Consider the following 53,830-nt stretch of genomic DNA (forward strand, 5'->3'; position numbering starts at 1 on the left):
ACGACGTGGGCGGCATGACAGGGTTCGGCGCCATCGACACCAGCGATGACGCCGAACCCTTCCACGCGGACTGGGAAGCCCGCGTCTTCGCGCTCCAGCGCGCGCTGCTCGTCAAGAAGGTGTTCAACCTCGACGAGTTCCGGGACGCCATCGAGACGATGCCACCCGCCGACTATCTGGCGGCCTCGTACTACGAGCGCTGGTTCCACGCCATCCGTACGCTCCTGGAGCGCAAGGGCGTCATCGAGGCGGGTGCCCTCGATGACGCGTGAACTCGCCTACGCCGCCGGGGACTTGGTCCGCACGTACCTCCACGACCCGCCGCACCACACCCGGCTGCCGCGCTACGCCCGCGGCAAGCTCGGCGTCGTCGTCGAGCCGGAGGGGCCTGCGCCGCTCGCCGACGCACGGGCCCAGGGCCGCGGGGACGACGCGCCGGTCGAGATGATCTACGCGGTGCGGTTCGCCGCACGGGAGTTGTGGGGCGAGGGCGACCACGACGTCGTCCTCGACCTGACGGAGAGCTACCTGCGGAAGGCGGAACCCGGCGATGAGCGGTGACCACGACGACGCGGTGATCTCCCGTCAGGTCCGGCTCCTGGAGAGCCTGTTGGAGGACAAGGGCATCGTCGGCGGCGACACCGTCGACGAGGTCATCGACGGATTCCTGGCCGGGGCGTCCCCGCTCAACGGGGCGAAGGTGGTGGCCCGCGCCTGGACCGACCCCGCCTTCAAGGAGCGGCTCCTCGCGGACGGCGCGGCGGCGGTCGCCGAACTCGGCTTCGCGTCGGGCGGCGTCCAGCACCAGCGCCTGCGCGTCGCCGAGAACACGGAATCCGTCCACAACGTCATCGTGTGCACCCTCTGCTCCTGCTACCCGCTGCGCCTGCTGGGCCCGTCGCCGGGCTGGTACAAGAGCGAGGCGTACCGGTCGCGGGTGGTCCGGGAGCCGCGCGCGGTCCTCGCGGAGTTCGGCGTGACGCTGCCGGAGGAGGTCCGGATCACGGTGTGGGACTCCAGCGCGGAGACCCGCTACATGGTCCTGCCGAGGCGTCCCGCGGGGAGCGGTGATCTGGGCGAGGCGGAACTGGCCGAACTGGTCACGCGGAACGGGCTCATTGGGACGGCGCTGGTGTGACCGTGGTCGCGTTCGTCTGCGGGTGAGTGGGGGCTGGTCGCGCAGTTCCCCGCGCCCCTGAAACGCAGGCGCTTCGCGTCGCATTCCCCGACGCGAACGCGCCCTATGAGATGCCGCACCGAAGGTGCGCATCTCAGGGGCGCGGGGCTGTGACATCAGCGGCTCCGCCACGGGGCGCGACCAGCCACGACGCGACCCGCACCCGCCCACGCGCCACACCCCTCAACGGCGCTTCGGCGGGACCTGCTTCCGCGCGGGCGCGAAGACCTTGGGCTTGGGGGGCCACATCTGCTCGGGCCCACCCTCCGGCGGCTCCCCCAAGGACTCCAGCGCCTCCCGGGCCCGCGGAGCGAACAGCGGGGAGAACGTCGGGTTGATCCGCAGCGCCTCGCCGATGTGCCGCCGGGCGGGCCCGTACAGGCCCAACTCGCGCTCCACAGCGCCCCGGTGATACATGATCAGGGCCGAGCGGACCGTCCCGCCCTTCTGCCGGTCCGTGGCCCGCCGCAACAGCCCGATCGCCTCGTCGTCGTCCCCGGCCCGATGCAGCGCCCACCCGAGCGCATCCGCGGCCGCCACGCTCGGCGCCCGCTTCCACTCGGCCCGGAGCCGTTCGACCGCCGCGTCCGCGTCCCCGTGGTCCGCCTCGAAGCGGCCGAGGACGAGCGCGTCGTCCACCCCGTGCGCGCTCTGGAGAGCGGCCCGCGCCCGCAGCACGCCGTACTGGGCGCGCGCCTCCTTGCCGAGGCCGAGCGACTCGTACAACTCGCCCAGTTCCAGGGCGTATTCGGGCGCGGGCCGCTTGGCCAGAGCCCGCTGGTAGGCCTGCGTCGCCAGTGCCGTACGGCCGAGGGAGGCGAGCGCACGGCCGCGCCCCGCGAGCGCCGCGTGGCAGTCCGGGTCGGCGGCGAGGGCCGCGTCGAAGTGGTGCAGCGCGTCCGCCGCCTCACCCCGCTCCCACGCCAGGTCCCCGGCGCGCAGCAGCAGCGCCGCCTGCTCGGCCGGTGTCGAGGCGCGCGCCGCCGCGTCGGACAGGACCGCGGCCGCGTCCTCGCGCCAGCCCCGGTCCCGGTAGACGGCCGCCGTGCGCAGCGTCAGCGCCGTGCCGGACGTCAGCTCGGACAGCTTCTCCAGGGTGCGGCCGGCGGCCTTGTAGTCGCCGAGCCCCTGATAGGCGTCGACCAGACCGGAGTACGCCGGCCAGCGGCCCGGCGCGAGCTTCACCGCGGCCTCGCCCCACTTCTTGGCGCCGGGCCAGTCGCCCCGCGCGGCGGCCAGCGCGGCGAGTCCGTCGAGCGCCTCCACGTTCCCCTTCGGCCGCGCGGCGAGCGAACTGCGCAGCGCCCGCTCGGCCTTGGGGTAGTAGGCCGAGTCGGCGGTCCGCGCCCCGCGCTCCACGTAGGCGGCCCCGAGCGCCGCCCACGTACGGTCGTCGCGCGGGTTCGCGCGCAGCTGCGCCTCCCGCTCCGCGATCAGCGCGCTCAGGTCCGGCAGCGAGGCCGGTGCCCCGGCCGCCGCCGCGATCACCGCACGGCCCGCGGGCCCCGGCAGCGCCGGCGGCGCGGGCGCCTCGTCCGGCAGCAGGACGAGCACACCCCCGAGCACCACGCACCCGGCGACGGACGCGACGAGGGCGCGCCTGACGGCGGGGGAGAGGCGTCGGCCGCCGGCCTGCGGCGCCTCGTCCGCCGCGGGCGGCACGTCTTGAACCGAGTTGGCCGAGTCGACCGGGTTGACCGAGTTGTTCATGGCGCTCACTCTGCGTCAATGTGCGTCAATACGAAGAGCACACGGGGGAGGGCCGCAGACGGGTTCACACCGATGGCCCCGAGTGCGACGCTGTGATCATGAGCCGCACCCTCATCGAACAGCTCCGGGCGGACCTCGCGCAGGGCCTGCCGGCCGAAGCGATCGTCACCGACCCCGACATCACCGCGTCCTACGCCCACGACATGGCGAGCTTCTGCGACGCGGGGGCTCCCGCGGTCGTCGTCCTGCCGCGCACCGTCGAAGAGGTCCAGCACGTGATGCGCACGGCCACCGCGCTGCGCGTCCCCGTCGTCCCGCAGGGCGCCCGCACGGGCCTGTCGGGCGGCGCCAACGCGACCGACGGCTGCATCGTGCTGTCCCTCGTCAAGATGGACCGCATCCTGGAGATCAGCCCCGTCGACCGGATCGCGGTCGTCGAGCCGGGCGTCATCAACGCCACGCTGTCCCGCGCGGTCAACGAGCACGGCCTGTACTACCCGCCGGACCCCTCCAGCTGGGAGATGTGCACCATCGGCGGGAACATCGGCACCGCCTCCGGCGGCCTGTGCTGTGTGAAGTACGGAGTGACGGCGGAGTACGTGCTCGGGCTCGACGTCGTCCTCGCCGACGGCCGCCTGCTGTCCACCGGCCGGCGTACCGCGAAGGGTGTCGCGGGCTACGACCTCACCCGGCTCTTCGTCGGCTCCGAGGGCAGCCTCGGTATCGTGGTCAAGGCGACCCTGGCGCTCAAGCCGCAGCCGCCCCAACAGCTCGTCCTGGCCGCCGAGTTCGCGTCCGCGGCGGCCGCCTGCGACGCCGTCTGCCGGATCATGGAGGGCGGCCACGTCCCTTCACTCCTCGAACTGATGGACCGTACGACGGTGAAGGCCGTCAACGACATGGCGCACATGGGGCTGCCGGAGACCACGGAGGCCCTCCTCCTCGCCGCCTTCGACACCCCGGACCCGGCGTCCGACCTCGCCGCCGTCGGCGCCCTGTGCGAAGCGGCCGGGGCCACCCAGGTCGTGCCCGCCGAGGACGCCGCCGAGTCCGAACTCCTGCTCCAGGCGCGACGGTTGTCGCTCACCGCCCTCGAAGCGGTCAAGGGCACGACGATGATCGACGACGTGTGCGTGCCGCGCTCCAAGCTCGGCGAACTCCTCGAAGGCGTCGAGCGGATCGCCGACAAGTACGCCCTGACCATCGGTGTCTGCGCCCACGCGGGCGACGGCAACACCCACCCCACCGTCTGCTTCGACGCGCAGGACGCCGACGAGGGCCGGCGCGCCCGTGAGTCCTTCGACGAGATCATGGCGCTCGGCCTCGAGCTCGGCGGCACGATCACCGGCGAGCACGGCGTGGGCGTCCTGAAGAAGGAGTGGCTGGCGCGCGAGCTGGGTCCGGTCGGCGTGGAGATGCAGCAGGCGGTGAAGGCGGCCTTCGACCCGCTGGGGCTGCTCAACCCCGGCAAGCTGTTCACGTAGCGCCGCCGGACGTCACGTAGCGCCCGCATAAAGGACGAATGCCTCATGTGCCGGAGTGCAGTGCGGCGGCACCCTGGATGCATGAGCCTCAGCAAGAACAAGTCCCACGCCCTGCGCAACCGGAAGCTCGGCGCCGCCGTCCTGGCCGGCGCTCTCGCCGTCGCCTCCCTGGGGCTGGCGGTCGGCACCGCCACCGCCTCGGCGCCCCCGGCCGGGACCCGGGCCTCGGCGTCGCAGGACCCCGCGGCCTGACGCCTCCATCCGCTCACCGCTCGTCGGACGACGACTCGTCCGACGGCCACGGGTCGCGCAGGTAGAGGTCGTCGGCCGGGGTGACAGCGAGCAGCTCGGCGAGGCCGTCGTCGATGCCGAGCCGCTCGGCCTCAGAGCCCGGAGGGACCACCCGCAGAGTCCGCTCCAGCCAGGCCGAGACCTGTGCCGCGGGCGCTTCGAGCAGCGCGTCGCCGTCCGGTGAACTCAGCGCCATCAGGACGACACTGCGGCCGTCCGACTTCGTCGGCCACACCCGCACGTCCCCGTGCCCGCACGGCCGGAACACCCCCTCCACGAGCAGCTCGCGCGCGAAGGTCCAGTTGACCGGGTGCTCGGAGCCGATGTGGAAGGCGATGTGGACGGCGTACGGGTCGTCGGTGCGGTAGGTCAGCCGGGCCGGTACCGGGATGCTTCGCTCGGGCGACAACACCAGATTCAGCTCGAGTTCGCGTTCCACCACGGAGTGCATGTCGTGCCTTCCCCTTCGTTCGTACGGTCCCCGGAGCGGGCCCGTGCAAGGAGAGAGCGCGATGTCCCCGCCGCATTACGCGAGTTCGGAGAAGAATTTTTTCCGGCCGTCGGGGCAGGGGTCCCGAGAGCCGTTCCGAGGACTTCCGTTGCCCGGAAAGTGGTGTGTAACCGCGGACCGGCACGGGCGGGCGCGGCCGTCTGATAGACGTAGAGGCCACAACAAGACCCCCGAGCAGATACGGGACGACGGACATGAGCGCCCCAACCCCGGCCCCCGGCGACGACAGGCCCCGCGAAGGCTACTACCCCGATCCGTCCATTCCCGGATATGTCCGGTACTGGAACGGAGCCGCCTGGGTCCCCGGCACCTCCCGCCCCGCCCCGTCCGACGGCGAACCCCTGCCGGCCCCGCCGGGCGCGCGTCCCGCCCCGGCCGCGGCGCAGGCTCCGGCTTCGGCGCCGGTTTCGGTGCCGCCGGCCGAGGAGACGGGCCCCGTCTTCCTCGACGAGGAGCCCTCGGTCCGTACGGAGACGGGCGCCGACGACCCGGCCTCGCCCGAGCCCGCCACCGCCTGGCAGGCCACCACCTCGCAGCAGACCGGCTTCGGCGGTGAGCAGGACCGCCGCGTCTCCTGGGGCGCGGGGCCCGAGGAGGAGCGGCCCGAGCCGGCCGAGCGCACCGACGGGACCGTCGCGATCCGTGCGGTGCGCCCCGGCGCGGACCGGGCGCCGAAGACGGACGGCACCATGACGATCCGCGCGGTGCCGCCGCAGTCCTCGCAACGCCAGGCCCCGCCGCAGCCGCAGCCGCAGCCGCAGACCCCGGCCCAGCCGCAGACCCCGGCCCAGACGCAGCGCCCGGCCCAGTCCCAGGCTCCGGCGCAAGCACAGCGCCCGGCCCAGGCGCAGCCCCCGGCGCAAGCACAGCGCCCGGCCCAGCCCCAGGCCCACGCTGCCGCCCCGGCTCCGGCGCAGCCCAAGCCCGCTCCGGCGGATCCGCGCGTCGCCCAGCCCGCACCGCAGCCCGCGTACGGCTACCCACCGCAGCAGCAGACCGCGCTTCCCACGCCCGTCACGCAGGGGCCCGGCGGCGGTTCGGCGTCCTGGGCGCAGCAGGTGCACCAGCTCGCGGGCCCGGGCCCGGCGCAGGCTCCTGCCCCCGCGGCCGCCGAGCCCGAGGGTCCGTTCACCCCGTTCAAGCCCGTCGCCAACGACCCGTTCCTCGCCGCCGCGCAGGCGCAGGCCTCCGCGCGCCCGGCGGGCCTCGGAAAGCGGTTCGTGGCCCGGCTCATCGACTCGCTCGTCCTGGGTGCGATCACCGCGGCGGCCGCCGTGCCGCTCGGCACCAAGGCCGTCGACCATGTCGACGAGAAGATCGACGCGGCGAAGGCCTCCGGCCGGCAGGTCACCGTCTGGCTGCTCGACGGCACCACGGCGACGTACCTCGGCATCGTGCTCGCCGTGCTGCTCGTCGCCGGTGTCCTCTACGAGGCGCTGCCGACGGCGAAGTGGGGGCGCACGCTCGGCAAGAAGCTGATGGGGCTCCGCGTGCGGGAGATCGAGGGCAGCGACGCGCCCTCGTTCGGGGCGTCGCTCAAGAGGTGGCTCGTCTACAGCGTGCCGGGGGTGCTGGCCGTCGGGATCCTCGGCGTGCTCTGGGGCCTCTTCGACCGGCCGTGGCGCCAGTGCCTCCACGACAAGGTGGCCGGCACGTTCGTGGCGGGCTGAGCGAGGTTCCCTCTGCGGGTGAGCGGGGGTTGCTCGCGCCCTGCGGCGGAGCCGCTCATGACACAGCCCCGCGCCCCTGAAGGCTTGCGGCTTCGCCGCTGAGCCTTCATAGGGGAGATGCCGCACCGAAGGTGCGCATCTCAGGGGCGCGGGGAACTGCGCGACCAGCCACGACGCAACCCGCACCCGGCAACGCACCGACCCACCCACGGCGGTCATCCGGACGGCGGCCCGCCGGATGCGGGGCGCCCGGCGACGCGGTCCACTCGGGCCATGAGTACCGAACCGCCGCCCTCAGGGTCCGGCCAGCCGCCGGACGACGATCCGTTCCGCAAGCCGCCGCCGACGACCCCGGGCAGCGGCTCCCCGTACGACACCCCCCAGAACGCGCAGGGGCCTTACGACACCCCGCCGCCGAACAACCCGTACGGCGGCGCCGCCCCGCCTCCGCCCCCGCCCTACGGAGGCGACCCGTACGGCGCCGGGGGCTACGGCGGTGGGCAGGACCCGCTCGCCGGGATGCCGCCGCTGGCCGACAGCGGCAGGCGCGTCCTCGCGAGGATCATCGACATGATCCTCGTGGCGATCGTCGTGGGGCTGCTCGCGTGGGCCTTCGGGTTGGCGGAGTACGAGACGGACCCGGACAAGGTCGAGTACGGCAAGCAGTTCGCCCAGTCGCTCCTCGCCGCCGTGCTCTACATCGGCTACGACGTCCTGATGACGACGAAGACCGGACAGACCCTCGGCAAGAAGTGGCTGAAGCTGCGCGTCGCCAACCTCGACAACGGGGCGACGCCCAGCGCGCAGACCAACCTGATCCGCGCCGTCGTCCTGTGGGTCCCGGCCGTGTTCTGCTGCGCCTGCATCTGGACGGCGATCTCCGGAGGCTGGAGCTTCTTCGACAAGCCCTACAAGCAGGGCCTGCACGACAAGGCGGCGAAGACGGTCGTGGTCACCAGCGCCTGACCGACAGCCGTACGCGACCGGCGGGTCCGTGCCTCACGGGCCCGCCGTTTCGTGGACCGGCTCGCGGGAGGTCTCCGATCCGGCGGGTGAGGCGAGCGTCGACGTGAGGCGCTGCGCCGGCACCCGTTCCCCGGAACCGGCGGAGCCGGAGGAGGCGACAGGGGCGGTCGGCGCCTGCTTGCGCGTCGGTACCGACATCGCCACGAAGAGCCCCAGGATGAGCGCCGACACGGCGATCACGGGGATGCCGGGTCCCGAACTGGTCTGTGACAGCAGGACCATGGCGATGGTGGAACAGACGACGGTGGCCGAACCGTAGGAGAGCTGTGCGACAGTCGGGCGAGGCATGGCGGTATCCGTCCTCGTGACATCGGGGAGCAGGAGTGGGATCGAACAGGTCGAGCGCCGTCGATCCGACTCTATTCGGACCTGTGCCCGAGCGGAACGGCCAGTAAGCATGACCTAACCCACAGTGCCGGTGCATGGGGGGCGCACGGAGTCATCGCGTCCACCAAGTGGACGGTACGGCGCGCCCTTTGGAGGTTTGTCGCGCGCGTCCGGTATGCGGATGTCCCGGTCTGCATAGTGCAATGGAAACGTCACAGTCAAGGTCTGTTATTTCTCTCCTACCTCCGGTCAAATGGCGTCACTTGTGACACGTGGCTTTCGGGCCACGGAGGAGGGGAACACCAAGTGACCACCAAGAGACGGGCGTTGAGATCCGCCGCCGTCCTCGTGACCCTGGCCGCCACCGCGGCCGCCGGGTCGATCGCGGCGACGACCGCCCAGGCCGACACTCCGGCCGCGACGAGCAGCACCGCCGACGGAAAGACGTACGGGGGCAAGGGCCATGTGATGGACGGCCCGTTCAGCGAGCAGATGGAGCAGCAGCGCCAGGCCGCTCTCCAGAGCGTGCTCCAGGGCACGTCCAAGGTCCAGGAGCGCAACGGCTCGAAGGTCGTCGAGCTCTCCAAGGGCAAGTACGTCGAGCTGGGCCGCGAGCGCACGGACAAGATCTTCACGATCCTGACCGAGTTCGGGGACAAGGTCGACAACACGACCCTCGTGGACCGCCAGGACGACGACACCGACGAGCTGAAGCCCAAGTACGGCGGCCAGCCGGGTCCGTTGCACAACCGGATAGCCGAGCCGGACCGTGCGAAGGACAACAGCACGGCCTGGAAGAAGGACTACGACTCCCAGCACTACAAGGACCTGTACTTCGGTTCGGGCAAGGGCGTCGACTCCCTCAAGACCTACTACGAGAAGACCTCCTCGGGCCGCTACTCGGTCGAGGGCGAGGTCTCCGACTGGGTCAAGGTCGAGTACAACGAGGCCCGTTACGGCTCCAACTACTGCGGCGCCGACAACTGCCCGAACGTCGAGGACCTGGTCCGCGACGGCATCAACGCCTGGGTCGCGCAGCAGAAGGCGGCCGGCAAGACGGACGCCGACATCAAGGCCGACCTCGCCACGTACGACCAGTGGGACCGCACGGACCACGACAACGACGGCAACTTCAACGAGCCCGACGGCTACATCGACCACTTCCAGATCGTCCACGCGGGCGAGGACGGCTCGGCCGGCGGCGGCGCGCAGGGCGGCGACTCCCTGTGGGCGCACCGCGGTTACGCCTACTCCCGCGACGACGGTGACACGGGCCCGGCCGGCTTCAAGGCGGGCGGCACCCCGGTCGGCGACACCGGCATCTGGGTCGGCGACTACACGATGCAGCCGGAGAACGGCGGCCTCGGCGTCTTCGCCCACGAGTACGCCCACGACCTGGGCCTGCCCGACCTGTACGACACCTCGTACGCGGGCGAGAACTCGGTCGGCTTCTGGTCGCTGATGTCGGCGGGCTCCTGGCTCGGCACTGGCAAGGAGTCCATCGGCGACATGCCGGGCGACATGACCGCCTGGGACAAGCTCCAGCTGGGCTGGCTCAACTACGACAAGGCGAAGGCGGCGACCCGCTCGACGCACAAGCTCGGTGTCTCGGAGTACAACACCAAGCTGAAGCAGGCCCTCGTCGTCGAGCTGCCGAAGAAGAACGTCACCACCGACATCGTGAAGCCCGCCGAGGGCTCCAAGCAGTGGTGGTCGGACTACGGCGACAACCTCTCCAACACCCTTGAGCGCACGGTCGATCTGACGGGGAAGTCCAAGGCATCCCTGGAGCTCGACGGCTGGTGGAACATCGAGAAGGACTACGACTACCTGTACACGCAGGTGTCCACGGACGACGGCGCGAGCTGGCACTCCATCGACGGCACGGCCGACGGCGCCACCATCACCCGTGACGGCGGCGACAAGCCTGCCCTGACCGGCGACTCGGCCAAGTTCCAGCACCTGGTCTTCCCGCTCGACGCCTACGCGGGCAAGAAGATCGGCATCCGCTTCCGCTACAAGACCGACGGCGGCGCGGGCGGCATGGGCTTCACCGCCGACAACCTGACGGTCAAGGCGGACGGTGCGGCCCTGTTCACGGACAACGCCGAGGGCGACGACAACGGCTGGACCACACGCGGCTTCTCCCGCGTCGGTGCGTCCATCTCCGGCGACTTCCCGCAGTTCTACATCGCCGAGAACCGCCAGTACGTCAGCTACGACAAGACCCTCAAGGTCGGCCCGTACAACTTCGGCTGGCGTGACGGCGGTGCCAAGAACAACTGGGTGGAGCACTACGCGTACCGTCCCGGCCTGATGATCTGGCAGTGGGACACCTCGCAGCGCAACAACAACGTCGGCCAGCACCCCGGCAAGGGTCAGATCCTGCCGATCGACGCGCACGCGAAGCCGATGTACTGGGCGGACGGCAAGACCAAGATCACGAACAAGATCACGCCGTACGACGCCGCCTTCGGCTGGTACCCCGTGCCCGGCATGACGCTGCACCGCCTGGGCGTCGAGAAGAAGATCCCGGCGCAGGCCGGCGTCCCGTTCTTCGACGACCACAAGGGCACGTACTGGTACGCGGAGAACCCGACCGGCAGTGTCAAGACAACTGACACCAACACTCGCATCTCGATCGTGAAGCAGCCGCTCGACGGCTCGTCGATCACGCTCAAGGTCGGGCCGTCGGTGAAGTAGTCGATAAAACCGCAGGTCAGAAACGTATCGGCCGCGGCTTGCCAGATGAGGTCTGGCGGGTCGCGGCCGATCGTGTTTTAGTCCGTCCTGTGAGTTCCTTATTGACACGACGTCTCACGGGGGTGTGACAGGTATGTCCGCAGGAGGGTTCTGCAAGCTGCCGGGAGGCAGTGTCGTCGTCGCTCTGACCCTGCCCGCTCCGGGCCCCTCGGAGGGCGCCGTACGGGTCCTGGTGCACGCGGTGAACCGCGCCCGCGCCCTGACGCGCCTGCGCAACCTGGGCCTGCGGGCGGTCTACCTCCGCGGCAACTCCCACCCGCCGACCCCGGACGAGATAACGGCGGTCCTGCACCACCCCGACGGCCTCATCTGGCGCGCGGCCCCGGACCTGACGGACGCGGGCCTCTGGCACTCGATACGGATGCTCAAACCAAGCCCCTCCGGCGCTTGAGGAGCGCGGTCCGGCACATCAAGCCCCTCCGGCGCTTGAGGAGCGGGGTCCGGCACATCAGCCTCTCCTGCGCTTGAGGAGCGGGGTCCGGCACATCAGCCCCTCCGGCGCTCGAGGGGCGGGGTCCGGCACATCAAGCCCCTGCGGCGATTGAGCAGCGGGGTCCGGGGCGGAGCCCCGCGACCTAGGCCACGACAGGCTTCCCGCTCAGTTCGACCCCGGCCTCACGCAACTCCTCCAGCGCAGCCTCAGTCGTAGCCGCGGCCACCCCGGCGGTCAGATCGAGCAGCACCTGCGTACGGAAGCCCTCCCGCACCGCGTCCAGCGCGGTGGCCCGCACGCAGTGATCCGTGGCGATCCCCACGACGTCCACCTCGGAGATCTCCCGCTCCCGCAGCCAGTCCGCGAGCGACACCCCGTTCTCGTCGGCCCCCTCGAACCCGCTGTACGCGGCCGCGTACGCCCCCTTGTCGAAGACCGCGTCGATCGCCCCGGACGCGACGGCCGGCGCGAAGTTCGGGTGGAAGCCGACGCCCTCCGTCCCGGCGACACAGTGCGCGGGCCACGAGTGCCGGAAGTCGGGGGAGGCGGCGAAGTGCTCGCCCGGGTCGACGTGGTGGTCGCGGGTGGCGACGATGTGCTGGTAGCAGCCGCCCCCGGCCTGCCCGACGAGGTCGGTGATCGCGGCAGCGACGTCCGAACCTCCGGCCACCGCGAGGCTGCCGCCCTCACAGAAGTCGTTCTGCACGTCTACGACGATCAAGGCGCGGCGCATGGTCGGTGTCCTTCTCCTTGGAGGCTTACGAGCGTAGAAGCTTCACGTGCGCTGCGGGAGAGGGCAACCGGGGCGCATCGCTCTCTCCCGCGGGCTCACACGTACTCGGTCGGGATGACGGCCTCGCCCTTGGAGAGCTGCGTCGCCGACAGCGGCAGCGCGTCGCGCGCCGCGATGTGCCGGGCGCGGACCGCGTCGAGCGGCTCGCGGGAGACCACGTCACCGCCCTTGACCAGCTCGACCAGGAGCTGCCGGTCGGCCAGCTCCGCCGGGACGGCCCCGGTGCCGACGACCTCGGCCTCCGCGGCCCCGTCCTTGTCGAGCCGGCGCGCGGCCCACTTGCGGCCGCCGATCGACGTCTTGCCGCCCGCCGACTTCTTCGCGACCGGCACCAGCGGCGCCTTCGGATCGGCGGACTCGGCGCGCGCGACGAGCTTGTAGACCATCGAGCAGGTCGGGTGCCCGGAGCCGGTCACCAGCTGCGTACCGACGCCGTACGCGTCCACGGGCGCCGCCGCGAGCGAGGCGATGGCGTACTCGTCGAGGTCGGAGGTGACCACGATCTTGGTGTCCGTGGCGCCGAGCTCGTCGAGCTGCTGGCGCACCCGGTGCGCGACGAGCAGCAGGTCACCGGAGTCGATCCGGACGGCGCCGAGCTTGGGCCCCGCGATCTCCACCGCCGTACGGACGGCTTCCTTCACGTCGTACGTGTCCACGAGCAGCGTCGTCCCCTCGCCGAGGGAGTCGACCTGGGCGCGGAAGGCGTCCCGCTCGGAGTCGTGGAGCAGCGTGAAGGCGTGCGCGGACGTGCCGACCGTCGGGATCCCGTACCGGAAGCCTGCCGCGAGGTCCGACGTCGTCGTGAAGCCGCCCACGTACGCGGCGCGCGCGGCGGCCACGGCGGCCAGCTCGTGCGTGCGGCGTGCGCCCATCTCGATCAGCGGCCGGTCGCCGGCGGCCGAGGCCATGCGGGAGGCCGCCGCCGCGATGGCGGAGTCGTGGTTGAGGATGGAGAGGATCACCGTCTCCAGGAGCACGCACTCGGCGAAGGAGCCCTCGACGCGCAGCAGCGGGGAGCCGGGGAAGTAGACCTCGCCCTCCGGGTAGCCCCAGATGTCGCCGGAGAACCGGTACTCCGCGAGCCAGGCCAGCGTCGCCTCGTCGACGACCTTGCGCTCGCGCAGGAAGCCGAGGACGCCCGCGTCGAACCGGAAGTTCTCGACGGCGTCCAGGACGCGCCCCGTACCCGCGACGACGCCGTAGCGGCGGCCCTCGGGCAGGCGGCGGGTGAACACCTCGAAGACCGAGCGCCGGTCGGCCGTGCCCGCGCGGAGGGCGGCCTGCAGCATCGTCAGCTCGTAGTGGTCGGTGAAGAGGGCTGTCGACGGAACATCCACCGGCAGGCCAAGGTCCGCTGAGTTCATGGGAGGGATCGTACCTCCAATTAGCGTCAGGGTGACGATTTCTGGGGTCCATTTGTGCGCTCCCCCTCCGCGAGTGGCAGCATGGGCCGTGTGACGGCTCCAGCACCCCTTGAGATCGAAAGCCCCGAGACGACCGAGGACACGTTCGCGGTCCCGGAGCCCGACGTCCCCTGGATCACGCTCGTCCACAACGACCCGGTGAACCTGATGAGTTACGTGACGTATGTCTTCCAGACGTACTTCGGGTACTCCAAGGAAAAGGCCACCAAACTCATGCTCGACGTCCACAACAAGGGCCGCGCCGTCGTCTCCTCCGGAAGCCGCGAGGAGATGGAGCGCGATGTGCAGGCGATGCACGGCTACGGCTTGTGGGCCACGCTGCAACAGGATCGGAAGTAGTCACGCGATGAGGGGTGCAGCGCTCTGATGCCCGGCCACTTCGAACCGATCCCCGGCGGTGGTGCCGCCGTCGCCCTCGATGACGTCGAGATCTCGATCATCCGCTCGCTCGCCGTGCAGCTCCTGGAGCTGATCGGCCCCGGGCCGGGCGGGGAGATCTCCGACGACCCGCTCGCCGAGCTCTTCGCCGAGGGCCCGACCGAGCCGCCCGGCGACGCGGTCCTCCAGCGGCTCTTCCCGGACGCGTACGGCGGCCCGGGCGGTCCTGCCGACGAGGACGAGGCCGAACTGCGCGCCTACTCCTCGGAGTTCCGCCGCTTCACCGAGAACGACCTGCGGGCCGGCAAGCGCGACGACGCCCTCGCGGTGATCCGGTCGCTGGACGCGCTGAGCCCGGCCGGTGACGGCGGAGCGGTCCTGAAGCTGACGCGGGACGAGTCCGTCCAGTGGATGCGGGCGCTCAACGACCTGCGCCTGGCGATCGGCACCCGCCTCGACATCACGGACGAAGAGGACACCGACCTCCTCTACCGGCTCCCGGACGAGGACCCGCGCAAGCCGATGGTGATGGCGTATCTGTGGCTCGGCGGGCTCCAGGAGACTCTGGTCGAAACCCTTATGTCCTGACCTGCGCAGAAGGGTGTTCGCTCAGCGAACGCTCAAATCCGGATAACGATCCTGTCACCGCAGTGCACCCGTATCTGAAGTGAAGGGTTGTTTGTCCGGTTTTTCCTGTGGGGTAGGGCACACGTGGCTCAGTCGATCACCGTGAACGGCGTGATAGATCTTCACGACCGCCTGACGGACGCCACCCCTGTCCAGTCAGGTGCGCCCTTACCGGCCGACCGCCGGTAGGCAACAGCTCCATCCATCCAGGGGGCTCGACCCCGAAGGATCGTCACAGTCGATCCGAGCCGCTGACGGCACGGATCGGCATGGAGAAAGGCGCACATCATGACCTCAGTGCAGGTCGACAAGCACCACGACGGCAATGAGGCCGTGCAGGACGCCGAGACGTCCGGCGAGGGCTACCAGCGTGGCCTCGGATCCCGCCAGATCCAGATGATCGCCATCGGCGGCGCCATCGGAACCGGCCTCTTCCTCGGCGCGGGCAAGGGCATCTCCAAGGCCGGGCCCAGCCTGATCCTCGCGTACGCCCTCGCGGGCATCGTCATCTTCTTCATCATGCGGGCGCTCGGCGAGCTCCTCATGTACCGCCCGGTCTCCGGCTCGTTCTCGGAGTACGCGCGCGAGTTCATCGGCCCCTTCGCGGGCTTCGTCACCGGCTGGACGTACTGGCTCTTCTGGGTCATCACCGGCATGACCGAGGTCACCGCGGCGGCCGTCTACATGACGTTCTGGTGGGACATCCCGCAATGGCTGTCCGCGCTCGTCTTCACCGTCGTCCTCTTCGGCGCCAACCTGATCTCCGTGAAGCTCTTCGGCGAGCTGGAGTTCTGGTTCTCCGCGGTCAAGGTCACCGCCATCATCGGCATGATCCTGATCTGCGCCGGCATCCTCACCATCGGCTTCTCCGACGTCGGTGACACCGCGTCCGTCACGCACCTGTGGGACCTCGGCGGCTTCTTCGCCGGCGAGAACGGCATCGGCTCCACGCTGATGACCCTCCAGATGGTCATGTTCGCGTTCCTCGCGGTCGAGCTGGTCGGCGTCACCGCGGGCGAGGCCAAGGACGCCAAGACCGTCCTGCCGAAGGCCATCAACACCGTGCCGTGGCGCATCGCCGTCTTCTACGTCGGCGCCCTGATCATGATCCTCTCGGTCGTGCCGTGGACGTCGTTCAAGGCCGGCGAGAGCCCGTTCGTGCACGCCTTCGACGAGATGGGCCTGGGCATCGGCGCCGCCATCGTCAACTTCGTCGTGCTGACCGCCGCGCTGTCCTCCTGCAACTCGGGCATGTACTCCACCGGCCGCATGCTGCGCGACCTCGCGCTCAACGGTCAGGGCCCGCGCCTGTTCACCAAGCTGAGCAAGAAGGGCCTGCCGGTCGTCGGCACCACGTTCTCCGCCGCGATGATGCTGGTCGGCGTCTGGATCAACTACCAGTGGCCGGGCGAGGCGTTCAACTACGTCGTCTCCTTCGCGACCATCTCCGGCATGTGGGCCTGGATCGTCATCCTGATCTGCCAGATCCGCTACCGCCTGAAGTCCGACCGTGGCGAGCTGCCCAAGTCCACGTTCCGCGCCCCGGGCGGCATCTGGGCGAGCGCCTTCTCGCTGGCGTTCATCGGCCTGGTCATCGTCACGATGGGCATGGACAAGGACAACCGGGTCGCCCTGTACGGCGCACCGGTCTGGGGTGCGATCCTCGCGGTCGCCTACCTGGTGCTCAAGGCGCGCAAGCCCGAGGACGCCGCCCTCGCCGAGCGCGGCTGACCCTCCCCGTCTCAGCAGGTGGGCCCTGCCGTACCGCACTCCGGTACGGCAGGGCCCACCTGCTTATCCTGGCCGCATGCTGACGATTTCCAAGACGCTGTACGACCAGATCGTGGACCACGCCCGCAAGGACCACCCCGACGAGGCGTGCGGTGTCGTCGCGGGCCCGGTCGGCGAGGGCCGCCCCGAGCGCTTCATCCCGATGCTGAACGCCGCCCGCTCGCCCACGTTCTACGAGTTCGACTCCGGCGACCTGCTCAAGCTGTACCGCGAGATGGACGACCGCGACGAGGAGCCGGTGATCGTCTACCACTCGCACACGGCCACCGAGGCGTACCCGTCGCGCACCGACATCACGTACGCCAACGAGCCGGGCGCCCACTACGTGCTCGTCTCCACCGCCGACGCCGACGACGCGGGCCCGTTCCAGTTCCGCTCGTTCCGGATCGTCGACGGCGAAGTGACCGAGGAAGAGGTCGAGGTCATCGCCTGATCCGGGGTGAGTCTCATTCACCGGACGAAAATCGACCGCATGGTGAGATCACACTCCGGGATCCCGGTCGGGAATCGATACGATGAGCGCATGGTTTCCCACGACGTGAGCGAAAAGACGCCGGGCATGCTGCTCGTGGCGCGGCTGCACGTCGACCTGTGCCGCCTCGCCAGCGCCATCTGTCCCACTTCCTGACGCAGGACTCCGTCCGTCCGTCGGATCGGCACGGCCCGCGTTCCATCGCCCGGCGAATGCCAGCCCTTTCGTACTCCTACATGTCACTGGAGCCCCAGCATGGCCATCGAGGTCCGCATCCCGACCATCCTCCGCACCTACACCGACGGCGAGAAGGCCGTCCAGGGCAGCGGTGACACCCTCGCCGCGCTCTTCGCCGACCTGGACTCCCGGCACACGGGCATCGCCGCCCGGATCGTGGACAACGGCCAGCTGCGCCGCTTCGTCAACGTCTACCTGAACGACGAGGACGTCCGCTTCCTCGACGGAATCGAGACCAAGGTCGCCGACGGCGACAACGTGACGATCCTGCCGGCCGTGGCCGGCGGCATGCGCTGAGCCGGACGTAGACGACGCATGCGATACGACAGCCCCCTGGCCGCGGTCGGCAACACCCCGCTGGTGCGCCTGCCGCGTCTGTCGCCCTCCGACGACGTACGGATCTGGGCGAAGCTCGAGGACCGCAACCCGACCGGCTCGGTCAAGGACCGCCCCGCGCTCCACATGATCGAACAGGCCGAGAAGGACGGCCGGCTCACCCCCGGCTGCACCATCCTCGAACCCACCTCGGGCAACACCGGCATCTCGCTCGCGATGGCGGCCCGCCTCAAGGGCTACCGCATCGTGTGCGTCATGCCGGAGAACACCTCGCAGGAACGGCGCGACCTGCTCGCCATGTGGGGGGCCGAGATCATCGCCTCCCCGGCCGCGGGCGGCTCCAACACGGCCGTGCGCATCGCCAAGGAACTGGCCGAGCAGCACCCCGACTGGGTGATGCTCTACCAGTACGGCAACCCGGACAACGCGGGTGCGCACTACGCCACGACCGGCCCGGAGATCCTGGCGGACCTCCCCTCCGTGACCCACTTCGTGGCGGGCCTCGGCACCACCGGCACGCTCATGGGCGTCGGCCGCTATCTGCGCGAGCAGAAGCCGGACATCAAGATCGTCGCGGCCGAGCCGCGCTACGACGACCTGGTGTACGGGCTGCGCAACCTCGACGAGGGGTTCGTGCCCGAGCTGTACGACGCGTCCGTCCTGACGACGCGCTTCTCGGTGGGGTCAGCCGACGCGGTCACCCGCACCCGTGAACTCCTCCAGCTGGAGGGCATCTTCGCGGGCGTCTCGACGGGGGCCGCGCTGCACGCCGCGATCGGCGTCGGCAAGAAGGCCCTGAAGGCCGGCGAGTCGGCGGACATCGTCTTCGTCGTCGCCGACGGCGGCTGGAAGTACCTCTCGACGGGCGTCTACACGGCGGCCACCACCGAGGAAGCGATCGAGGTCCTGCACGGCCAGCTCTGGGCCTGAGCGATCTGTTCGGCCGCCCGTTCGGTGGGGGCCGGTCGCGCAGTTCCCCGCGCCCCTGAGATGCGCACCTCCGGTGCGGCATCTCCCCTGTGAAGGCAAGCGGCGAAGCCGCAAGCCTTCAGGGGCGCGGGGAACTGCGCGCGCAACCCCCACCCGGCCGCACCCGGCAACGCACAAGGGCTCACCGCCCCAGATGCCGCACCTGATCCCACAGCGCCGGGTCCACGACGCCCGAGCGGCGCCGGAAGTCCGCCAGCGGCACATCGCGGAGCTCGTCCGTCTCCAGGAAGCTCGCGCGGCCCTGCGCGTCACCCACCGCACCCGGCGGCAGCGCGATCACCCCGGGGCGTTCGTCGTGGTACTTGCTGGTGATCTTCGCGACCAGCGCGGCGTCCCCGCGCAGGGACAGCACCAGGCACGGCCGGTCCTTGCCGCCGGGCCCGTCCTCGTACGGCACCCGCGCCCACCAGATGTCACCCGGCTGCGGCCCGCCGGACCCCCGCTCCCGCGAGACGCGGCCGCGGCGGCGCGTGCCGCGGCCCCAGCCGTCGACCAGCGTCGCCACGAGCGCGAGCAGCACGACGGCCGCGAGCGCGAGCCACCAGGACGTGTCCATAGCCATGACGGTACCGGCGGGGCGCAGGGGGCGCGCGCCCCCCGAACCGGTGACAGCGCAGGTGAGTTCGCCCACAACAGCCCGTGACGGAGGAGCCACCCGACCTTTTGCGCCTTACGCTCGACAGACCCCTCAGTCCCGTTACGGGTCCCGTCTCCATCCCGCTTCCCGACCGCCAGCGCGGAGGTTCCGGCTCTAATGAAGCTCACCGTCGTCGGCTGCTCGGGGTCGTTCCCGTCCGCGGATTCGGCCTGCTCGAGCTACCTCGTCGAGGCCGACGGCTTCCGGCTGCTCCTCGACATGGGCAATGGCGCCCTGGGCGAGTTGCAGCGCCACTGTGGTCTCTACGACCTCGACGCGATCTTCCTCAGTCATCTGCACGCGGACCACTGCATCGACATGTGCGCGTACTTCGTCGTGCGCTACTACCGCCACGACGGCGGGCGTTGCGACCCCATCCCCGTCTACGGACCCGAGGGCACCGAGCAGCGCCTGACCACGGCGCACGCCGACACCCCCTCGGCCTCCGCCTTCAGCGAGGTCTTCGACTTCCACACGGTCAAGCCGGGTGCGTACGAGATCGGGCCCTTCTCCGTACGCATGGAGAAGGTCTGCCACCCCGTCGAGTCGTACGCGATCCGCGTCGAGCACGGCGGACGTTCGCTCACGTACTCCGGGGACACCGGCCCGTGCGCCGCACTCGACGAACTGGCCCAGGACAGCGACCTGTTCCTGTGCGAGGCCGCGTTCACACACGGCAAGGAGAACATCCCGGCGCTGCACCTGAACGGCATCGAGGCGGGGGAGTCGGCACAGCGCGCGGGCGCCCGCAAGCTCCTGCTCACCCACATCCCGCCGTGGACCGACCCCCAGGTCAACCTCGCGGACGCGCGGTCCGTGTACGACGGTCCCGTCGACCTGGCCGCGCCCGGAGTGACGTACGAGATCTGAGCACGGCGAAGGCCCCGGAACCGTAGCGGTTCCGGGGCCTTCGTCATGAGGTCAACTGCCCCTGGCTCACGCCTTGGTGATGTCCTCGATCTCCTCCTCGGGCTCACGGCCCGGGGTGGTGAGGTTGAACTTGGTGATCGCGAAGCGGAAGAGCACGTAGTAGATCACCGCGAAGACCAGACCGATCGGGATGATCAGCCACGGCTTGGTGGCGAGGTTCCAGTTCAGCGCGTAGTCGATGAAGCCCGCGGAGAAGGTGAAGCCCGCGTGGACGCCCAGGGCCCAGGTGACGGCCATGGACAGGGCGGTCAGCACCGCGTGGATCGCGTACAGGACCGGCGCGATGAACATGAACGAGAACTCGATCGGCTCGGTCACACCGGTGACGAACGAGGTCAGCGCGAGGGAGATCATCATGCCCATCACGGCCTTGCGGCGCTCGGGGCGGGCGGCGTGCGCGATGGCGAGGGCGGCGGCCGGGAGGCCGAACATCATGATCGGGAAGAAGCCCGACATGAACTGACCGGCGGTCGGGTCACCCGCGAAGAAGCGGTTGAGGTCGCCGTGGACCACGGCACCCGTGGCGTCGTGGAAGTCGCCCAGCTGGAACCAGGAGACGGTGTTCACGAACTGGTGCATGCCGACCGGGATCAGCGCGCGGTTGATCAGACCGAAGAGGCCGGCACCGGCGGCGCCCAGACCCGTCATCCACTCGCCGAAGTTGGAGATGCCCTCACCGATGGGCTCCCAGATCAGGCCGAAGAAGACGCCCATGACGGTGCCGACGAAGGCCATGATGATCGGGACGAGGCGGCGGCCGTTGAAGAAGCCGAGCCAGTCGACGAGCTTGGTGCGGTGGAACTTCTGCCACAGCACGGCCGCGAGCAGACCCATGATGATGCCGCCGAGGACACCCGGGTTGTTGTACGTCGCCGCGACGTCGACACCCTTGTTCTTCGTCGTGTTGATCACGGCCTCGGTGACCGGGAAGGCCTTCAGCACGTTGCTGTAGACCAGGAACCCGACGAGGGCGGCGAGTGCGGTCGAGCCGTCGGCCTTCTTGGCGAAGCCGATGGCCACGCCTATGCAGAAGAGCATCGGCAGGTTGTCGAAGACGGCGCCACCGGCGGTCGCGAAGACCGAGGCGACCTTGTCCCAGCCGAGGCCGTCGGCGCCGAACACGTCGGCCTGGCCGAGGCGGAGCAGAATGCCCGCGGCCGGCAGCACGGCGATCGGCAGCTGGAGACTGCGGCCGACCTTCTGCAGACCCTGGAACAGGCCGGAGCCCCGCTTCTTAGCGGGCGCCGCCGTAGCGGTGTCCGTACTCATGTGCTTCCTCCAAGAAGGCAAGGCGCCGCCCTGGACAGGGAGTTGAGGGGGGACGGCGGCGTCCTGGCAGTGCTGAGGGCCACCCTCGGGCGGCCCTCGTGGTCTACACCACTTCACTGGTTTAGACCTGTTGTAGCACGTGAGTGCGGCGTAAGGAACCCATGTGATTCGCGGTGGACGCAAATCACCCCGAGCCTCGGGAGGTTCGGGGTGATTTGCCCGTTTCGGTGGGTGGCTTGTTATGCCTTCGTGAGGTCCTCGATCTCCTCCTCGGGCTCACGTCCCGGGGTCTTGAGATCGAACTTGACGATCACGAACCGGAAGACCGTGTAGTAGATCACCGCGAAGGCCAGGCCGATCGGAATGATCAACCAAGGCTTCGTCGCCAGGCTCCAGTTGAGGACGTAGTCGATGAAGCCGGCCGAGAAGTTGAAGCCGTCGTGGACGCCGAGTCCCCAGGTGATCGCCATCGACGCGGCGGTGAGCACCGCGTGGATCACGTACAGGAGCGGCGCGATGAACATGAACGAGAACTCGATCGGCTCGGTCACGCCGGTCACGAACGAGGTCGCCGCCAGCGAGATCATCATGCCCAGCACCGCCTTGCGGCGCTCGGGGCGGGCGCAGTGGGCCATCGCGATCGCGGCCGCGGGCAGGCCGAACATCATGATCGGGAAGAAGCCCGCCTGGTACATGCCGGCCGTCGGGTCGCCCGCGAGGAAGCGCGGGATGTCGCCGTGCACGACGTCGCCGGCCGCGTTGGTGAAGTCGCCGAGCTGGAACCAGGCGGTCGCGTTCACGAACTGGTGCATGCCGATGGGGATCAGGCCGCGGTTGATCAGGCCGAACAGGGCGGCGCCGCCGGATCCGAGGCCGGTCATCCACTCGGCGAAGTTCGTGATGCCGTTGCCGATGGGCTCCCAGACCAGGCCGAACAGGACGCCGACGACGATGCCGACGAAGGCCATGATGATCGGGACGAGGCGGCGGCCGTTGAAGAAGCCGAGCCAGTCGACGAGCTTGGTGCGGTGGTAGCGCTGCCAGACGACCGCGGATATGAGGCCCATGACGATGCCGCCGAGGACGCCCGGGTCGTTGTAGACCGCGGGGGTGTCCGCACCGGTGTTGATGACCGCCTCGTGCACCGGGAAGGCCTGGAGCACCTTGCTGTAGACGAGGAAGCCGACGAGGGCGGCGAGCGCGGTCGAGCCGTCGGCCTTCTTCGCGAAGCCGATGGCGACGCCGATGCAGAACAGGATCGGCAGGTTGCCGGTGATGGCGCCGCCCGCCTGGCTGAACACGTCGGCCACCCGGTGCCAGCCGAGGCCGTCGTCGCCGAAGATGTCGGGCTGGCCGAGGCGGACCATGATGCCCGCGGCGGGCAGCACGGCGATCGGCAGCTGCAGACTGCGTCCGATCTTCTGCAACCCCTGGAAGATCCCGGAGCCCCGCTTCTTCGCGGGGGCCGTGGCCGTGGCCGTACTCATCGCTCTCCTCTGTGCCGACGCCGGTGTCGACGGACGGCTCGCCGTCCGATGCACCTACTGGTTTAGACCATTCAGAGGGGGTAGGAACGCCATAAAGGCCCGTAAGGGGAGAATCAGGGTCCTTCGGTCGGCAGAACACGCCGAAGGGCCCCCGGACCGATGGTCCGGGGGCCCTTACGGAGCGGGGGATCAGGCCTTCGTGAGGTCCTCGACCTCTTCCTCCGGCTCGCGGCCCGGCGTCTTGATGTCGAACTTCGTGATCGCGAACCGGAAGATCACGTAGTAGACGACCGCGAAGCACAGACCGATCGGGATGATCATCCATGGCTTCGTCGCCAGGCCCCAGTTGATGACGTAGTCGATCAGTCCTGCCGAGAAGCTGAAGCCGTCCTTGACGCCGAGCGCCCAGGTCACCGCCATCGAGACACCGGTGAGCACGGCGTGCACCGCGTACAGGAGCGGCGCGATGAAGACGAAGGAGTACTCGATCGGCTCGGTGATACCCGTGACGAACGAGGTCAGCGAGAGCGAGAGCATCATGCCGCCGACCGCCTTGCGCCGCTCGGGACGCGCGCAGTGGTACATCGCGAGGCAGGCCGCGGGGAGGGCGAACATCATGATCGGGAAGAAGCCGGACTGGTAGATACCGGCGTTCGGGTCCCCGGCCAGGAACATGTTGATGTCACCGTGGACGACCGTGCCGTCCGGCTTCGTGAACGAGCCGAACTGGAACCACAGCGGCACGTTCAGGAACTGGTGCAGGCCGATCACGAGCAGCGCACGGTTCGCGACGCCGAAGATGCCCGAACCGACGGAGCCCAGATCCTCCAGCCAGTTGGAGAAGGACTCCAGGCCGTCACCGATCGGCGGCCAGATCCACAGGCAGAGCGCGGCGAAGAGGATGCCGATGAACGCCATGATGATCGGCACGAGCCGGCGGCCGTTGAAGAAGCCCAGCCAGGCCACGAGCTTCGTACGGTGGTAGCGGACCCAGAAGAACGAGGCCAGGAAGCCCATGATGATGCCGCCGAAGACACCCGGGTTCTGGAACTGGAACGCCGACACGGTGTTGTCCGCCGCCTGGCAGCCGACCGCCACGGCCTTCGCCCCGTCGGCGCAGTCGATGGGGAACTGGTGCAGCACGCCCCGGTAGACGAGGAAGCCGGCCACGGCGGCGAGCGCTGTCGAGCCGTCCGCCTTCTTCGCCATGCCGATCGCGACACCGATGCAGAACAGCAGCGGAAGGCCCAGGTCGGAGTCGAGAAGCGCGCCGCCCGCGCCCGCGAAGACCTTGGCGACGTTGTTCCAGCCGAGGCCGTCGGCGCCGAAGACGTCGGGCTGGCCGAGGCGGTTGACGATGCCCGCGGCGGGAAGCACGGCGATCGGCAACTGCAGGCTGCGCCCCATCTTCTGGAGGCCCTGGAAGAAGTTGCCCCAGGGACTCGGTCGGGGTGCGGCGGCAGCGTTCGCGCTCATGGGCGTCCTCCCGGAACAAGCCACGTGTGGCGGGCGTTGGGTAGTCTGTCGACTGGTGTAGACCAGTTGAGGCACGGCTCGGTCCACGTGCTCGTCATCTTTCGTCACGGGTGGAGTTACCGCTCGCGAAGTTGGGCCAACCGTGAGTTACCGTGACAAAGCGGCCCAAAGGCGGGCCCGGAAAAACAGGGAGAACGAAATGGCCACCAAGGCTGAGAAGATCGTCGCCGGGCTCGGCGGGCTCGACAACATCGAAGAGGTCGAGGGCTGCATCACCCGCCTGCGCACCGAGGTCATCGACCCGTCCAAGGTCGACGACGCCGCCCTGAAGGCCGCCGGCGCCCACGGTGTCGTGAAGATGGGCACCGCCATCCAGGTCGTCATCGGCACCGACGCGGACCCGATCGCCGCCGACATCGAAGACATGATGTGATCCGCTCCCACTGAGCGAACCCGCACGAGGACGGCCGCCACCCCTGTCACAGGGGTGGCGGCCGTCCTCGTCCGCAGGGGGCGGCGGCCGTCCTCGTCCGCGCACTCACCTCATGCGCAACGCCAGGATCGCCACGTCATCCGGGTTCGCGCCGTCGTCCGGACACTGCTCGACCAGATGCCCGCACAGCTCACCGACCTCCGCCGGCGCCGCTCCGTCGGACCGTGCACCCCGGTGATGTCCTCCCACTGCTGCGCCCGCAGCCAGGCCTTCGCCCCCGCCCCCTCAGGACCTTCGACCCCGCCCGCTCCCGCTACGCTCGTGTCCATGTCTCGCATCGACGGCCGCACCCCCGAACAGCTCCGCCCGATCACCATCGAACGCGGCTGGAGCAAGCACGCAGAAGGCTCCGTCCTCGTCTCCTTCGGCGACACCAAGGTCTTCTGCACCGCCTCCTTCACCGAAGGCGTCCCGCGCTGGCGCAAGGGAAGCGGCGAGGGCTGGGTCACCGGCGAGTACTCCATGCTCCCGCGCGCCACCAACACCCGCGGCGACCGCGAATCCGTCCGCGGCAAGATCGGCGGCCGCACCCACGAGATCAGCCGCCTCATCGGCCGCTCGCTGCGCGCCGTCATCGACTACAAGGCCCTCGGCGAGAACACCATCGTCCTCGACTGCGACGTCCTCCAGGCCGACGGCGGCACCCGCACCGCCGCCATCACCGGCGCCTACGTCGCCCTCGCCGACGCCATCGCCTGGGGCAAGACCAAGAAGCTCATCAAGGCCGGCCGCGAACCGCTCACCGGCACCGTCTCCGCCGTCTCCGTCGGCATCGTCGGCGGCGTCCCGCTCCTCGACCTCTGCTACGAGGAAGACGTCCGCGCCGACACCGACATGAACGTCGTCTGCACCGGCGACGGCCGCTTCGTCGAGGTCCAGGGCACCGCCGAGGCCGAGCCGTTCGACCGGAGCGAGCTCAACTCCCTCCTCGACCTCGCCGTCGCCGGCTGCGACGAACTCGCCGCCGCCCAGCGCAAGGCACTTGAAGGCCCCCTCGCCTAACTCGCTCCATAGGTAAAGAAATCCCCAAGTAGGGTGGCGGCGGTACAGCAACCGCACAGCCACCGACTGCGTCACTACGGACAGGTGCACGGCATCACGCCCCCGCACCTGTCCGTACTTCAGGGGAGGACCGTTCCATGCCCGCGCGCCGCCGATCACGCCCACGACGCACAGCCGTACTCGCCGCAGCCGCCGCACTCATCGCGATCCCGGCCGCCGTCGGCTGCTCGGCCGTCGACAAGGCACTCGACTGCGTCCAGACCGCCGACTCCATCGCGGACAGCGTCACCGACCTCCAGCAGGCCGTCGAGAACGCCTCGAACGACCCGGCGCAGGCCGACGAAGCACTCGCCTCCATCGACAAGAACCTCGACAAGATCGGCGACAAGACCGACAACGCCGACGTGTCCAAGGCCGTCGGCGACCTCAACAAGGCCGTGGACAACGTCCGTACGGCCATCAAGAACGGCGACGAGACCCCGGACGTCACCCCCGTCACCGACGCGGCAGGCGAACTCACCAAGGTCTGCACGCCGTAGCGGTCCTCGTAGGCTGGGCCGCATGACCCGCCTCATCCTCGCCACCCGCAACAACGGCAAGATCGTCGAACTCCGCGCGATCCTCGCCGACGCAGGCCTGCCCCACGACCTCGTCGGCGCGGACGCGTACCCCGACGTCCCCGACGTCCGCGAGACCGGCGTCACCTTCGCCGAGAACGCCCTCCTCAAGGCCCACGCCCTCGCCCAGGCCACCGGCCACCCGGCCGTCGCCGACGACTCCGGCCTCTGCGTCGACGTCCTGAACGGGGCGCCCGGCATCTTCTCCGCCCGCTGGGCCGGCAGACACGGCGACGACAAGGCCAACCTCGACCTGCTCCTCGCCCAGCTCAGCGACATCGACGACGACCGCCACCGCGGCGCCCACTTCGCCTGCGCAGCGGCCCTGGCCCTGCCGGACGGAACGGAACGCGTCGTGGAGGGCCGCATGCGCGGCACCCTCCGCCACGCCCCCGCCGGCACCAACGGCTTCGGCTACGACCCGATCCTCCAGGTCGCCGGCGACACCCGCACGGCGGCGGAACTGACCCCGGCGGAAAAGAACGCGATCTCCCATCGGGGGCAGGCGTTCAGGGCGCTGGTGCCGGTGGTGCGGGAGTTGTTGGGCTGAGCCGGCCGGTGCCGCGTGCGGTACGGCGAAGGGCGCCCGTGTACGGACACGGGCGCCCTTCGCTGTCTTCCGGTGCGGCCGGAGGGACTCGAACCCTCACGGGAGTTACCCCACTGGGACCTAAACCCAGCGTGACTGCCAGTTCCACCACGGCCGCGTGCGCGCCCATCGTAATGGGATCGACCGGGTGCGGGGCAGGGGCGTCAGAACTTCGGTACCGGGGCCTGGGACTCGACCATTTCTGCTGCTTCCTCTTCCGTCTCCACCGACGGGGGCGAGCCCGCCAGGGGCTGCTGGGCCGTTTCCTTCATGCAGGCCACCGCGATGAGGCCGACCAGGGCCGCGGCCATCGCGTAGTACGCGGGCATCATGTCGGAGCCGGTGAGGCCGATCAGGGCCGTGATGACCAGCGGGGTCGTGCCGCCGAAGATCGAGGCCGAGAGGTTGTAGCCGACGGAGAGGGAGCCGTAGCGGACCTGGGTCGGGAAGAGGGCCGGGAGAGCCGCGGACATCGTGCCGAGCATGCACACCAGGGAGAGGCCGAGCATCAGCATGCCGAGCGAGACCGCCCACAGGGCGCCGTTCTTGACCAGGAGAAAGGCCGGGATCGACAGGACGAAGAAGCCGATCATGCCTGCCATCAGGAGCGGCTTGCGGCCGAAGCGGTCGGAGAGCTTGCCGATCTGGTTGATCAGGCACATCAGGATGATCATCGTCGCGATGAGGATCAGGAGGCCGTGGGTCTCCGAGTAGCCCATCTCGTCCGACAGGTACGTCGGCATGTAGGAGAGGAGCATGTAGTCGGTGATGTTGTACGCGCCGACGAGGCAGATGCACAGGATCAGCGTCGGCCAGTAGTCGCGGAAGATCTTGGCCAGGTCGCCCTTGGCCGTCGTCTCGACCGTGGAGGCCGCGTCCGTGGCCTTGTGGGACGACTCGTCCTCCAGCTTCTGGAAGGCGGGGGTCTCGTCCAGCCTGAGCCGGAGGTAGAGGCCGACGAGGCCGATCGGCCCGGCGACCAGGAACGGGATGCGCCAGCCCCACGACTCCATGCCGTCGCTGCCGAGAGCGGCGGTGAGGACGGTGACGAGGCCGGCGGCACCGACGTAACCGGCGAGCGTGCCGAACTCCAGGAAGCTGCCGAAGTAGCCGCGCCGCTTGTCGGGTGCGTACTCCGCGATGAAGGTGGACGCGCCGCCGTACTCGCCGCCCGTCGAGAAGCCCTGGATCAGGCGGAAGAGGATCAGCAGGACCGGGGCCCAGAAGCCGATCGTGGCGTAGGACGGGATCAGGCCGATGGCGAACGTGCCGATCGCCATCAGGATCATGGTCATCGCCAGGACCTTCTTGCGGCCGATCTTGTCACCCATCGGGCCGAAGACCATGCCGCCGATGGGCCGTACGAGGAACGAGACCGCGAAGGTGGCGAAGGACGAGATCAGCTGGACCGTGTCGTTCCCGGAAGGGAAGAAGACATGGCCGATCGTCACCGCCAGGTAGGAGTAGATGCCGAAGTCGAACCACTCCATGGCGTTGCCGAGCGAGGCCGCTTTCACCGCCCGCTTGACCGCCGCGTCATCGGTGACCGTGATGTCGGTACGGCGCAGCGGCGGGTTCTTGCGCCGGTTGACGGCGCGGAAGAGGGCGCGGTGACGCTTGACCGCCTCCGGGTCGGGCGCCGGCCCTTCCTCGGTGTCGGTGGTCATGGGGTGGATCCCTTCTCTGGACATGGAACTTATCCAGGGGATCACTTGCTCGCTGGTGGCGGTTGCAAACGAAAGTCCCCTTGAGAGGGGACTTTCGTCACAACGTGGGTACCCGGGCGGGTCGGCTCAGATGCCGAGGTCCTTGATGATCTTCGCCACGTGGCCGGCCGCGCGGACGTTGTAGAAGGCGTGCTCGACCTTGCCCTGCTCGTCGACGACGATCGTGGAGCGGATGACGCCCATGTACGTCTTGCCGTAGTTCTTCTTCTCGCCGAAGGCGCCGTACGCGTCGAGCGTCTTCTTGTCGGGGTCGCCGAGGAGGGTGACCTTGAGGTTCTCCTTCTCGCGGAACTTGGCGAGCTTCTCCGGCTTGTCGGGGGAGATGCCGATGACGTCGTAGCCGGCCTGGGCGAGGACGTCGAGGTTGTCGGTGAAGTCGCAGGCCTGCTTGGTGCAGCCCGGGGTGAGCGCGGCCGGGTAGAAGTAGACGATCGTCTTGCGGCCCTTGTGGTCGGCGAGGGAGACCTCGTTGCCGTCGGCGTCGGGCAGGGTGAAGGCCGGGGCGGTGTCGCCGGGCTGAAGTCGCTCGCTCATGTCGTCGCATCTCCTCGCGGGTGGGTGACTCCGGTCGAGCGTAATAGGGGTGCCGGGCGGTGGGGGACGCGGCGAGCTGACAGACTGTCCATCAGCTCCACAAGCTCCATCGGCTTCATCGGTTACACCAAGACAGTTACGCAGCGACCACGGAGGCAGCGCGGTGTCGGACACGTCGAGTACGTCGGATGCGCGGACGCCCGCGCAGATCGAGGCGGACATCAAGCGTCGCCGCGAGACCCTGGCCGAGACGCTCGACGAGATCGGGGTGCGGGTGCATCCCAAGACGATCGTCGGTGACGCCAAGGCCAAGCTCGTGTCGAACGTCGATCACACCCTGGGCCGGGCCTATGTCGGTGCGAACCGCTTCGTGTCCGACGTGAAGGGCCAGCTGGTCTCGGAGGACGGCGCCCCGCGCCTGGAGCGGATCGTGCCGGTGGCGCTCGTGCTCGTCGGTGTCGTCGGGCTGCTCGCGGTGGGTTCGCGTCGCCGCAAGGGCTGAGCGGGCGCCGGCCGAGGCGGACCCGGCGGAGTGCACCGGCGGGTGATGCAGGTATTTTCGTCGTGTGAGCGCCAATCTCGAGAAGTCCAGCACCCAGCACGACAAGTTGCCCATCCGGATGCTGCACGACCGTGTGCTCGTCCGGCAGGACGCTTCGGAGGGCGAGCGGCGCAGTGGCGGCGGCATTCTGATCCCCGCCACGGCGGCCGTCGGCAAGCGTCTGGCCTGGGCCGACGTCGTCGCCGTAGGGCAGAACGTGCGCGGCGTGGAGCCGGGTGACCGGGTCCTGTACGACCCGGAGGACCGGGCCGAGGTCGAGGTGCGGGGCGTGGCCTACGTGCTGATGCGGGAGCGGGATCTGCACGCGGTCGCCGCCGACCGTTTCGAGGGTACCGAGGACACGACGGGCCTGTATCTGTAGCGGCCTGTGCTGCGAATAAGGGGCTGGTGACCATCGTCACCAGCCCCTTTACGCGTTCTTTGCTACCTTTGAGTCACCCGACGAGACGCGCCGTACCGGGCAAGCAGTATCTGGCAAAGACGACGCACCCCCTGTTGAAGCAACTGACGGAGGTGCCTCTCATGGCCTGGATCCTGATCGTGATCGCCGGACTGCTCGAAGTCGCCTGGTCGATCGGCATGAAGTTCACGGACGGCTTCACGCGGCTGTGGCCGAGCGTGTTCACGGGCGCCGGGATCGTCGCGAGCATGATGCTGCTGTCGTACGCGGCGAAGACCCTGCCCATCGGTACGGCCTACGGCGTGTGGGTCGGCATCGGCGCGGCCGGTGCGGCCATCGTCGGCATGGTGGCGCTCGGGGAGCCGGCGTCGGCCATGCGGATCTTCTTCATCGCTCTGCTGCTGGTGGCGATCGTCGGCCTGAAGGTGACGTCAGGTCATTGAGGACGCCGTTGTCGCCGGTGTCCTCGCCGGTGCCGTCGGTGCCGCCGGTGTCGCCCGTGCCGCCGTCCGTCTGGGGTTCCCCGGTCTCCGAGGACTCGGCGGTCGGCGGTGCGGGCTCCTCGCCGGCCGTGTCCTCCTCGGAGGGCTCTTGGGTGGCCGACGGTTCGTCGGACGCGGGCGCCGACCGCTCCGGTGACGTCGGCGGGAGCGGCAACTCCTCGGCGCCGTCCTCGAGTTCGAGGTCGAAGTCGCGTACGGGCGTCCCCGCGAGGGCCTTCTTCGTGAACTGGGCCCAGATCTGCGCCGGGAATCCGCCGCCGTTGATCCGGGCGAGGCCCGTCGCCCCGTACAGGGACGTGTGTGCGCCGGTGTCGGGGTCCTGGCCCATCACCGCGACGACGGTGGCGAGGTCCGGGGTGTAGCCCGCGAACCAGGCCGCCTTGTCCTCCTCGGCGGTGCCGGTCTTGCCGGCGGCGGGGCGGCCCGCGGCCTGGGCGGCGGTGCCGGTGCCGCCCTCGACGACGGACTGGAGGATCGACGTCGTGGTGTCGGCGGCCTCGCGGCTGACCGAGCGGCGGGTCTCCCGCTCGGGGAGTTCGACGTCCGTGCCGTTCTTGGTGATGGATTCGAGGAGCGTGTACGCGCCGTGCTTGCCGTGGTTGGCGAGTGTCGCGTACGCGCCCGCCATGTCGAGGACGCTGGCGGTGGCCGGGCCGAGGGCGATCGACGGGGACGCGGTCAGGTCGGGGGTGTCGGACGGCAGGCCGAGGTCGATCGCCGTCTCCTTGACCCTGCCGGGGCCGACGTCGACGGCCATCTGCGCGTACACCGAGTTCACGGACTTGTCGGTGGCGGTGCGCACGGTGATCGGGCCGTACGAGACGTCGTCCTCGTTCTCGGGCGCGTAGTAGCCGCCGTCCCAGCCCTGCACGGGGCGCTTGTTGGTGCCGTCGTAGATGGTGTTCGGGGTGATGGCGCGGCCGTCCTGGGTCGTCGAGCCGTTCTCGACGGCGCCGGTGAAGACGAACGGCTTGAAGGTGGAGCCGACCTGGTAGTCGCGGCGGGTGGCGTTGTTGACGTACTGCTTCGTGTAGTCGATGCCGCCGTACATGGCGAGGACCTTGCCGTTGTCCGGGTCGACGGCGGCGCCGCCCGCGCGCACGGTGCGGTCGACCTTGCGGGCGTCCTTGTCGACCTTCGACATCAGCTGGTCGTCGACGGCGTCGACGAAGGCGTCCTGCTTCTTCTTCTGCAGGGTCGTGGTGATGCGGTAGCCGCCGGTGGCGAGGGTGTTCTCGTCGAGGATGTCGTTGGTGGTGATGTAGTCCTTGACGGCCTGGACGATGTAGCCGCGCTGCCCGGACATTCCGCTGGCCGCGTGTGCCTCCTCGTCCGGCACGGGGAACTTCATGGCGGCGCGGTCGGCGGCCGGCAGCCACTTCTCCTTGACCATGCCGTCCAGCACGTAGTTCCAACGGGCCACGGCCCGCCCCTTGTTCTCCGGGTGCGCGACGACGTCGTACGCGCTCGGGGCGTTCAACAGGGCGGCCAGGTAGGCGCCCTGAGCGGTCGTCAGGTTCTCCACGTCGGTGCTGTAGTACGCCTGGGCGGCGGCCTGGATGCCGTACGCGTTGCGGCCGAAGTAGCTGGTGTTGAGGTAGCCCTCCAGGATGTCGTCCTTGGACTCCTCGCGGTCGAGCTTGATGGAGATGAAGAACTCCTTCACCTTCCGCGAGACCGTCTGTTCCTGGCCCAGGTAGTAGTTCTTCACGTACTGCTGGGTGATCGTCGAGCCGGACTGCTTGCCCTTGCCGGTGACGGTGTTCCAGGCCGCGCGCAGCATCGCCTTCGGGTCGACGGCGGACTCGGAGTAGAAGTCGCGGTCCTCGGCGGCGAGGACGGCGTGCTGCACGGTCTTGGGGATCTGGGCGAGTTGGACGTTCTCGCGGTTGACCTCGCCGTCGCGGGCGATCTGGGTGCCGTCCGCGTACAGGTAGACGTTGCTCTGCTCGGTCGCCATCGCGTTGGCGGGCGGGATGTCCACGAGGGCGTAGCCGAGCGCGAACAGGCCGACGCACAGCAGGATGAAGCCGATGAACGTGCCGAGCACCATCCGCCACGTCGGGATCAGGCGCCGCCAGCCCTTGCGCCTGGGGCGCTTGGCCTTCTTCGGCTTCCCCGTGGGGGTCGGCGGCTGCTGTGGCTCGTCGCTGCTCATGTCCTGTGGAACTCCTGATTCGCGTCGTACGTCACGTACGCCTCGTATGACACATAAGACTGCTACATCACCGCGAAAATGCGTGGCAGGCGACGCCCTCGCTCCACTAGGCTCCTGCGCTTCGGTCCGAACCCGGGGAGGCGCAGGTGGGAGAGGTGCGGCTGTACGCGGCCGTCGCCGCCGGAGGGTTCCGGCGGTACGCGACGTACCGGGGGGCCACCCTCGCCGGCGTCTTCACCAACACCGTCTTCGGGCTGATCATCGCGTGCACGTACATCGCGCTGTGGGACGAGCGGCCACATCTCGGCGGGTACACGCAGGAGCAGGCGCTCACCTACGTGTGGATCGGGCAGGCCATGTTCGCCGTGATGGTGCTTCAGCTCGGCGGCGGTTTCGAGGCGGATCTGATGGACCGGATCCGCAGCGGGGACATCGCCGTCGACCTGTACCGGCCCGTCGACCTCCAGGCGTGGTGGCTGGCGCAGGACCTGGGACGGGCGGGCTTCCAGTTCCTGGGGCGCGGGGTCGTGCCGGTGTGTGTCGGGGCGCTGGTCTTCCAACTGGCGCTGCCCGCCGACCCGTTGCGATGGTTCGCCTTCCTGCTGACGCTGGTGTTCGGGGTGGCCGTTAGTTTCGCGCTGCGCTATCTCGTGGCGCTGTCCGCGTTCTGGCTGATGGACGGCAGCGGGGTCGTGCAGATGGCCGGGCTCGTGGCGAACTTCATGTCGGGGATGCTGCTGCCGCTGAACGTCTTCCCGGGCGCCTTCGGCGAGGTGGCCCGCGCGCTGCCGTGGTCGGCGCTGCTCCAGGTGCCCGCCGATGTGCTGATGGGGGAGCGGGGCGCGGCGGGGGCGCTGGCGTTCCAGGGGATGTGGGCGGTGGTGCTGCTCGGCGCGGGGCGGCTGTTGCAGCGGGCGGCTACGCGGCGGGTGGTGGTGCAGGGTGGCTGACCAGGGTGTGGGGAGCGTGCGGGCGTACCGCCTGATCGGCGGGATGTGGATCCGCTCCACGATGACGTACCGGGCGTCGTTCCTGATGACGACGTTCGGCAACTTCGCGGCCACCGGCCTGGAGTTCGCCGGGATCCTGCTGATGTTCACGCAGGTCGACCGGCTCGGCGGCTACGGGCTCGCCGAGATCGCCTTCCTGTACGGGGCGGCGGGCACGTCCTTCGGCCTCGCCGACCTGGCCTTCGGGTCGGTGGGGCGGCTCGGGCAGCGGGTGCGGGACGGCTCGCTCGACGCGTTCCTGGTGCGGCCCGTGCCGGTGCTCGCGCAGGTCGCGGCCGACCGGTTCGCGCTGCGCCGACTGGGGCGGCTCAGCCAGGGCGTGGTGGTCCTCGGCTGGGGGATCGCGTCGGTCGACGTGGCGTGGACGCCGCTGAAGGTGCTGCTCGTGCCGGTCCTCGTGGTCAGCGGGGCCGCCATCTTCACGGCCGTGTTCATCGCGGGGGCGGCCTTCCAGATCGTGGCGCAGGACGCGTCCGAGGTGCAGAACGCGGCGACGTTCGGCGGCAACGCCATGCTCAGCTATCCGCCCACGGTCTTCGGCGACACCCTGCTGCGCGGCGTCACGTTCGTCCTGCCGCTCGCCTTCGTGAACTGGCTGCCCGGCCTGTACATCCTGGGCCGCCCCTACCCGCTCGACCTGCCGCAGTGGGTCGCGTTCCTGCCGCCGCTGGTCGCGGCCGCCTGCCTGGCCCTCGCGCTGTCCGCCTGGCGGGCGGCGCTTCGTACGTACCGCAGCACGGGGAGTTGAGGCCACGTGTCCTTCGACAGCGATCAGTTCATCGTGCTCGACGGCGTCGAGAAGGTCTTCGACGTACGCCGTAAGACCGGCTTCATGCGGCGCGAGCGGAGGCAGGTGCGGGCCGTGGACTCGCTCAGCTTCACCGTGCCGCGCGGCGAGATGGTCGGCTACATCGGGCCGAACGGCGCCGGCAAGTCGACGACCATCAAGATGCTGACCGGCATCCTGACGCCGAGCGCGGGCCGGCTGCGGGTCGCGGGCATCGACCCGTCACGCGAGCGCGCCCGCCTCGCGCACCGCATCGGCGTCGTCTTCGGCCAGCGCACCACCCTGTGGTGGGACCTCCCGCTGATCGACTCGTATCAGCTGATGCGCCGCATGTACCGGATCGAGGACGGCCGCTACGAGGAGAATCTCGCCCGCTGCGTCGAACTCCTCGAACTGGGCGACCTGTTGGACACCCCCGTACGGCAGCTCTCGCTCGGGCAGCGGATGCGCGGCGACATCGCGGCGGCGCTGCTCCACGACCCCGAGGTGCTCTACCTGGACGAGCCGACGATCGGCCTCGACATCGTCTCCAAGGTCAAAGTCCGGGGATTCCTGCGGGACCTGAACGCCGAGCGCGGCACGACGATCCTGCTCACCACGCACGACCTCACCGACATCGAGCAGCTGTGCCGCCGCGTCATGGTCATCGACCACGGCCGCCTCATGTACGACGGTGAACTGGACGGGCTCCATCAGGCGGGCGGCGCCGCGGCGGAGCGCACGCTCGTCGTCGACCTGGAGCGCGAACTGCCACCGCTTGAGCTGGAGTTCGGCGAGGGGGTGCGGGTGGTCAAGGTGGAGGGGGCGCGGCAGTGGGTGGCGTTCCCCGCCGGGCGGTCGGCCGCGCCGCTCGTCGCGCGGATCGCCGAGCGATACCCGCTGGTCGACCTCTCCGTCCGGGAGCCGGACATCGAGTCCGTGATCGCGCGGATGTACGCGCGGGACACTTCCGTCGCGCCCTGACGCCCGTACGCTGAGTCGTATGACGGACGCATCCCTGCCCGAACCCACGCCCTCTGCCCCGGAGTTGAGGGCATCCGACGCCGACCGCGAGCAGGTCGCCGAGCGGTTGCGTGACGCGCTCGCCGAGGGGCGGCTCGACATGGAGGAGTTCGACGAGCGCCTCGAGGCGACGTACAAGGCGCGTACGTACGGGGAGTTGGCGCCGCTCACCCAAGACCTGCCGGGCGCCGGGGGAGCCGTCGCGCCGGTGAGTTTCGTGAAGGAGCCGGTGGCCGCGGACGGGGGCGTGCACTGGCCCGCGCGGATCGGCGGGGAGGCGACGTCGAGCGGGGCGTTCGCGTTCTGGAGCGGGTTCGGCCGCAAGGGGCGGTGGACGGTGGGGGAGCGGTTCACGGCGTTCGCGATGTGGGGCGGCGGGGAGATCGATCTGCGCGAGGCGAACTTCGCGGCGCGGGAGGTGGAGATCCGCTGCTTCACCATCATGGGCGGGATCCAGGTGAAGGTGCCGCCGGAACTCGACGTCACCGTACGGGGGTTCGGGATCATGGGCGGGGTCGACGACCGGGCGACGGGGGCGGGGACGCCGGGGTCGCCGCGGGTCGTCGTACGCGGGTACGCGCTGATGGGCGGGGTCGGGGTGGACCGGAAGCCGCCGCGGGAGGAGCGGCGGCGGATGAAGGAGGCGCGGCGGCGGGAGCGGCTTGAGGGGCGGGACTGACGGGGCGGCCGGCCGGGGCGGGGCTGTCGGGGCCTGGGCCGTTGGCGCCGCCTGATCGCGTGCGTGCCCGGCGCTGAGGTGCTGCGGTCCGGGCTGGTGGCGCCGCCGGAGGGAGTGTGCGCCGGGGCTGGGGTGGCGTGCTCTGGGCTGTAGGCGCCGCCTGATCGAGCGGGCACCCGGCGCTGGGGTGCCGCCTTGCCCACCCTGCCGCCCCAGGCGGCAGATTGCCCAAGGCGGGGGGTGCTGATGGCGGCGGGTGGGGTTGCCTCGGGTGGCAGGTTGCCCAAGGTGGCGGGGGTTGTTGATGGTGGTGGGTGGGGTTGCCTCGGGTGGCAGGTTGCCCAAGGCGCGGGGGCTGCTGGTGGTGGCAGGTTGCCCAAGGCGGGCGGGCGGCGGTAGTCGAGGCGGTGGGGCGGCTGTTCGCGACGGAGGGGGTGCCTCGGGCCGTGGAGGGCCCGAGGCGGTGGAGCGGGGTCGGCTACAGCTCCGCGCCGACCGAGCCCCTCAGGGTTGAGAGGTCGAAGGTCTTGGCCATGCGGTCGTAGCCCGCGTCGCTCGGGTGGAGGTGGTCGCCCGAGTCGTAGCGCGGGAGCAACTTGCGCGGGTTGTACGGGTCGCGGAGCGCCTTGTCGAAGTCGACGTAGGAGTCGTAGACCTTGCCCGAGCGGATCTGCTCGTTCACGCCCTGGCGGACCGTCTCCAGGTGCGGCTGGTACCCGCGGTGGCCCTGGAACGGCATGAGCGTCGCCCCGATGACCCGCAGGCCGCGCGCGTGCGCCTGCCGGACCAGCTCCCGCAGACCGTCCGCGATCTTGTTCGGGTCGGTCTGCTGCGGGTTGCGCAGGATGTCGTTGATCCCGAGGTCGATGACGACGGCCCGCACGCCGGAGCGGCTGAGCACGTCGCGGTCGAAGCGAGACAGGCCGCTCGGGTTGTTCGCGGGGCGCCCGTAGCCGTCGGACAGGACGCGGTTGCCGCTGATGCCCTGGTTCACGACGCCGTAGCGCGGGGCACCCGACTCGGTGCGCAGCCGCTCGGCGAGGACGTCCGGCCAGCGGTGGTTGGCCCCCATCGTGGAGGTGATGCCGTCGGTGAGCGAGTCGCCGAGGACGACGACCGTGCCCTGCGCCTCGTTGCTGAGCACGTCGACGGCGGTCAGGTAGCGCCAGTACGGGCTCTGCCCGGTGTACCGGGTGCCGGTCGGCTCCTCGACGAGGTCGCCGTTCGCGACGTACGACATCTGCCGGGCCTGCGGGTGGTACGTGACGGGTCCGGACGCGGTCGGCGAGTACGTGGTGACGAGCAGGTCCGCGTCGCCGGGCACCTGGAGGCGGACGGCGTCGCTGATGACCTGCGCGCCCGCCGGGATGACCACCGAGGTGTTGCCGGAGAAGGTCAGGCGGCGCACCGAGTCGGCCAGCGCGGTCGGGCTGTTGGGCGCCGAGGCGAGGGCGAGCGAGGCATGCGTGATGCTGAGGGGCTGCTGCCCGTACAGGTTGGAGAGGGTGATGCGGGCCGCGGCGCCGCCGATGCTGGTGTGCACGACGTTGCGGATGGAACGGCCGGCGAAACCATTCGTCTCCGTGCCGGGCTCGCCGCCGGCCGGGGAGGCGGACCAGGTGCCCGCCCAGGTTCCGGTGGAGGCGGGTGCGGCCGAGCTGCGGGGGTGCGCGCCGCCGGCCTGAACGGTGTCGTCGCCGCCGCGGAGCACGCCGGAGAACCCGACGTATATGGCGGCCGAGATCACTGCGGCGACCGCGACGAGCGCGGCCAACAAGGCATAACCGTGACGCTTGGTCATGCGGGGTGTGTCTCCTCGGGCAGGGGGAGCCCGAGGCTCCGATGTGATGAACCCATGATGCGGCATGGGGCAGGACCGTGGAACGAGGGGGCCGACACTGCCCCCCTCCGCCCATTCAGACGCCGGGAACTTGTGGTTCGTTCCGGGAGTAGGTCAGGAAGGGACAATGTGTGAGGGGAATGACAGATGCCGGGTGCACGGACGGACGGACGTGAGGGACGCAAGTCATGAGCGATCTGGATAAAAAGGGTGAAGCGGGCGTGGAGGAGTATGCCCGGCCGCCCGGTGACCAACCGCCCGCCGCCCCGACGCCCCCGGCCCGCCCCGCCCGCCGCTCCGTGACCGAGTTCACCGCCGCAGACGAGGAGAAGCGCCGCGGTGTGCGCCGGATGAAGCTGACGGCGACCGGCATGCTCGGCTTCGTCGCGCTCGTCTACGTACTGGCGACCTGGGCGGAGCACTCGGGCGCCGGCGCCTGGACCGGATACGTCGCCGCTGCCGCCGAGGCCGGCATGGTCGGCGCGCTCGCCGACTGGTTCGCGGTCACCGCCCTCTTCCGCCACCCCCTCGGCATCCCCATCCCGCACACCGCGATCATCCCGAAGAAGAAGGACCAACTGGGTGTCTCGCTGGGCGAGTTCGTCGGCGAGAACTTCCTGTCGGGCACGGTCGTACGGGACCGGCTGCGCGCCGTCGGCATCGGTTCCCGGCTCGGCGCCTGGCTCGCCGAGCCCGAGCACGCCGACCGCGTCACCGCCGAACTGGCGACCGCGCTCAGGGGCGCGCTGACGGTCCTGCGCGACTCCGACGTCCAGGCGGTCGTCGGCGAGGCCATCACGCGCCGCGCCGACAACGCCGAGATCGCGCCCGGCCTCGGCAAGATGCTGGAGAAGGTCGTCGCCGACGGCGGCCACAAGCGGGTCGTCGACCTGGTGTGCGCGCGGGCCCACGACTGGCTCGTCCTGCACTCGGACTCCGTCATGGACGCGGTGCAGGGCGGCGCCCCCGGCTGGACCCCCCGCTTCGTCGACAAGCGGGTCGGCGAGCGCGTCTACAAGGAACTGCTGCGCTTCGTCACCGAGATGCGCGACATGCCCGGGCACCCGGCGCGCGGCGCCGTCGACCGCTTCCTGCGCGACTTCGCCGGCGACCTCCAGTCCGACTCCGACACCCGGGCGCGCGTCGAGCGCTTGAAGTCCGAGGTGATCGGCCGCTCCGAGGTGCAGGACCTGATCGCGTCCACCTGGTCCGCGGTCCGCTCGATGATCGTGGCGGCCGCCGAGGACGAGCGCAGCGAACTGCGGCTGCGCGTAAGGGCGTCGCTGCTCTCGCTCGGGCGGCGGATGGCGTCCGACCCGAAGGTGCAGGCGAAGGTCGACGGCTGGGTGGAGGGCGCCGCGGTCTACGTCGTCACCACCTACCGCGCGGAGATCACGTCCCTCATCACGGACACCGTCGCGGGCTGGGACGCCGAGCACACGTCCCGCAAGATCGAGGCGCACATCGGCCGTGACCTCCAGTTCATCCGGATCAACGGCACGGTGGTCGGTTCGCTGGCGGGGCTGGTGATCTACGCGGTGTCGCGGCTGTTCGGGGCGTAGCCCCTGGTCGGCGGGGGACTCGACAGACCCGTTTTCCCTCAACGAGGAGGGGTCAATGTCCCAGAAGCACCAGACGCAACCCGTCCCCCGACCCGGCGGATCCACCGGCACGGTGACCACCGCCGTCCCCGCCCGCCTCGACCGTCTCCCCTGGTCGCGCTGGCACTGGATGGTGGTGATCGGCCTCGGCACCGTATGGATCCTCGACGGCCTCGAAGTCACCGTCGTCGGCAACATCGCGGGCCGCCTCTCCGAGGACGGCAGCGGCCTGCCCATCTCGTCCGCGCAGGTCACCGGCATCGCCGCCGCCCTGTACGTGGCGGGCGCCTGCGCCGGAGCGCTGTTCTTCGGCTGGCTCACCGACCGCTTCGGCCGCAAGAAGCTCTTCCTCCTCACCCTCGCCGTCTACCTGGCGGCGACAGCCCTCACCGCGCTCTCCTTCTCCACCTGGTGGTTCTTCGTCTTCCGCTTCTTCACCGGCTTCGGCATCGGCGGCGAGTACGCGGCCATCAACTCGGCCATCGACGAACTGATCCCGTCCCGCTTCCGCGGCCGCGTCGACCTGATCATCAACGGCAGCTTCTGGCTCGGCGCGATCGGCGGCTCGCTCCTGTCGATCGTGGCGCTCGACACGGACCTGTTCGCGAAGAACGTCGGCTGGCGCCTCACCTTCGCCCTCGGCGTGGTCCTCGGCCTGGTCATCCTCCTCGTACGCCGCAACGTCCCGGAGTCCCCGCGCTGGCTGTTCATCCACGGCCGCGGAGACGAGGCGGACGCGCTCGTCGAGGACGTCGAGAAGCGCGTACGGGACGAACGCGGCGGAGCCGAACTCCCGCCGCCCGCCGGGGAGATCACCATCCACCAGCGCAAGAGCATCGGCTTCGGCGAGATCGCGCGCACCGTCTTCCGCTCGTACCCGAAGCGCACGACGCTCGGCCTGTCCCTCTTCATCGGCCAGGCGTTCCTCTACAACGCGATCACCTTCGGCTTCGGCGCGATCCTCACCACGTTCTACGACGTGCCGACCGGCTCGACCGGCTACTACTTCGCGGTGATCGCGGCCGGCAACTTCATGGGCCCGCTGCTGCTCGGCAAGCTCTTCGACACGGTGGGCCGCCGGATCATGATCTCGTCGACGTATCTGCTCTCCGGGATCCTCCTCTTCGCCACGGCCTGGCTCTTCGACCGCGGTTCGCTGAGCGCGACGACGCTGACGGCCTGCTGGTGCGTGGTCCTCTTCTTCGCGTCGGCGGGCGCGTCCAGCGCGTACCTCACCGTCTCGGAGATCTTCCCGATGGAGACGCGCGCGATGGCCATCGCCTTCTTCTACGCCGTCGGCACGGCGGCCGGCGGCATCAGCGGCCCGCTGCTCTTCGCCGACCTCACCAAGAGCGGCAAGGTCGCGGACACGGTCCTCGCGTTCCAGGTCGGCGCCGGCCTGATGTGCGCGGCGGGCCTGGTCGCGGCGGTGTTCGCGGTGCGGGCCGAGCGCCGCTCCCTGGAGGACATCGCACAGCCGCTGTCGGCGGTACGTCCGCAGGCGGGAGCGGCCGTCTGACGTGGGCTCAACTCCCGTACGGGCGGCGCACCATGAACACGTCGACGGGGTCCTCGTCCTCGACGACGAACCCGCGCCGCTCGTACAGCCGCCGGGCCGCGCTGCCCTGGAGCACGTTGAGCCGGACCGGCATGCCCTCCCGGTCGCACCGCTCGAGCAGGGAATCGAGAACGGCGGTCCCGATGCCGCGCCCCTGGTGCTCGGGGGCGAGCAGGAAGTGCTCGAACCAGTAGCAGTCCGGGGCCCGGCGCAGCGCCACGGCCCCGGCGAGCTGCCCGGCCACCTCGATCACCCAGGTGTGCGCGGGCGTCCAGGCGTCCCGCAGCCGCTGCCGCACCCGGTGCTCGTCGAACCGCCCTAGCCGCAGCAGGTCGGGGCGCATGACGACGGCCCGTATCTCCACGACGGCGTCCACGTCGGCGGCCGTCGCGGGCCGCAGCATCCAATCCGCCACGGCATGGGGCCTAGACGGTCTTGCGATCGACGACGACGTACGAGGCTGCGGCGACGGCTCCGGCGACACCGAACACGGCCGGCCACGCCCCGACCTTCTTGGCGAGCGGGTGCGACCCCGCGAACGCGGCGACGTACGCCCCGGTGAGCGCGCCCGCGACCTTGCCGCCACGGGTCCGCGTCCACTGCGTCGCGGCGGCGGCCCCGGCGACGGCGAGAACGGCGCCGCCCAGCTGCCGCTTCTTCGTGAAACGAGCGGTGGCGTACCCGCCGACGAGGCCCGCTGCGGCGATGGGGGCACTGGGAATGCGGGCGATGCGGTCGATACGGGCGGCCATGGACCCCTCCGGGCAAGTCGGCAATTGTCGCGGTCCGACGCTACGCCCCCGCGCCGGCCGGGGCCGGGGCGGGGTGAGCGAGGCGGCGGCGGGGGCGGTCAGCCGAACTGGCCGGGCTGGTAGTCGCCCGCGGGCACCTGAAGAATGACATTCATGCGGTTGTACGTGTTGATCACGGCGATCAGACCCGTCAGCGCGAGGAGCTGCTCCTCGTCGTAGTACTTGGCGGCGTTCGCCCACGCCTCGTCGGTCACGCCACCGGCGGCGTCCGCGATCCGGGTGCCCTGCTCGGTCAGCTCGAGCGCTGCGCGCTCGGCGTCGGTGAACACCGTGGCCTCGCGCCAGGCGGCGACGAGGTGCAGCCGCTGAGCGGTCTCCCCGGCGTGCGCGGCGTCCTTGGTGTGCATGTCCGTGCAGAACCCGCACCCGTTGATCTGGCTCGCCCGGATCTTCACCAGCTCCTGCGTGGCGGCAGGCAGCGCGGAGTCGGCGATGACCTTGCCGGCGGAGTTGATGTGCTTGATGAGCTTGCCGGCGAGGGGGCTGGCGAAGGCGTTGAGTCGGGCTTCCATGTCAATCTCCTCAGTCACTGTCGTGCGCTGTCGTTTTCGTTGGCTACGTAGATGTGACGGAGCGCCGCGCCAAGATGTGACAGGCCTGAATGTGACCCGCGTCACGCAGTCCGGGACGGGTGTCAGGGCGGGCTGTCAGTGCGCGGCGATGACGAGCGCAAGCCCGACCACCGCGGGCACGGTCTGCACGAAAACGATCTTCCGGCTGGCGGTGGCGGCCCCGTACACACCGGCCACGGCGACGCACACCAGGAAGAACACCTTCGCCTGGAACCCCACGGGATCGGCCGCCACCGCACCCCACACAAGCCCCGCGGCGAGGAACCCGTTGTACAGCCCCTGATTCCCCGCGAGCGCCTTCGTCTCCGTGGCGAACTCGGGGGTGGTCCCAAAGGCGGCCCGCGCCCGGGGCCCGGTCCACAGGAACATCTCCAGAACCAGGATGTAGACGTGCAGGGCGGCGATGAGCAGCACCACGGTGGTAGCGATGATCGACATGGGCAACAGGGTCACACGGAGCGGGGCCTGCGGCGCGCTGACCGGTCGGAACGCGCGGGCCCGAAGAGGCCGACGTTCTCCTCGGCCCACTGCCTGAAGGGCCGGGCCGCGGAACCGGTGACCCGAGCCACCGTGTCGCGTACGGCCAGCACCTCGGCGTTCACCTCCCCGCCCATGACATCGAGCACCGCGTCCGCGGCCTCGCTCCCGAAGACCGCGGCCATCGAGGCGTGCGCCTCCTGCCGACTGACCTCGACGAAGGGCACGTCACGCCCCAGCGCCGCGGCGATGGCGGCGACCTGCTGCCGCGGGGTCACGGCCTCGGGCCCGGTCAACGCGTACGTGCGTCCCTCATGACCGGGCTCGGTCAGCGCCACCCGCGCCACGGCCGCGATGTCCGCGGGATGGATGGTGGGCAGCGCGACGTCGGCGTAGGGCGCATGGACCGCCTCACCAGCCCGGATCGACGCCGCCCACATCGCGGTGTTCGACGCGAACTGTGTAGGCCGCAGAATCGTCCAGGCCATCCCACTGCTCTTCAGCAGCGCTTCGACCTCCAAGTTCTCGACGGCCGGGCCGAGATGAGGATGGGTCTGGGCGGTGATCGACGACACCAGCACCACATGCTCGACCCCCGCCGTCCGAGCGGCGTCGAGAATGTCGCGGTCCGAGCCGAGCCGCGACACGAGAAACAGCGAACGCACCCCGTCCAGCGCCGACTTGACCGACTCCCCGCCCGCGAAGTCCCCCTCGACGGCCTCGACCCCCGCCGGAAACACGGCCCGCGCCGGCCGACGACTGAGACCGCGCAGCGGCCCGGCCCCGGCTGCGTGCAGTTCCCGTAGCAGCGCACTTCCTACATTCCCGGTGGCTCCGGTCACGAGAATCACGGGCATGCCCCTTACGTGTCGCGTGATCCCCGACCGTCGGCAGATCAACTCGTGAACACGCTAAGAACCCAACCGCACTTGAGGTCAAGACGGAGTCCTCGTCGGCGCAGAGCAGGAAGCCCCGTTGGTGCCGCTGTCCCGATGGCATGACTGTTCGCTTCAGCCGAAGTCGACCGACAAGTCAGTAGTGCGTGGGAGTTTCGTGCACGAGCGGCAGCAAAGGGGAAGCCGCTTGCCGACCAGAAACTCGTCTGGACCGAACGCATCTCTGGCCGTACTGGTCGGCGGACGGTCAGTCGGCTGCTCGTCCTCTGCTTTCCGCCCAGGTCAGCACGGCCGACTGGCCGAGGAGCGACTCCCCAGGTACGGCTCTCGACCGGCGTCGACTCGAAGCGATCGGTCTTCTGCGACGAGACGGACCCGGACACCTGCCCGGCGTTCCGGCTGCAGTGGAACTAGGCGTCGTCCGGCGGGGCACGGGCCAAGCGAAGGCCGACTCGCCCGCCAACAGCGCCCCGCGACTGTCACCCCTGCCGCCGACGCACCCTCCGTTCCACGCCTACGCACAGCAACCCAGCGACGACGAGAGCAGCCACAAAAAGTGCCCCTCGGGGGAGTTGCTGGTAGATGTCGTCGGGAATCAGCAGACCGCCGGCGACCCCTACGACGAGGGAAGCGACTGTGGTGCTCCCGGCTACGAGGATCATCCACCGTAGAAACTGGGACTGGCGCAGGTTGAGCAGGCGGCTCATAGGGTTCCTCTGCCTCACTTGGTGATGTAGTGGCACTGCGTCGCCCGCCTCTTTCCGCTCACGAAGAAGTCGGCACATGCCTTGCCGTAGTGCTTCAACGTCCGCTTCGTCTTGTCGACACGGCCGATCGAAGCGCCCCAGGTGCAAGAGGAGTGCAGAGGACCACGGCTGGTGAGGTAGGTGCGGCCGTTCGTGTCGGAGTAGCGCCAATCAATGCGCCAGTTGCACCACTTGAGCCCGCTGCTGTCGGCCCCGAGCGTGTCCTGCACGGAGGCTTCCTGCCGAGTGATCGAGCGGCCGCCACCCTTGATGAAGTGGCCGAGGGAGATGGTGGGCAGGCACACCTGCTGCCCTTGCGCCTCGAAACAGAATCCGGCGACCTTCGCGTACCCGACGGCGCTGGCGTCGGCGATCCCGGCCCCCGCAGCGAGGATCAGCACGGCGGCGGTTCCGGAGACGAGGATCTGGCGGGAGAGGTTGATGATCGGGGGTGCAACTCGCAGCATTTGTAGGTCCGTTCGCCGTGTCGAGTGTGTGACAACGACGGCATCCCCGAGCGAGGAGAATGCAAGCGGACAGTAGCGCTGTGGTGACACAAAGTAACTCGCCAGGGTGGTGAGGAACAGTTTCTGTCACGGATCAGCGACGGGTCATCCAGGCCCACCGCTGGGCTGCGGAGGTAGCACCTTTTCCGACCCCTGTTGCCGCAACTGAAGCTGGGGGCATCCAGTGAAGCGCCCACCGTCCCGCACCCGACTTTGACCCACGTCTGGCACCCCTCCGGCGCGGGCGCCGGACCTGCCGCCCCACCGGCCGGCTTCCCGGCAGCGGGACCGAACTCGGGCACCTGGAGGACCGCGCCCTCTCCTTCGCCTCACGGCCGACGCCCGTCTCCTCCAGCAGCCCGCTTTTCACGTTCGGCATCCGGTTAGCCGGGGGGCCTGGAAGTCGCCAAGGTGACTTCAGGGGTGGCGTATGTGCGGCGGTGCGCTGATGAAGCCGACCCAGGCCCGTGCGGATATGCGGAGTTGAGACCTGTCCGGGTCTTTGGAATCCCTTACGCGTACGAGTGCGCCACCAGGCGTGAAGGCGGCCTCTACGCACTCGGTGGTGTTCCCGCCGCTGTAGGACGACTTGAACCATCCTTGACGTGCGGTCGACCGCGTTCCTTCGGGCATCACAACTCCTTGCGAAGACGGTGGATCAGGGAGGAAGAGGCTTCCATGTCCAACGCTTGTGCGCGCAGGTAGTCGAACGCAAGGCGATAGCGGTCCAGTTCCTCGTCCTTCTCGAGGAAGAGGGACCCGGTGTGCAGATCGACGTACACGACATCGAGTGATGCTTCGATACCGCCGAGGATCACGAAGCTGCCGAGCGCCGCGCAGTGGGCTCCCTTGGCGAAGGGGAGGACCTGGAGCGTGATGTGCGGTAGTTCGTTGGCCTCAAGGAGCCGGTCGAGCTGGGCCTTCATGACGGCCGGCGATCCGACGACGCGCCGGAGCACCGATTCGTCGAGGATGGCCCACAGCCGTGGAGGCTTCGGGCGGTCGAGGATCTCCTGCCGCTTCATGCGGATGTCGACGAGTCGTTCGATCTCGGGAGCGGCGAGCCGCACTTCGTTGGCCTTCTGCAGGGCGGTGCTGTACTCACGGGTTTGCAGAAGCCCCGGGACGTAGACGCAGCAGAAGTGGTCCTCGCGCACCGCCTCGTCCTCGAGGGTCAGCAGAAGGTTCATGCTCTCCGGGATGGAGTCCGTGAACGAGCTCCACCAGCCCTGCTGCTTGGCGTCCTTGGCGAGACCGACAACTGCCGCGCGCTCACTGTCAGTTGCCCCGTACTCCCGGCAGAGCGCGTCGACCACGAGCCACTTCACGGGCCCGGCCTGGGTCTCGTACCGGCTGACGGTCGCCTTCGAGACGCCGACGAGAGTCCCGGCTTCCTCCAGAGTCAGCCCTTTGCGAGCGCGCAGCTTCCGCATCATCGCGCCGAGCTGGCGGCGACGGGTCGTGGTCCGGACGGACATGGGGTTCCTCCCCGTATGTGCCGGGGCCGTCCCCGGAGATCGCAATCAGGCTAGGCACGACGGGAGTTGCCGTACCACCGGATTCACTCGATGGATTCTGGTGAGAAGTTACACAGCGAGATTTCTCTGTGCCATGCTCGTGAGCGTACCGCTACGCAGCGCAGCCGTACGGATGCGGCGGGCGCAGCGCTGTGTGGCCTGGGAGGGAGTGCGGCCATGGCCGACTACGACGTCTCTTCTGAACTGCAACTCCGTTACGTCCTGCCGTTCGAGGCAGCCCCGCTCCAGATGCGGCGCCTGCGTCACGACGTCGCCGGCGTCCTCAAACGCTGGGCGATCGACCCGCTCGTAGAGGAGGCCCAGCTCGTCGTGACGGAACTCGCGACGAACGTGCTGCACCACGTGGGCGAAGGCGCCACGGCCACCCTGATCCTTGAGGTCCGCGACGGGCGCTTCCGGATCGAGGTCCACGACAAGAGCCTCGCGATCCCACTGGTGACGCGGGCGGGAGGCGGTGCGGAGTGCGGCCGGGGGCTCCACCTGATCGCCGCACTCGTGACGGAGTGGGGCACGCTGCTCACGGCGTCGGGAAAGTCGGTGTGGTGCGAACTGGCCTTGCCCGACGGGAAGTTCACGCCGGGGGTAAAGCGCGCGGGAGCTGTTCTCCGGGCCTACCAGGAACAGCGGGGCCGCCCGTTCCTGTTCGCGGTGAGGGCTCCGACTGGACTCGCGCAGCCCGCCGTTGAGCTAATCGCCGATTTGCTGCACTGGGCGGCGGCGCGGGGGTGCGACCCGGACGATCTGCTGGATCAGGCGGTGGTGCGGTATGAGGGGGATGCCGCGTGAGGGCCCAGGTTCGGGGGCTCGTGCGGTGGGCGCGGGGGGTGGTCCAACCGGAGTCCGGGCGTCGGCGCGCCCGAGATGGAGCGGTCATCCGCCGCAGGTCACCCGCACCTGCCTCTCTGTCGGCGGCGTCGAGGCCGAAGGGCTCGACCGTGCCCCTGCCGCTGCTCCGTTCTCCCTACGGCCTTGACTCCCCGATCAGAGGGGAAGAAACGGCGTTGGTGCGGCCCTTCCTCGCTGCGGTCGATGAACAGCAGCGGCGCGAGACGGAGGCGTACCGGCGTCTGTCTCTTGTCCTTGCCGCCGACTTCGGGATCGATCTGGATCAGCACTTGATCGGGGCGGTGGGCTGAGGCGTGGCGCTGGCAGGAGAGGCTGTGGGCGTTCGCCGTGTGATGCGGCGGGAGTCAGCCGATGGCGGACTTCGCTATCTCGGCTCGCAGGGCATCGGGAGTACGCCAGGATTCACCCGCGAAGCCCTTGTGGCACATGCGGTGACAGTTGGCGCACAGGAAGGCCAGGTCGTCGAGCCGGGTCTCTGTCCGACCGGATATGTGGAGGGGGAGTCTGTGGTGCACCTCGATGTATCCGCTGCCGAGCTGTCCATACGTCGCCTGGAAGTCGAATCCGCACACCTCGCACTGGATCGCCTGCCCGCGGCAGCGGGCTTGCTCGATCTTCTGGCGCCGCAGCCTCGGGTCGCGTTCCCGCTGGCGGACCAATCGCGGGATGAGCTCTCCCTCCCGGCCGACGACGTCCTCGTCACCGGAGTCGTTCTCATCGAGCGTGGGCAAGCTGTGCAGCTCTCCCGAGTCCATGCCTATGCGGATGGCTTCGGCGAGGTCTGCCATCTCGCCAGGGCGTGCCAGGAAATCGCCCACGACATCCCGGGTGGGCTTGCCGCCACGGGTGCGGGTGCCGGGATAGTCAGGGTGAGCCGTGGCGATGTCCGTGGTTTTCCGGCTGACGCTGTTCACCGACCGGAAGCGCGGGTCCTTTGCGGCGGCATCCCGATTGGTCGGCAGCGCCCGGAGCAGGCCGGACAGCTCGAAGACCCGCTCGTCGGTCTGTCGCAGCTCGCGCCAGTCGTTCTGCGCAACCAGGGCGCAGGCCAGCAACAGCTCGTCTCGGCTCCAAGGTGTTCTCGCCACGGGCGATATCGTACGGGTATTCGATGCCGTCGTGTCGGGAGTGGCTGGAGTCGGGTAGGGGATGACGCAAACTGGAGTGGACCGCGAAGTCAGTCGCGATGTCAGTGGCGTCTGTCACCCTCTGTAATGGCTGACGGTACGGGGTGTCAGCAGGGTTCATGTACGAGGAGGGTCAATGACCGGCACTGACGAGGACTACACGTCGATCGAGATCTGCGCAGGCGCAGGCGGTCAGGCCATCGGCCTGCATGCGGCTGGTTTCCGGCATCTCGCGCTCATCGAGATCGACAAGCATGCGGCAGCTACGTTGAGTAGCAACATCGATGTGCACCCGAAGTGGAAGTGGGAGCACCAGAACTGCGACGTGCTCTGCATGGACGTGGTGAAGTTCGAGCCGGAGGAGCACCTCCAGAAGAGCAAGCACCTGTACCGCAAGGGCGAGGTGGATCTGCTGGCCGGCGGCGTGCCGTGCCCGCCGTTCTCCCACGCGGGCAAGCAACTCGGAGAGGATGACGAGCGCGACCTCTTCCCCCGCATCCTTCAGCTGGCGGACCAGATCCGGCCCAAGGCCGTAATGATCGAGAACGTGCGCGGCCTCATGGACGCGAAGTTCGACGGCTACCGGGAGCGGATCCAGGCCGAGCTGGAGCAGATGGAGCCGGATGACGATGGGCTGCCCGGTTACAAGGTTGTGCAGTGGAAAGTCTTCGAGGCCGCTGACTTCTCGGTTCCTCAGCTTCGTCCGCGGTCGATCCTGGTGGCGTTCCGGCGTGATGTCCTCCAGGACCTCAAGTACGAAGAGCCGGTGCCCGGGACTGAAGAGCGCACGGTCTACAAGGCCCTTGAGAAGACGATGAAGGCGCGTTTCAAGCCCTTCCTCGAAGGCCCTCGTGCTGCTGAAGCGAAGCGGATCCTTGACAGCTGGTCGCAAGGTGCAGCCAAGGGTGTTGCTCCGACGCTCGTCGGCGGTTCGAAGAAGCATGGTGGTGCTGACTTGGGCCCGAGCCGGGCCAAGAAGGCATGGCGAGAACTCGGTGTCTCAGGCATGGGCGTCGCCAACGATCCTGAGGTGTGCAAGGAGAAGGGCACTGAGGACCGGGATCTGTTCGGCCCAGAAGGCCCGATGCTCACCGTCAGGCAGGCCGCCATCATCCAGGGGTTCCCCGAGTACTGGGAGTTCACCGGCGGCAAGACTGCCCGCTATCGGCAGGTGGGCAATGCCTTCCCGCCGCCGGTCGCGGAGGCTGTTGGGAAGTCGATCATCGAGGTGCTGAGGGCAGCCCGCGAGCGAAGCGAGCGCAAGGGTTAACTCGACTCGCTCTTGGGGCCGTTGAGCGCATCGCGCCGTCGCCTCACTTCGGCCGCGATCCGTTCTGCGCAGTCTGCAGATGGCTCGTGCTCCCAGAAGCGGAGTACGAGCCATCCTGCTTCTTGCAGTTGCTGGTCCGTGTCCCGGTCGCGTGCCATGTTCCCGGCCACTTTGTCTGACCAGTAACCAGGGTTGGTTTTCGGCGAGACGTAGTGTTCAGGGCATCCGTGCCAGTAGCAGCCGTCGATGAAGACCGCCACCTTTACTGGACGAAAGACAAGATCGGCGGTGCGCCGCAGGTCCGGGAGGGGGCGAGCGGCGACCCGATAGCGCAACCCTTGCGCGTGCACCAATTTGCGGACCGCACGCTCTGGCGAGGTATCCCTGCTTCGAATTGCCTGCATGTTTCGGCGGCGCGATGCGGACGAGGCCCAAGAGCCTTTAGGTGGGATCCATTCATTCACCACGGCGTTTCTTCAACTTCTTCCGCTTGTCGATTTCTGCCTTGATTCGCCCTTCCGGCCACGGCTCCCAATGCGTCAGCTTGTACTCGGACAGGTGCGGGCGTCCCCGAGGTCTGCGAACGCGATTCTGGTACGTCCAGTCAAGCTCCCGGAGTTCACGCAGTCGTCTTTCCCAGTCATCTTGATACTGCTTCATCGAAGCTACAACGCCGATGAGTTCGGCAGGAACCCACTGTCCTTCGAGTGCCTTGAGGAGTTCTCCGATACGCCCATGTGGCTCGTCGTGAAGTGCGGCAGCGGCAATTTGCTCGGCGTACGGATCGTAGGTCGCGTAGAAGTCCCGCTTCCCTCCGTTGCATTCTTCGCACAGGGGCTGCAGGTTCGAGATATCGTCGCTACCGCCCCAGGCCACTGGGATCTTGTGGTCGACGACAAGCTTTACCTTGTCTTCTAGCGGCACGCGGCCGCATTGGGCGCAGCGCTGTGGGGCGAGTACTTGAGCCCTGAGGCGACCGCTTAAGTTGACACGTGCGGCTGCCCTATCTGCTTGTTTCCATCCTGCGAGCCGGTAGTAGTGATCTCGCCCACGCTGAGTGCGTTCTACGGTGAACCGTTCGCGCAGTGAACGGAGGCGGCGCATAGCCTCTGATTGATCCTTATCGAATTTCTGGGCAATAAATTCGTGGATCTCATCTGTTGTTGGAGGGGAATCTTGGCGTGCGAAAAGGAATCCGTAGAGTGCTCGGACGCTGTCGAGAGGGAGGAGTTGCTGGAGTTCTGGCGAATCTGGTTGAGGGAGTGGGGGGGTTGCCTCGTCGGGCACGATGCGCTCGCTTGTGGGTTCTGTAGTTTCAGAGGGGAATGTGAATCAGCTGGCGGTCGCGCGCTTGGTATCAGGCAGTTTGGGGGCAGGCCCTTGAGGGTCGCCCTTCTCCGCTAGTACCCAGCGCGCTCCGTCCAGCTCGACTTGCTTCTCGGGGTCGTGCCCCGGACGGGCTTGTACGACTCGTGCGCTGATAAATTCCCCGTCCGAGGGGACAGGCAAGCCGAGGATCTCGGCGATCTGACGGTGGCTTTCATAATCACCCATGATGAGAAGCCCTTCGGGGGCCAGCGCCGACCGGGCGCCGCCGTTTCCCCGTACACGCTTCATGTAGTCCTTCTGCTGGGCCACGGTTCGCACCACGTTGCGAGTGATGAGGCGGCCCTGGGCTCGGCGGAAGAGTTCGTTGACCCGCTGCTGGCCTGACGTTGACGCGAACACGGCTTTGACGTCTTCCGGAACCATATGCAGCAGGACATTCTCCGGGAGTTCACACTCCTCGGCAGGCCACAGCCACTGGATCTTGTCTCGGTGATTTTTGGAGATGGTGGCCTTCATGTCACGATTGCGGCCTACGTTCAGCCACTCCGGTCGTATCCGCACGATGCCCGCGCGCCAGACGGACTTGCTGTCGTCAGCCCAGACCAGGAGGCAGAGATGTCCTACGGCTTCCGGCGGGATCATCCAGCTTCCGAACTTCTGGGAGTACTTGCAGTCCACATCGACGCCCTGGATTCGATAGTCCATGGGGTCGCCGTCGGCGAACTTGAACTCCCGTTGGAGGTTGATCTCCACCAGCGTTCCTGCATGGGTCCGCTCGGTTTTGTAGAGGGTGTCCCAGGAGTACCTGCCGGTGTTCTCGCCGTCCAACAGCTGGTCGATGGTGTTACGTAAGACGCGGGCGAACCGGAGTTTGCTCTGCGGCAGGGAACGGATGTGCTCCAGGACCTGGACAAGTTCCGGGTCGTCGTGGTCTGGAGAGTGCTCTTGAGACGACCAGAGCGCGAGGTTCGTGGCGGCGCTGATGTCCTTGTGCAGGTGCGGCAAATCCGTTCCCCGTTCCGCGAGTTGAAGCACTTCAGTCCTAGTCGGCGTCCACGATAGCCACATCCGGCAGGCTGGAGTCCTTGGCCCGGAACCGCACCAGCTGGCGCTTCGAGTCGATGGCGTTCTTGGGCGGGATCAGGGTGAACGCCATGACCACCTCGTCCGGATTGAGGCGCCCCTTGGACGCGGCGGCTTTGACTTCCGCATCGGTTTCCGCCTCGAACACCGGGTAGAGCAGAGCGATGCCGCGGTGTGCTTTGAGTGCTGTGTCTGCTTCGGTACCCGCGTGGTCGATGAGCTGCTGGGCGTACGCGCGGTGCTCCATACCTGAGATACGGCCGAAGGAGACCTTGCCGGCCTGCCGCTTACGCCGGAAGACGGAGAACGGGCCGTGTCCGAGGATGGTGACGGGCAGCCGGTACCGCTCGGTCAGATGGGGAGCGAGGACCAGCCAATCGTCCACTTTCGCGAGTCGGCCGTCGAGCTGAGCCAGGTAGGTCAGATGAGGAGCAAACTGGCCGTTGTTCTCCCAGGTGAGCCCTGCCAGGGTGCTGACCAGCGTGGCGTGGGGGACTACGGTGCTGACTGCCTCGAACTTGCGGGAGTGCCGGACAGCGTCGTCCGGCCTTAGCGCGCACTCTCTGCTCTCGCCTGATGCCAGTGCGGAGAGGATCGGCTCCCACTGAGCGGTATTCGCCGCAATGTCCTTGCCGCGCAGCGGATATACGGCGGGCTCAATGGGGCGTCCCGGCGACCGCACCTCCACCAGCTCCGCGTTGAACATCTTGTTCCGGGCCGAAGGGCGGACCCACGGCAGGTGCTGGGACACCAGGGGCGGTACCTGAGCCGGGGTCAACTGGGGCTTTCCGTCGACCAGTTCCGCGTAGCGCGAGAGCTGCTCGCGGAATAGTTCCTCGTCGCGGCAGATCGCCTCGAAGGCTTCGTAGAGGTCGGCCGTGCGGTCGCGGCCGTAGGACTCCTCGCGGCCGATGTAGAGGCGGACCAGGTCGCGGTAGCCGGGGCGGAAGCCGAACCAGCGGCCCATCTGCATCAGGGTGTCGGCCTGCTGGGTGGTGCGGCGGTAGTAGGTGACCGTCAGGCCCTCGACCGTGAAGCCACGCGAGAGCTTGGTGCCGCCCACGAGGATCTTCCAAACGGCGTCGGGGCCGTTGAAGTCCAGGTCGAGCTGGTCGAAGTAGCGGTCGCTGTCGCCGTTGACGACGATCACGGGGCGCCCGCTCGATCCGATGCGCTGGCGGGCGCCGTTGACGTACGGCTTGAGCGCCTCGTACGACGGGGGCACCGGCATGTCCGGTTCCTGGGCCGCGGTGACCGGGCCGAAGTCCTTCTCGTACAGGGCGGCGAGACGCGCGTGGCCGACCGTGGAGGAGTAACCCGCCTCGTG

General features: G+C 69.1%; 59 protein-coding genes, 1 tRNA gene and 1 riboswitch (2 of these 61 running past the window's edge). Of the genes, 33 read left to right on the forward strand and 27 right to left on the reverse strand.

Translation table 11 applies throughout. From position 1 onward, the window contains the following. The 3 genes in view from AB0L37_RS08710 to nthA are tightly spaced (each overlapping or abutting the next) and all read left to right on the forward strand, a layout consistent with a single transcriptional unit that may run on beyond the window. Positions 1–272, forward strand: the 3' portion of a protein-coding gene (locus AB0L37_RS08710) for a hypothetical protein (protein ID WP_365501808.1). It extends 13 nt beyond the left edge of the window; only the last 272 of its 285 coding nucleotides appear in the window; its start codon lies off the left edge, out of view; its stop codon occupies positions 270–272. Continuing rightward, entirely contained in the window at positions 262–561 is a 300-nt protein-coding gene (locus AB0L37_RS08715; RefSeq protein WP_365501810.1) for an SH3-like domain-containing protein, read from the forward strand. The genes AB0L37_RS08710 and AB0L37_RS08715 overlap by 11 nt, the downstream gene beginning before the upstream one ends. After that, positions 551–1,138 carry a nitrile hydratase subunit alpha gene (nthA, locus tag AB0L37_RS08720; protein WP_365501812.1) on the forward strand — a complete coding sequence of 196 codons (588 nt, stop codon included), beginning with the start codon at positions 551–553 and terminating at the stop codon, positions 1,136–1,138. Before AB0L37_RS08715 ends, nthA begins: the two co-directional genes overlap by 11 nt. A gap of 222 nt (positions 1,139–1,360) precedes the next feature. Here nthA and AB0L37_RS08725 read toward each other — a convergent pair whose 3' ends face one another. Further along, positions 1,361–2,887, reverse strand: coding sequence for a tetratricopeptide repeat protein (locus tag AB0L37_RS08725; RefSeq protein ID WP_365501814.1), 1,527 nt, complete (start codon positions 2,885–2,887; stop codon positions 1,361–1,363). Between the two features lie 98 nt (positions 2,888–2,985). Here AB0L37_RS08725 and AB0L37_RS08730 point away from each other — a divergent pair, with 98 nt between their 5' ends. Next, the gene (locus AB0L37_RS08730) at positions 2,986–4,371 is read left to right on the forward strand and encodes an FAD-linked oxidase C-terminal domain-containing protein (protein WP_365501816.1); all 1,386 of its coding nucleotides are present in this window, start codon (positions 2,986–2,988) and stop codon (positions 4,369–4,371) included. Between the two features lie 81 nt (positions 4,372–4,452). Next, on the forward strand, positions 4,453–4,623 hold the full coding sequence (locus tag AB0L37_RS08735; protein WP_365501818.1) for a hypothetical protein: 171 nt from the start codon (positions 4,453–4,455) through the stop codon (positions 4,621–4,623). Positions 4,624–4,636: 13 nt separating this feature from the next. Here the strand turns inward: AB0L37_RS08735 and AB0L37_RS08740 are convergent, their stop codons facing one another. Continuing rightward, positions 4,637–5,113, reverse strand: a complete 477-nt coding sequence (locus tag AB0L37_RS08740) for an SsgA family sporulation/cell division regulator (RefSeq protein ID WP_365501820.1) — start codon at positions 5,111–5,113, stop codon at positions 4,637–4,639. A 254-nt stretch (positions 5,114–5,367) separates the two neighbouring features. On the opposite strand from AB0L37_RS08740, the gene AB0L37_RS08745 reads away from it, so the two are divergent. Together AB0L37_RS08745 and AB0L37_RS08750 are read left to right on the forward strand one after the other, a co-directional pair. After that, complete coding sequence (locus AB0L37_RS08745; RefSeq protein ID WP_365501822.1) at positions 5,368–6,843, forward strand: RDD family protein; 1,476 nt, start codon at positions 5,368–5,370, stop codon at positions 6,841–6,843. Between the two features lie 273 nt (positions 6,844–7,116). After that, entirely contained in the window at positions 7,117–7,809 is a 693-nt protein-coding gene (locus AB0L37_RS08750) for an RDD family protein (RefSeq protein WP_365501824.1), read from the forward strand. A 33-nt stretch (positions 7,810–7,842) separates the two neighbouring features. On the opposite strand, the gene AB0L37_RS08755 is transcribed toward AB0L37_RS08750, so the two are convergent. Further along, positions 7,843–8,157, reverse strand: coding sequence for a hypothetical protein (locus tag AB0L37_RS08755; RefSeq protein ID WP_365501826.1), 315 nt, complete (start codon positions 8,155–8,157; stop codon positions 7,843–7,845). A gap of 345 nt (positions 8,158–8,502) precedes the next feature. Here AB0L37_RS08755 and AB0L37_RS08760 point away from each other — a divergent pair, with 345 nt between their 5' ends. After that, complete coding sequence (locus AB0L37_RS08760) at positions 8,503–10,899, forward strand: immune inhibitor A domain-containing protein (protein ID WP_365501828.1); 2,397 nt, start codon at positions 8,503–8,505, stop codon at positions 10,897–10,899. A gap of 133 nt (positions 10,900–11,032) precedes the next feature. Then, complete coding sequence (locus AB0L37_RS08765; RefSeq protein ID WP_365501830.1) at positions 11,033–11,350, forward strand: hypothetical protein; 318 nt, start codon at positions 11,033–11,035, stop codon at positions 11,348–11,350. A gap of 184 nt (positions 11,351–11,534) precedes the next feature. On the opposite strand, the gene AB0L37_RS08770 is transcribed toward AB0L37_RS08765, so the two are convergent. Both AB0L37_RS08770 and AB0L37_RS08775 read right to left on the reverse strand, forming a co-directional pair. Next, entirely contained in the window at positions 11,535–12,125 is a 591-nt protein-coding gene (locus AB0L37_RS08770; RefSeq protein ID WP_365501832.1) for an isochorismatase family protein, read from the reverse strand. A 95-nt stretch (positions 12,126–12,220) separates the two neighbouring features. Next, positions 12,221–13,549 carry a nicotinate phosphoribosyltransferase gene (locus tag AB0L37_RS08775; RefSeq protein ID WP_365501834.1) on the reverse strand — a complete coding sequence of 443 codons (1,329 nt, stop codon included), beginning with the start codon at positions 13,547–13,549 and terminating at the stop codon, positions 12,221–12,223. 81 nt (positions 13,550–13,630) lie between these two features. Here AB0L37_RS08775 and clpS point away from each other — a divergent pair, with 81 nt between their 5' ends. The 7 genes from clpS (at position 13,631) to AB0L37_RS08810 (ending at position 18,380) form a co-directional block, all read left to right on the forward strand. Continuing rightward, positions 13,631–13,948: an ATP-dependent Clp protease adapter ClpS gene (gene clpS, locus AB0L37_RS08780; RefSeq protein ID WP_365501836.1), complete on the forward strand. Its 318-nt coding sequence runs from the start codon at positions 13,631–13,633 to the stop codon at positions 13,946–13,948. A gap of 27 nt (positions 13,949–13,975) precedes the next feature. Then, positions 13,976–14,575, forward strand: coding sequence for a DUF2017 domain-containing protein (locus AB0L37_RS08785; protein WP_365501838.1), 600 nt, complete (start codon positions 13,976–13,978; stop codon positions 14,573–14,575). A 327-nt stretch (positions 14,576–14,902) separates the two neighbouring features. Beyond that, entirely contained in the window at positions 14,903–16,345 is a 1,443-nt protein-coding gene (locus tag AB0L37_RS08790; RefSeq protein ID WP_365501840.1) for an amino acid permease, read from the forward strand. Between the two features lie 76 nt (positions 16,346–16,421). Beyond that, positions 16,422–16,838 carry a M67 family metallopeptidase gene (locus AB0L37_RS08795; protein WP_365501842.1) on the forward strand — a complete coding sequence of 139 codons (417 nt, stop codon included), beginning with the start codon at positions 16,422–16,424 and terminating at the stop codon, positions 16,836–16,838. A gap of 90 nt (positions 16,839–16,928) precedes the next feature. Continuing rightward, positions 16,929–17,033 (forward strand): putative leader peptide, encoded by a 105-nt coding sequence (locus AB0L37_RS08800; RefSeq protein ID WP_365501844.1) that lies wholly within the window; start codon positions 16,929–16,931, stop codon positions 17,031–17,033. Positions 17,034–17,132: 99 nt separating this feature from the next. Further along, entirely contained in the window at positions 17,133–17,411 is a 279-nt protein-coding gene (locus tag AB0L37_RS08805; RefSeq protein WP_365501846.1) for a MoaD/ThiS family protein, read from the forward strand. A gap of 18 nt (positions 17,412–17,429) precedes the next feature. After that, a complete protein-coding gene (locus tag AB0L37_RS08810; RefSeq protein WP_365501848.1) occupies positions 17,430–18,380 on the forward strand; it encodes a cysteine synthase in 951 nt (316 codons plus the stop codon). 181 nt (positions 18,381–18,561) lie between these two features. On the opposite strand, the gene AB0L37_RS08815 is transcribed toward AB0L37_RS08810, so the two are convergent. After that, positions 18,562–18,996, reverse strand: coding sequence for a type II toxin-antitoxin system PemK/MazF family toxin (locus AB0L37_RS08815; protein WP_365501850.1), 435 nt, complete (start codon positions 18,994–18,996; stop codon positions 18,562–18,564). Positions 18,997–19,194: 198 nt separating this feature from the next. Here AB0L37_RS08815 and AB0L37_RS08820 point away from each other — a divergent pair, with 198 nt between their 5' ends. Further along, positions 19,195–19,947, forward strand: a complete 753-nt coding sequence (locus AB0L37_RS08820; protein ID WP_365501852.1) for an MBL fold metallo-hydrolase — start codon at positions 19,195–19,197, stop codon at positions 19,945–19,947. 66 nt (positions 19,948–20,013) lie between these two features. Here AB0L37_RS08820 and AB0L37_RS08825 read toward each other — a convergent pair whose 3' ends face one another. From AB0L37_RS08825 to AB0L37_RS08835, 3 genes are all read right to left on the reverse strand, one after another. Then, on the reverse strand, positions 20,014–21,276 hold the full coding sequence (locus AB0L37_RS08825; RefSeq protein ID WP_365501854.1) for a PTS transporter subunit EIIC: 1,263 nt from the start codon (positions 21,274–21,276) through the stop codon (positions 20,014–20,016). A 239-nt stretch (positions 21,277–21,515) separates the two neighbouring features. Next, positions 21,516–22,763 carry a PTS transporter subunit EIIC gene (locus AB0L37_RS08830; protein ID WP_365501856.1) on the reverse strand — a complete coding sequence of 416 codons (1,248 nt, stop codon included), beginning with the start codon at positions 22,761–22,763 and terminating at the stop codon, positions 21,516–21,518. Between the two features lie 189 nt (positions 22,764–22,952). Then, on the reverse strand, positions 22,953–24,239 hold the full coding sequence (locus AB0L37_RS08835; protein ID WP_365501858.1) for a PTS transporter subunit EIIC: 1,287 nt from the start codon (positions 24,237–24,239) through the stop codon (positions 22,953–22,955). Between the two features lie 142 nt (positions 24,240–24,381). On the opposite strand from AB0L37_RS08835, the gene AB0L37_RS08840 reads away from it, so the two are divergent. From AB0L37_RS08840 to rdgB, 4 genes are all read left to right on the forward strand, one after another. After that, a complete protein-coding gene (locus AB0L37_RS08840) occupies positions 24,382–24,672 on the forward strand; it encodes a PTS glucose/sucrose transporter subunit IIB (protein ID WP_365501860.1) in 291 nt (96 codons plus the stop codon). A gap of 327 nt (positions 24,673–24,999) precedes the next feature. Further along, complete coding sequence (gene rph / locus AB0L37_RS08845; RefSeq protein WP_365501862.1) at positions 25,000–25,734, forward strand: ribonuclease PH; 735 nt, start codon at positions 25,000–25,002, stop codon at positions 25,732–25,734. A gap of 137 nt (positions 25,735–25,871) precedes the next feature. Continuing rightward, positions 25,872–26,273, forward strand: coding sequence for a hypothetical protein (locus AB0L37_RS08850; RefSeq protein WP_365501864.1), 402 nt, complete (start codon positions 25,872–25,874; stop codon positions 26,271–26,273). Between the two features lie 22 nt (positions 26,274–26,295). After that, positions 26,296–26,901 carry an RdgB/HAM1 family non-canonical purine NTP pyrophosphatase gene (rdgB, locus tag AB0L37_RS08855; protein WP_365501866.1) on the forward strand — a complete coding sequence of 202 codons (606 nt, stop codon included), beginning with the start codon at positions 26,296–26,298 and terminating at the stop codon, positions 26,899–26,901. 73 nt (positions 26,902–26,974) lie between these two features. Here the strand turns inward: rdgB and AB0L37_RS08860 are convergent. The 3 genes from AB0L37_RS08860 to bcp all read right to left on the reverse strand — a co-directional run bounded on the left by AB0L37_RS08860 (position 26,975) and on the right by bcp (position 29,201). Then, positions 26,975–27,058: transfer RNA gene (locus AB0L37_RS08860), tRNA-Leu, on the reverse strand. Positions 27,059–27,104: 46 nt separating this feature from the next. Then, a complete protein-coding gene (gene proP / locus AB0L37_RS08865; RefSeq protein ID WP_365501868.1) occupies positions 27,105–28,607 on the reverse strand; it encodes a glycine betaine/L-proline transporter ProP in 1,503 nt (500 codons plus the stop codon). Between the two features lie 126 nt (positions 28,608–28,733). Continuing rightward, the gene (bcp, locus tag AB0L37_RS08870; RefSeq protein ID WP_365501870.1) at positions 28,734–29,201 is read right to left on the reverse strand and encodes a thioredoxin-dependent thiol peroxidase; all 468 of its coding nucleotides are present in this window, start codon (positions 29,199–29,201) and stop codon (positions 28,734–28,736) included. 163 nt (positions 29,202–29,364) lie between these two features. On the opposite strand from bcp, the gene AB0L37_RS08875 reads away from it, so the two are divergent. The 3 genes from AB0L37_RS08875 (at position 29,365) to sugE (ending at position 30,606) form a co-directional block, all read left to right on the forward strand. Then, positions 29,365–29,703 carry a DUF3618 domain-containing protein gene (locus tag AB0L37_RS08875; protein ID WP_365501872.1) on the forward strand — a complete coding sequence of 113 codons (339 nt, stop codon included), beginning with the start codon at positions 29,365–29,367 and terminating at the stop codon, positions 29,701–29,703. A 118-nt stretch (positions 29,704–29,821) separates the two neighbouring features. Further along, complete coding sequence (locus AB0L37_RS08880) at positions 29,822–30,124, forward strand: co-chaperone GroES (protein WP_365502115.1); 303 nt, start codon at positions 29,822–29,824, stop codon at positions 30,122–30,124. Positions 30,125–30,180: 56 nt separating this feature from the next. Further along, positions 30,181–30,253: riboswitch (guanidine-III (ykkC-III) riboswitch) on the forward strand. A 32-nt stretch (positions 30,254–30,285) separates the two neighbouring features. Further along, positions 30,286–30,606: a quaternary ammonium compound efflux SMR transporter SugE gene (gene sugE, locus AB0L37_RS08885; protein WP_365501874.1), complete on the forward strand. Its 321-nt coding sequence runs from the start codon at positions 30,286–30,288 to the stop codon at positions 30,604–30,606. Here sugE and AB0L37_RS08890 read toward each other — a convergent pair. Continuing rightward, complete coding sequence (locus tag AB0L37_RS08890; protein ID WP_365501876.1) at positions 30,551–32,824, reverse strand: transglycosylase domain-containing protein; 2,274 nt, start codon at positions 32,822–32,824, stop codon at positions 30,551–30,553. The genes sugE and AB0L37_RS08890 overlap by 56 nt on opposite strands. A gap of 155 nt (positions 32,825–32,979) precedes the next feature. Here AB0L37_RS08890 and AB0L37_RS08895 point away from each other — a divergent pair, with 155 nt between their 5' ends. The 4 genes from AB0L37_RS08895 (at position 32,980) to AB0L37_RS08910 (ending at position 36,302) form a co-directional block, all read left to right on the forward strand. Beyond that, the gene (locus tag AB0L37_RS08895) at positions 32,980–33,774 is read left to right on the forward strand and encodes an ABC-2 family transporter protein (RefSeq protein ID WP_365502117.1); all 795 of its coding nucleotides are present in this window, start codon (positions 32,980–32,982) and stop codon (positions 33,772–33,774) included. 43 nt (positions 33,775–33,817) lie between these two features. After that, on the forward strand, positions 33,818–34,582 hold the full coding sequence (locus tag AB0L37_RS08900; protein ID WP_365502119.1) for an ABC transporter permease: 765 nt from the start codon (positions 33,818–33,820) through the stop codon (positions 34,580–34,582). A gap of 84 nt (positions 34,583–34,666) precedes the next feature. Then, positions 34,667–35,584: an ATP-binding cassette domain-containing protein gene (locus AB0L37_RS08905; protein WP_365502121.1), complete on the forward strand. Its 918-nt coding sequence runs from the start codon at positions 34,667–34,669 to the stop codon at positions 35,582–35,584. Between the two features lie 19 nt (positions 35,585–35,603). Beyond that, positions 35,604–36,302 (forward strand): DUF1707 domain-containing protein, encoded by a 699-nt coding sequence (locus AB0L37_RS08910; RefSeq protein ID WP_365501878.1) that lies wholly within the window; start codon positions 35,604–35,606, stop codon positions 36,300–36,302. 478 nt (positions 36,303–36,780) lie between these two features. On the opposite strand, the gene AB0L37_RS08915 is transcribed toward AB0L37_RS08910, so the two are convergent. Continuing rightward, positions 36,781–38,103, reverse strand: a complete 1,323-nt coding sequence (locus tag AB0L37_RS08915; protein WP_365501880.1) for an SGNH/GDSL hydrolase family protein — start codon at positions 38,101–38,103, stop codon at positions 36,781–36,783. A 227-nt stretch (positions 38,104–38,330) separates the two neighbouring features. Between AB0L37_RS08915 and AB0L37_RS08920 the strand changes: the two genes are divergently transcribed. Both AB0L37_RS08920 and AB0L37_RS08925 read left to right on the forward strand, forming a co-directional pair. After that, a complete protein-coding gene (locus AB0L37_RS08920; RefSeq protein WP_365501882.1) occupies positions 38,331–39,704 on the forward strand; it encodes a DUF445 domain-containing protein in 1,374 nt (457 codons plus the stop codon). 55 nt (positions 39,705–39,759) lie between these two features. Then, positions 39,760–41,262 carry an MFS transporter gene (locus AB0L37_RS08925; protein WP_365501884.1) on the forward strand — a complete coding sequence of 501 codons (1,503 nt, stop codon included), beginning with the start codon at positions 39,760–39,762 and terminating at the stop codon, positions 41,260–41,262. Positions 41,263–41,269: 7 nt separating this feature from the next. On the opposite strand, the gene AB0L37_RS08930 is transcribed toward AB0L37_RS08925, so the two are convergent. From AB0L37_RS08930 to AB0L37_RS08965, 8 genes are all read right to left on the reverse strand, one after another. Next, the gene (locus AB0L37_RS08930) at positions 41,270–41,716 is read right to left on the reverse strand and encodes a GNAT family N-acetyltransferase (protein ID WP_365501886.1); all 447 of its coding nucleotides are present in this window, start codon (positions 41,714–41,716) and stop codon (positions 41,270–41,272) included. Positions 41,717–41,726: 10 nt separating this feature from the next. Further along, positions 41,727–42,032 (reverse strand): hypothetical protein, encoded by a 306-nt coding sequence (locus AB0L37_RS08935; RefSeq protein ID WP_365502123.1) that lies wholly within the window; start codon positions 42,030–42,032, stop codon positions 41,727–41,729. Between the two features lie 119 nt (positions 42,033–42,151). Further along, complete coding sequence (locus tag AB0L37_RS08940) at positions 42,152–42,625, reverse strand: carboxymuconolactone decarboxylase family protein (protein WP_365501888.1); 474 nt, start codon at positions 42,623–42,625, stop codon at positions 42,152–42,154. A gap of 135 nt (positions 42,626–42,760) precedes the next feature. Continuing rightward, the gene (locus tag AB0L37_RS08945; RefSeq protein ID WP_365501890.1) at positions 42,761–43,123 is read right to left on the reverse strand and encodes a DUF1304 domain-containing protein; all 363 of its coding nucleotides are present in this window, start codon (positions 43,121–43,123) and stop codon (positions 42,761–42,763) included. 11 nt (positions 43,124–43,134) lie between these two features. Next, positions 43,135–44,013 carry an NAD(P)H-binding protein gene (locus AB0L37_RS08950; protein WP_365501892.1) on the reverse strand — a complete coding sequence of 293 codons (879 nt, stop codon included), beginning with the start codon at positions 44,011–44,013 and terminating at the stop codon, positions 43,135–43,137. Between the two features lie 766 nt (positions 44,014–44,779). After that, a complete protein-coding gene (locus AB0L37_RS08955; protein ID WP_365501894.1) occupies positions 44,780–45,271 on the reverse strand; it encodes a hypothetical protein in 492 nt (163 codons plus the stop codon). A gap of 456 nt (positions 45,272–45,727) precedes the next feature. Next, complete coding sequence (locus AB0L37_RS08960) at positions 45,728–45,943, reverse strand: DUF397 domain-containing protein (RefSeq protein ID WP_365501896.1); 216 nt, start codon at positions 45,941–45,943, stop codon at positions 45,728–45,730. Further along, positions 45,943–46,788, reverse strand: coding sequence for a helix-turn-helix transcriptional regulator (locus AB0L37_RS08965; RefSeq protein WP_365501898.1), 846 nt, complete (start codon positions 46,786–46,788; stop codon positions 45,943–45,945). The genes AB0L37_RS08960 and AB0L37_RS08965 overlap by 1 nt, the downstream gene beginning before the upstream one ends. Before the next feature lie 216 nt (positions 46,789–47,004). Here AB0L37_RS08965 and AB0L37_RS08970 point away from each other — a divergent pair, with 216 nt between their 5' ends. Both AB0L37_RS08970 and AB0L37_RS08975 read left to right on the forward strand, forming a co-directional pair. Beyond that, positions 47,005–47,634 (forward strand): ATP-binding protein, encoded by a 630-nt coding sequence (locus AB0L37_RS08970; RefSeq protein ID WP_365501900.1) that lies wholly within the window; start codon positions 47,005–47,007, stop codon positions 47,632–47,634. A 149-nt stretch (positions 47,635–47,783) separates the two neighbouring features. After that, the gene (locus AB0L37_RS08975; RefSeq protein WP_365501902.1) at positions 47,784–47,984 is read left to right on the forward strand and encodes a hypothetical protein; all 201 of its coding nucleotides are present in this window, start codon (positions 47,784–47,786) and stop codon (positions 47,982–47,984) included. Between the two features lie 54 nt (positions 47,985–48,038). On the opposite strand, the gene AB0L37_RS08980 is transcribed toward AB0L37_RS08975, so the two are convergent. Continuing rightward, complete coding sequence (locus tag AB0L37_RS08980; protein WP_365501904.1) at positions 48,039–48,782, reverse strand: HNH endonuclease; 744 nt, start codon at positions 48,780–48,782, stop codon at positions 48,039–48,041. A gap of 175 nt (positions 48,783–48,957) precedes the next feature. On the opposite strand from AB0L37_RS08980, the gene dcm reads away from it, so the two are divergent. After that, positions 48,958–50,091 carry a DNA (cytosine-5-)-methyltransferase gene (dcm, locus tag AB0L37_RS08985; protein ID WP_365501906.1) on the forward strand — a complete coding sequence of 378 codons (1,134 nt, stop codon included), beginning with the start codon at positions 48,958–48,960 and terminating at the stop codon, positions 50,089–50,091. Here the strand turns inward: dcm and AB0L37_RS08990 are convergent. The 4 genes in view from AB0L37_RS08990 to AB0L37_RS09005 are tightly spaced (at most 45 nt apart) and all read right to left on the reverse strand, a layout consistent with a single transcriptional unit that may run on beyond the window. Further along, entirely contained in the window at positions 50,088–50,555 is a 468-nt protein-coding gene (locus AB0L37_RS08990) for a very short patch repair endonuclease (RefSeq protein ID WP_365501908.1), read from the reverse strand. The genes dcm and AB0L37_RS08990 overlap by 4 nt on opposite strands. Then, positions 50,548–51,378 carry an HNH endonuclease signature motif containing protein gene (locus AB0L37_RS08995; RefSeq protein ID WP_365501910.1) on the reverse strand — a complete coding sequence of 277 codons (831 nt, stop codon included), beginning with the start codon at positions 51,376–51,378 and terminating at the stop codon, positions 50,548–50,550. Before AB0L37_RS08995 ends, AB0L37_RS08990 begins: the two co-directional genes overlap by 8 nt. Before the next feature lie 45 nt (positions 51,379–51,423). Further along, complete coding sequence (locus AB0L37_RS09000; protein ID WP_365501912.1) at positions 51,424–52,455, reverse strand: NaeI family type II restriction endonuclease; 1,032 nt, start codon at positions 52,453–52,455, stop codon at positions 51,424–51,426. A 7-nt stretch (positions 52,456–52,462) separates the two neighbouring features. Beyond that, positions 52,463–53,830 carry the final stretch of a Z1 domain-containing protein gene (locus AB0L37_RS09005; protein WP_365501914.1) on the reverse strand. Its footprint extends 1,608 nt past the window's final position, so 1,368 of the gene's 2,976 nt are visible here — the last part of the coding sequence; its start codon lies beyond the right edge, outside the window — the gene reads right to left on this strand; the stop codon is at positions 52,463–52,465.

Source organism: Streptomyces sp. NPDC052225, from assembly GCF_040679615.1.
Lineage (GTDB): Bacteria > Actinomycetota > Actinomycetes > Streptomycetales > Streptomycetaceae > Streptomyces.

Bases quoted from the DNA above. Each gene is read 5' to 3' on its own strand.
- AB0L37_RS08715 (WP_365501810.1), top strand. From the start codon at position 262: ATGACGCGTGAACTCGCCTACGCCGCCGGGGACTTGGTCCGCACGTAC.
- nthA (WP_365501812.1), top strand. From the start codon at position 551: ATGAGCGGTGACCACGACGACGCGGTGATCTCCCGTCAGGTCCGGCTC.
- AB0L37_RS08725 (WP_365501814.1), bottom strand. From the start codon at position 2,887: ATGAACAACTCGGTCAACCCGGTCGACTCGGCCAACTCGGTTCAAGAC.
- AB0L37_RS08730 (WP_365501816.1), top strand. From the start codon at position 2,986: ATGAGCCGCACCCTCATCGAACAGCTCCGGGCGGACCTCGCGCAGGGC.
- AB0L37_RS08735 (WP_365501818.1), top strand. From the start codon at position 4,453: ATGAGCCTCAGCAAGAACAAGTCCCACGCCCTGCGCAACCGGAAGCTC.
- AB0L37_RS08740 (WP_365501820.1), bottom strand. From the start codon at position 5,113: ATGCACTCCGTGGTGGAACGCGAACTCGAGCTGAATCTGGTGTTGTCG.
- AB0L37_RS08745 (WP_365501822.1), top strand. From the start codon at position 5,368: ATGAGCGCCCCAACCCCGGCCCCCGGCGACGACAGGCCCCGCGAAGGC.
- AB0L37_RS08750 (WP_365501824.1), top strand. From the start codon at position 7,117: ATGAGTACCGAACCGCCGCCCTCAGGGTCCGGCCAGCCGCCGGACGAC.
- AB0L37_RS08755 (WP_365501826.1), bottom strand. From the start codon at position 8,157: ATGCCTCGCCCGACTGTCGCACAGCTCTCCTACGGTTCGGCCACCGTC.
- AB0L37_RS08765 (WP_365501830.1), top strand. From the start codon at position 11,033: ATGTCCGCAGGAGGGTTCTGCAAGCTGCCGGGAGGCAGTGTCGTCGTC.
- AB0L37_RS08770 (WP_365501832.1), bottom strand. From the start codon at position 12,125: ATGCGCCGCGCCTTGATCGTCGTAGACGTGCAGAACGACTTCTGTGAG.
- AB0L37_RS08775 (WP_365501834.1), bottom strand. From the start codon at position 13,549: ATGAACTCAGCGGACCTTGGCCTGCCGGTGGATGTTCCGTCGACAGCC.
- clpS (WP_365501836.1), top strand. From the start codon at position 13,631: ATGGGCCGTGTGACGGCTCCAGCACCCCTTGAGATCGAAAGCCCCGAG.
- AB0L37_RS08785 (WP_365501838.1), top strand. From the start codon at position 13,976: ATGCCCGGCCACTTCGAACCGATCCCCGGCGGTGGTGCCGCCGTCGCC.
- AB0L37_RS08790 (WP_365501840.1), top strand. From the start codon at position 14,903: ATGACCTCAGTGCAGGTCGACAAGCACCACGACGGCAATGAGGCCGTG.
- AB0L37_RS08795 (WP_365501842.1), top strand. From the start codon at position 16,422: ATGCTGACGATTTCCAAGACGCTGTACGACCAGATCGTGGACCACGCC.
- AB0L37_RS08800 (WP_365501844.1), top strand. From the start codon at position 16,929: ATGGTTTCCCACGACGTGAGCGAAAAGACGCCGGGCATGCTGCTCGTG.
- AB0L37_RS08805 (WP_365501846.1), top strand. From the start codon at position 17,133: ATGGCCATCGAGGTCCGCATCCCGACCATCCTCCGCACCTACACCGAC.
- AB0L37_RS08810 (WP_365501848.1), top strand. From the start codon at position 17,430: ATGCGATACGACAGCCCCCTGGCCGCGGTCGGCAACACCCCGCTGGTG.
- AB0L37_RS08815 (WP_365501850.1), bottom strand. From the start codon at position 18,996: ATGGACACGTCCTGGTGGCTCGCGCTCGCGGCCGTCGTGCTGCTCGCG.
- AB0L37_RS08820 (WP_365501852.1), top strand. From the start codon at position 19,195: ATGAAGCTCACCGTCGTCGGCTGCTCGGGGTCGTTCCCGTCCGCGGAT.
- AB0L37_RS08825 (WP_365501854.1), bottom strand. From the start codon at position 21,276: ATGAGTACGGACACCGCTACGGCGGCGCCCGCTAAGAAGCGGGGCTCC.
- AB0L37_RS08830 (WP_365501856.1), bottom strand. From the start codon at position 22,763: ATGAGTACGGCCACGGCCACGGCCCCCGCGAAGAAGCGGGGCTCCGGG.
- AB0L37_RS08835 (WP_365501858.1), bottom strand. From the start codon at position 24,239: ATGAGCGCGAACGCTGCCGCCGCACCCCGACCGAGTCCCTGGGGCAAC.
- rph (WP_365501862.1), top strand. From the start codon at position 25,000: ATGTCTCGCATCGACGGCCGCACCCCCGAACAGCTCCGCCCGATCACC.
- AB0L37_RS08850 (WP_365501864.1), top strand. From the start codon at position 25,872: ATGCCCGCGCGCCGCCGATCACGCCCACGACGCACAGCCGTACTCGCC.
- rdgB (WP_365501866.1), top strand. From the start codon at position 26,296: ATGACCCGCCTCATCCTCGCCACCCGCAACAACGGCAAGATCGTCGAA.
- proP (WP_365501868.1), bottom strand. From the start codon at position 28,607: ATGACCACCGACACCGAGGAAGGGCCGGCGCCCGACCCGGAGGCGGTC.
- bcp (WP_365501870.1), bottom strand. From the start codon at position 29,201: ATGAGCGAGCGACTTCAGCCCGGCGACACCGCCCCGGCCTTCACCCTG.
- AB0L37_RS08880 (WP_365502115.1), top strand. From the start codon at position 29,822: ATGCTGCACGACCGTGTGCTCGTCCGGCAGGACGCTTCGGAGGGCGAG.
- sugE (WP_365501874.1), top strand. From the start codon at position 30,286: ATGGCCTGGATCCTGATCGTGATCGCCGGACTGCTCGAAGTCGCCTGG.
- AB0L37_RS08890 (WP_365501876.1), bottom strand. From the start codon at position 32,824: ATGAGCAGCGACGAGCCACAGCAGCCGCCGACCCCCACGGGGAAGCCG.
- AB0L37_RS08900 (WP_365502119.1), top strand. From the start codon at position 33,818: ATGTGGATCCGCTCCACGATGACGTACCGGGCGTCGTTCCTGATGACG.
- AB0L37_RS08905 (WP_365502121.1), top strand. From the start codon at position 34,667: ATGCGGCGCGAGCGGAGGCAGGTGCGGGCCGTGGACTCGCTCAGCTTC.
- AB0L37_RS08910 (WP_365501878.1), top strand. From the start codon at position 35,604: ATGACGGACGCATCCCTGCCCGAACCCACGCCCTCTGCCCCGGAGTTG.
- AB0L37_RS08915 (WP_365501880.1), bottom strand. From the start codon at position 38,103: ATGACCAAGCGTCACGGTTATGCCTTGTTGGCCGCGCTCGTCGCGGTC.
- AB0L37_RS08920 (WP_365501882.1), top strand. From the start codon at position 38,331: ATGAGCGATCTGGATAAAAAGGGTGAAGCGGGCGTGGAGGAGTATGCC.
- AB0L37_RS08925 (WP_365501884.1), top strand. From the start codon at position 39,760: ATGTCCCAGAAGCACCAGACGCAACCCGTCCCCCGACCCGGCGGATCC.
- AB0L37_RS08940 (WP_365501888.1), bottom strand. From the start codon at position 42,625: ATGGAAGCCCGACTCAACGCCTTCGCCAGCCCCCTCGCCGGCAAGCTC.
- AB0L37_RS08945 (WP_365501890.1), bottom strand. From the start codon at position 43,123: ATGTCGATCATCGCTACCACCGTGGTGCTGCTCATCGCCGCCCTGCAC.
- AB0L37_RS08955 (WP_365501894.1), bottom strand. From the start codon at position 45,271: ATGCTGCGAGTTGCACCCCCGATCATCAACCTCTCCCGCCAGATCCTC.
- AB0L37_RS08960 (WP_365501896.1), bottom strand. From the start codon at position 45,943: ATGCCCGAAGGAACGCGGTCGACCGCACGTCAAGGATGGTTCAAGTCG.
- AB0L37_RS08965 (WP_365501898.1), bottom strand. From the start codon at position 46,788: ATGTCCGTCCGGACCACGACCCGTCGCCGCCAGCTCGGCGCGATGATG.
- AB0L37_RS08970 (WP_365501900.1), top strand. From the start codon at position 47,005: ATGGCCGACTACGACGTCTCTTCTGAACTGCAACTCCGTTACGTCCTG.
- dcm (WP_365501906.1), top strand. From the start codon at position 48,958: ATGACCGGCACTGACGAGGACTACACGTCGATCGAGATCTGCGCAGGC.